We start from the raw sequence: 43,460 nt of genomic DNA, 5'->3' as shown, positions 1-43,460 counted from the left end.
ATCGCGGGCAGCACAATGGTGCTGATCCCCGGCGCCGCCCACGCCGCCATCTACGAGAATGCCCCCTTCGCCAACCGCGCCATTCTCGATTGGGCCAAAACCCTGAAATAGGCGTTCTGACGGACATGGAGCAGGATCTGCGCGACATCTTCCGTGACCCATCTTCAGATCAGGCCCTGCAGGACAGCGCGATTCTCCTGCAGGGCTTGGCCGACGGAGATGAGGCAGCTTTGTGCCTGTTGCATCGCCAATATGCGGGACAGTTGCTCACGCTCGCCATGCGCCAGGGCCTCTCCAATCCTGAGCAGGCCGTTGAGGACGCTTTTATGCTGATGTATCGGTCAGCGGGATGCTTTACCCGTTGCGCGTTGGAGCCCTCCATCTGGATCATTGGAATGGCCTTCTGGCACTTCCGCCGGATGAGATCTGATTCAGTCGGCTCCCCCTAAAGGAGGCGCGACATGATTTCGAGCTCTTGTTCCGCCAGAACAAAGCGCTGTCTCGCCCATCTTAGGCACGATCCAACAGGCGGAAGTTAGAGTGCCACCCGATGAGTTCCTATGTTTGGAGCTACCTGACCGGAACTGGATTCAGGCAAAGTCCGCCCACGCAAGATGCGAGACAACCTTGCGAAGGTGCTGGTGGAGCGGTTCGGTTGCCGTGACTGGGCTGAAGGGGCCTGACCTTCAATGACCGAGGCGAGCCCCTACGGCCACTGGTCTTTGATAAGCATTATCCAGCACGCTATGTGGCTGTACCACCGCTTTTTCTCGGTGACCGGGACGTTCAGAAGTTGCTGTATGTGCGTGCCCCAAAGGGTCAGCCACCGGACCCTTCTCGAATGGTGTGTCAAGTTTCATTCCCTCTTCGCAGAACATCTTCGTCACAGGGAACCCCGCCGGGGTTCCCTGTGGTTCATGGACGAGGTCTGTATAACGGTGGAGGGGGCTCACTATTGGTTGTGGCGAGCGGTGGACGAGCACGGTTTCGTGCTTGATATCCTCCTTTAGCGGCATCACGACACCAAGGTGGCGCAGACTGTTCTGACCAAGCTGCTGGGAGAAGACAACGTTGCAGAGGTCATTCCTACTGGCCAGCTCTGGAGCGACGGAGCCGTAATTCTGGAAATCCCGAGCCTGATTGCCGTCGACCACCGACAGGTGATCTCCACGGCCCGATGTCCCAATGTGATCGAGCAAGAACACCGATCTACACGGCAACAAGAGCGGAGTGGTCAGGGGATCAGACGACGCAAGCGCACTCGAGAATTCCTGAGCCTGCACGCCCGATCCACCAACATTCATCGCCATTCCCGAACAAGTGTGTCTGCACCACTCGGCAGAAGCATTCAGAAACAAGGGTTTCAGACGTGGTCAACGATGGCGATACAGGTGGCCTAAGGTTCAGACCACCTCTGCCCGCAGCATGCCGTGACACCAGTTAAGGCAACACAACCCTCCGGAGAGACAGATCGCCATGGCCGTGTCCGAGCACAATCTTGTCCTGCGAGATGCTGTGACCACTGCCTTGAAACAGATTGCCGCCCATAGGATCACAGCGCAGCTCAGCAAAAATACTTCGGCCAGAACCCTAGCTGCTGAGCCTCTCTCGCCACGACAAACGGGTGCGCTCGCTCGGCTGTACGTGCTCCGCTCTATCGGAGATATCAATGCGCCGTAGAGGCCCCTTCCCTTTGGCACACAAATGTTATCGGCGCCTGCCCTCAGCCTTGATTCGCCCCGTTCTCTCTGAACCGTGCGAGAGAGAACAGGGACACGTCCAATGCACTTTCCCCGGTGGTTGCCAGGTCAGCCAAGATTTCCCCCATCACACTCGCAAACTTGAACCCGTGACCGGAGCACGGGGACGCGACGACCACCTCCGGATGACCCGGCAGCCTGTCGATGATGAAGTGCTCATCGGGCGTGTTGGTGTACAGGCACGCAGAGAGGCGCAATGTAGGGCCGTCGGCGTCTGGAAAAAAGCTACGCAGCGCTTCACGCAGCACTGTCTCATCTGCGGCCGTGGGTTCACGGGACAGACGGTCGGCATGACCACACTCGCGTCGGTGATGGTGCCTTCCAATCTTGAAGCCCGGCACGCCCCAGGTAGGGAACTGGTAGAACGATCCCAGCTCCGATTCCAGAATGGAGACCGGGAAACGTCCCATTGAGAACAGTTCCGGCGCCTTCGGCTGGAACCAACCCAGAACCTGCCGTTCGGGCATCGCGGTCCGCTGGAGGTCAGGAATCAGATCGGACAGCCAGGCACCGGCAGAGACGACCACCTGCCCGGCTTCGTAGCGGCCTCGCTCAGTGACCACCGTGACCCGTCCCTCGCGGGGCTCAATTGCGCTAACTTTTTCCCGTGCATGCACTTGCGCGCCATGCCTGATGGCGAGGGACACGTGGACCATGATGGCCCGCTCCGACGCGACAAAGCCTGCGTCCGGTTGGTGGACGCCGACATACCCGTCAGGCAGCCGGTACGCCGGGAAGCGCGCCGTGAGCTCCGCGGCCGACAGCACCTCATAAGGTAGATCGTAGGCCCGGCAGGCACTGAGAGTACCTTGGACCACCTCTCCGTGCTCAACGCCTACGTCCAGGCCGCCAGTGACATAGAGCAGCTGTTCACCGGCAAGTTGTTCAGTCTCGCGCCAGAGTTCGTACGCACGGCGCAGCAGCGGTACGTACCGAGGATCCTCGAAGTACGCGAGACGAATGATGCGGTTCACGCCGTGCGACGAGCCCATGGTGTGTCCCAGGTCGAAACGTTCCAGCCCGAGGACGCGCTGCCCTTGACGAGCGAGCCGATAGAGCGTGGATGAGCCCATTGCGCCGATGCCAATTACGATGGTGTCGTAGTGCTGCAAGTTGATCCTTTCCTTCTCATGAGCGTGGAAACACACTGTCGATCGTTTACGCAACGCTGGGCGACGTAGCACTTTGAGTTTAGAGAGGAACCCCGGCTCTGTCATGATCGGATCAACGCAACGTCCCCTCAAAGGCGGGCGGGCTAGCTCAACAGGGGTCAATGTAGCTCTGGCTTACGTCCCCTGTTGTTGAGCACGGACCTGGGGGTATAGCTGGACGCGCCCCCGTATCAGGCCCGCGCGGCTGCCCTGAGTAGTTGGCAGCCGCACATCCTGACCGTCACGCGCGTACCGACTGCCTGACAGGGTGGCTCCCCGCTCTGTTCAAACGGGCGTAGTCGAACAGACGGACCCCTGTTTGCGAGCGCTTTATAGTGCGAGGCAATGTCCGACTCTAGCCTTCTGACGGTTGACACACTGTCGGATGAAGTCATCCGGCTGCGTGAGGCTCTGGCGGCCGCCCAGCAACAGAATGAGGTGCTGTCCACCTTCGTGGCCCTGAGTGAGGCCGCGGCCACCACCGATGACGTGACCGCGCTCGCGCGCCACGTCGGGGGCGTGCTTCGTCGCAACATCCCCAACCTGCTGGCGGTCTACTTCACGCGCCAGGGCGAGCGCTGGGGGGCCGAGGTGGTCAGCGACGCGGTCCCCCCTGAGTTCACGGCGCTGGTCCGGGCTGGGCTGCCCCTGGACACGCCATTCCTGGCCCAGACGGTGGCCGCCCGCACGCCGCAGTTCTTTGACCACTGGAACTCGGCAGAGCAGGGCATGCCGCATGCCGAGCAGTTCCAGGCGGCGGGCGTGGCTCCGTTCTTTCAGGGTGGTCAGCCTGTGGCACTGCTCGTGGTGGGTTTGGTGGGTCAGGCAGTGTGGACTGCGCAACAGCGGCAACTGTTCACATCGGTGTATCAGGCGCTCTACAGCGCCCAGCAGCGCAAAGCCCTGGGTCAGGAACAGCAGCGTTCCCTGGAAGCGTTCATGATGCTGACCGAGGCCATCGGCCTGGAGACGGACCGGGTCCGGCTGGCAGAACGGGCCAGCGAATTGTTCCTGGCCTCCATGCCGGGCTGGTCTACCGGCTACTACGAATGGGACGGTGGACTGTGGCGGGCGCGGTATACCAACGTGCCGGATCCCAGACTGCGCGACGCGCTGTTCGCGGGCGTACCGGCGTCCACCCCCGGTCTGTTCGAGGCCGTGGAGGCCAGGGGACCAGTGTTCTTTGACCAGTTGGGAGTCCGCGACGAGCTTGTTGTGGGAGCCGGATCCTACGACGCTGCGGCCTTCATTCCGTACTTCCGGGACGGTCAGCCGACTGCTATGTTCGCTATCGGGAGTGAGCAGTATCAGATGTGGCTGCCTGAGGACCGGGCCCTATTCGAGGCTGTCGGCCGCAGTCTGGGCCTGGGCCTGGAACGGGCGTGGCAGGCCCAGGAGCTGGAGGAGCAACGCAGTGAGTTGCAGGCCGCCAATGAGGAACTCGAAGCGTTTGCCTACAGCGTCTCGCATGACCTGCGGACCCCCGCGCGGCACGTCAAGGGTTTTACCGAGCTGGGCCGCCGTGCCATGGCCCAGGGGCAACTGGATAAAGTGGAGCGCGCCTTCCGGGTGATGGAGGGGGCTGCCGATCAAATGAACAGCATGATCGACGCGATGCTGGCCCTGTCGCACAGCACCCGGCAGCCCCTGACCCATACCGCGGTGAACCTGAGTGCCCTGATGGAGCACGCCAGGCGCCACGTCGAGGACGAGGGCGGGGGCCGTCAGATCGAATGGAGGATTGAGCCGTTGCCGCAGGTGATGGGAGATCCGGCGACCTTGCAACAGGTGCTGACCAACCTGTTAAGCAATGCGGTGAAGTTCACCCGCACCCGGGAGCGGGCGGTCATCGAGATCGGTGCGCAGGCGGGAGATGAGGCGTGGACGGTGTGGGTGCAGGACAACGGGGTGGGCTTTGATCCGGCGTATGCGGATCGGCTGTTCGGACCCTTTCAGCGGCTCCATGGGCACAGCGAGTTTGAGGGCACTGGCATCGGGCTGGCGACCGTGCGGCGCATTATTGTGCGTCATGGGGGAAGGATCTGGGCCAGCAGTGTGCCAGGTGAAGGCACCACCTTCTCATTCACGCTGCCGCACCTCCGCCCACTGGTGCTGGGCGAAGGCGCATCCGGCCTGCGCTGACGCCAATCTCCATCCTGGAGTGAGCGCGTTCACCTGGGGCGCAGGGTGTGCGTGACCCTGGTAGACATGGAAAAAGCGGCCGAAAGGCCGCCTTGATTTCTCTAAGAAAACCCGTTATTCGTGAGCTGTCAAACCTATGCACCCGGTGGTCGTGGATTTTTAAGCATGACGGGGGTTCAATGAAACATGAACGGACTGGTATGGCCGCAATGTGGCGCCGTCCGCACCGTCAAAAACGGCTATGCCCCCACAGGGAAGCAACGCACCATCCGCCGCGTCTGTGGCCACCAGTTCACGTTGCAATCGGTCTGGCATCGTGTTTCGGTTGAAACCATCGCCTTGGTGAACCGTTTGTTGATGGCACAGATCTTCCACCGAGGCATCTGTCGGGTCATCCGGATTAGCCGATCCTGGTTCCGTCTGCATCTCGAAGGGTTGAGCCGCCGCGTCCCACACGACTTTCGTGACCCGCTGCCCCAGTAAAAACAGCCTGAGCATTACAGCACCTTGCCCACGGGTGCAGTAATGCGACGAACGATGCAAGTTCGTGAAAAGCCATCAACGATGGCTCTGGATCTGGCTGGCAATGGATCGGCACACCCGACAGATCGTCCGCTGTTTCTTCCTCGGGCCCCGCGACACCTTAGGCACGTACGGGCTTTGGCGTAGCCTCGGAACAGCGTACCTGGACGCCGCGACCTGTCATACAGAACGCCTGGCGGCCGACAAGGGTGTGGTCTTCGGTAAGCTGCACCGCATCGCTGGACCCCAACATCTTGAACGCTTCAACTGACCCTTCTGGTCTGCCGTTCCCCGACCTTCAATCGCCTTCAGTCACATCTGGAGACCATCGTCTGGTTGTTCATCCACCGCGACAACGCGTCATTATCCTCAACCCACCCCCATTCAAGGCCGGGCGAACCACTAGAGGGAGCGGCCTGGGCCGAGCGGTGGGCGCCAGTCAAGGAGCGCATTTCGGGGCGATGACTCCCATCCTGGGCGTCGAGTCAGTGTGTGCTCGGGCTCGGCCAACCCCAGCTTGGCATCTGCTTGCCGCTGCCGTTCGAGCACCTCAGCGTCATGCTCGCGCAGTTTCACCCGGCTGGTCTTGCCCCAGCGTGGCTGCCAGCGCGATGCGCGCCGCTGACAGCCATGCGCGTACTGTGGACCCCCGGCGTGTAGCCTGCCACTGGAAGCACTCAGCACGGTGGGAGAAAAGATGGCTATTCATAGGCCGGTGGGCTCTACTGAGATGATCGTGTGACGATGAACACAGAAGGCGACCCGGAGGTCGCCTTGCAGAGGTCAGACGGTCAGCGTCTGGCCTCGACGCGTCAGACTTCGATGGACCGCAATTCATCCTCGACGATCTGCTCGCGGGTCACCGAGCCGGGGCGCGCTTCTTTGAGGAACATGCTGACGATCAGGGCCAGCGCGGCCACCCCGAAGCCCACGCGGTAGAGCAGTGAGACGGCGTCCGTGAACGCCAGCTTGATGCCCGCACCGATTCCGTCAATTACCGGCAGCACCTTCGCCTTCGTCTCGTCAATGCCGCTGACGATCTTGGTCAGGCTTTTCTTCGGCGTGATGGCCAGGGCTTCTTGCTCCTTGGCGTTTAAGCTCAGCAGGATCTTCTTCAGCGCCTGTTGGGGCGCCGTCTTTAGTGCACTTTGCTCCGCGGCGTCGAGCTTCACGAGGGCGGCGTGAAGGGCCTGCGGCGGGGCCGAAGCGAGCACGGCGGGTTCCTGGGCCACCAGGCCGGCGAGCACCTCGTCGAGCGCCTGCCTGGGCACGGAGGCCAGCGCTTCTTTTTCCTTGGCGGCCAGACCCGTCAGCACCTGCTGGAGCGCCTGTTGGCGTGCCGATGTCAAGGCACCGGGAAGGGCGGCGTCCAGGCGGGTGTTCGCGGTGCTTAGCGCAGCATTGATGGCGGCAGTCTCTGCGGCGGGTCTCGCCGCGTCAAGTTGCGCTTCCACCTGCTTGCGGGTGGCTGTGCGGGCTTCAGAGGTTGCCAATGCCGCTGCGGGAATGGCGGCCAGGGCACGCCGCAGCGGTTGGGGCAGCGCTGGGTTTTTCAGGAGTGGGGAGAGGTCTCCGGCGTTCACGGCAGCAGCGATAGCGGCTTTCTGGGTGTCTACCCCACGCGTTACGGCCGCACGAAGACCGCCTGAAGCGAGGGTCTGCTTGAGAGCGACAGGAGTGGTCGACGCCGCGAGAAGAATCTGGACAGCCTGGGGGTCGTTGTCCCTCAGGGCGCGGGTGAGGAGCGTTCGCTGCTGCGTGAGGCCAGCTTCGACCCTGGCTTCGAGGCCGCCGTCCTGGAACAGTCCCTTGAGCTCAGCCGGGGTCTGGGGGTTGGCGAGGAGCTGTGCGGTGGCAGCCGGATCGTTGCCCACGATGGCGGCCGTCAGCAGGGCGCGCTGCTGCGCGAACGCGGCGCTGACCTGGGCGCGAACGCCGCCGTTCTGGAGCAGTCCCTTGAGCTCAGCCGGGGCCTGGGGGTCGGCGAGGAGCTGTGCGGTGGCGGCCGGGTCATTCTCGATCAGGGCGCGCGTCAGGAGGGTGCGCTGCTCGTCGAAGCGGGCTTTGACCTGGGCTTCGACGCCGCCGCGGGCGAGCACCTGGCGAAGCTCCGCTGGGGTCTGGGGGTTGGCGAGAAGGTCACGGACGGCTGCCGGGTCATTCCACAGCAGGGCACGGGTGAGCAGATCACGCTGGTGCGCGATGGTCGCTTCGACCTGGGTGGTGACGCCGCCGCGGACAACCTCTTTGAGTTCTTGGGGCGTCTGGGGGTTCGAGGTAATGGTTTGGATGGCGGCTGGGTCATGCTTGAGCACCGCGCGGGTCAGGAGCTGACGTTGCTCGTCGAACCCCGCTCGAATGACGCCCTCAAAGCCACCCTTCTTCAGGACGTCGCGCAACTGCGGGGCGGTCTTCGGGTCGTTCAGGAGGGCCTGAATGGCGCCCTGGTCATGGTCCCGCAGGGCCGCGATGTACTGGTTTCGGCTCTTGTCGAGTTTCTCGATGGCCTCGCGTTTGAGCTGAGCGGCGTCAAAGCTCTGGGTGCTGCCGCCGGTTTTCTTGCCGGAGGTGCCCTGAACGTCGAATTGCGCGCGCATTTCGGCAGGGAGATGCCCTTTGGCGCTATCGACCTTGTCCTGAATTTCCGTCTTGAGGGTCGAGGCGAACAGGGTGCCGAGCAGCGCGACGCCCAGGGTACTGCCGAGCGAGCGCAGGAAGCTGTTCGTGCCGGTCGCGGCGCCGATTTCGCTGGGTTTGACGGCACCCTGGATCGCGAGCGTCAGCATGGGCAGGATGGGCCCGAGGCCCAGACCGATGACGATCATCTTCCAGGTGAGCTCAAACTGGGTGCTGTCGGGGCGCAGCGTGTAGCCCATCAGGACGAAGCCGAGCATGAGGAACAGACCACCGACGAAGATCACGGGACGGAAGATGCCGATGCGGGCGTAAGCCTGTCCAGCGACGATGCTGCTGATCACGAGGCCGATGGTGAGGGGAAAGGTGGTCAGCCCGGCATTGGTGGCCGAGAGGCCGATCACGTTGACCATGAACAGCGGCAGAAACACGGTCGCGGCGAAGAAGACGATACCGAGGAGAAACGTGGCGCCGTTTGCCACGGCGTAGGTCTGATTGCGGAAGAGGCGAATGTCAATGATGGGGTCGGCGGCGCGCAGTTCCACTGCAATGAACGCGATCAGCGAAGTAACGGCGGTGGCTAGGAAGGAGAGGATCTGCCAGGACCCCCACAGGAAGCCACTTTCGCCTGGCGAAACCTGGGTTTTGCCGAGCGACAGGGCGAGCAGCAGGGTGACGCTGAAGAGGACCAGCAGTCCGGCGCCCACGAAATCGAGCGGTGCACGTTCACGTTGCTGTTTGAGCGGCGGCATGAACAGCATCGTGCCGAGGGTGAGGACCCCGAGCGGGATGCTGATGAAGAAGACGTTGTGCCAGCCGAAGTGGTCGGTGACATACCCGCCGACGATACTGCCGAGGACGGTGGCGAGGCTGAACACGCCGCCGACGAGGGCGGTGTAGCGGCTGCGCTGCTCGGGAGGGTAAAGGTCGGCGATGACGGCGAACATCAACCCGAGCAGGGCGGCGCCGCCGAGGCCCTGGACCCCACGGCCGGCAATGAGCATCCCGACCCCGTCCGCCAGGCCGCAGAGCACCGAACCGGCCACAAAGACGAGGACGCCGAAGATCATGATGAGCTTGCGGCCGACCAGGTCGCTGAGCTTGCCGTAGATCGGAACAAGCGCGGTGCTGGCCAGCAGGTACGCGGTGGTGATCCAGGAGTAGAGGCTGTTCTCGATGTTCAGTGCCTGCTGGATGGCGGGGCCGGCGGTGGAAACGATGGTTTGGTTCATGCTGGCGAGCAGCACGGCCAGGAGGACAGTCACCAGCGAGATGGTCTTTTGCCGGGCTGTGTATTCGGTGGGTACGGTCATGCAGGGGCTCCGGGAAGGTGAGGGGGCGGTAGGGGCGGTGCTGGGTCAGGCCAAACTTTGACAGCTTATCTCCAATATTTGCAGAAATGCAATTACTTCGCTATTGCAGTTGTATGATAGAGGTATGGCCTCTTCCCTCCCGTCAGACGCCACGGTTCTGGCCACTCAACTTCTCGAAGCACACTTCAGGGCACGTGAAGCCTTTACACGGTCCATCACGCCTGTACTCCTCGAAAAGTTCGACCTGGACCTGCGGGATTACATGATCCTGCGCTGGATTGATCAACAGCATCTGACCCCGGGTGGGCTCGCCCGGATATTGCATGTGCCGGGCTACGCCACCAGCCGCCTGCTTGACCCGTTCATCAAGCGCCACCTCGTTCAACGTGTGGTTGACCCGGATGACGCCCGTCGTTACCGCCTGCATCTGACCGATAAGGGACGAACGGTTATTGAGACGATCAATCAGGAAGTGACTCGTCTGCTGACCCGAATGCTGAATGATTTGGGACCGGAACGCACCGAGCTGCTGCTGGAGAGCTTGAACACCATGGCTCAGCTGGAGGCGCCACTCCCTGCCGAGCTGGCCACCACCTGAAGGCCAGTCCCGGTATCACCAGGTGGCGCCACCGCGTTCGGAGGATGGTTCCACACCCCCGAAGGCCTCGAGTGGGGAGAGCCTGCGCAAAGAGGTCACTGAAGGTGATGCACCATTCGCGCAGGGTCTCGTGACTGACCAGGGTGCCGCGCCGATGCAGCAAGTCCGGATAGCTCCGGGGAAAGCGGTGGTACAGCATTGGCGGCCTTCTGGATGAGCGTCATAGGGGATCGGTGGCGGTAAGGCGTTCCTTCTTCCTTCGGTCACTGTGGTGAGCCTACCCTAATCCAATTAAGGCAACACAACCATTTGCAGGAGGGCGACCGGATGCGCAGGGCTAAGGGTAGAAGGCGCCGACTCGCATCAAGGCATGCCTGGCTCCTTGATGCCTTTGAGGAGAAACTGGAGTAAAAACTTCCTAGATTTCCACCAGCTGAACTTGGCCGTCCTTTACCCAGCATGAGTAGGAGCATGATTTGTGTAGGCACGACCATCCGATATACCAATTATCGGCGAGTTCAAGACCCCACCACATCGATCTGTACCGTTCTCAAACGCCCTTCTGTCTGAATCCCCCAGATCCAGATCACCCCACCCAAGCCCTGGGCCAGCGCGGCCACTCCAAACCACAGGGGCAGCGGCAGTTGGTCCAGCACCGGAGAGACCAGCACCAGGCTCAGCGGCATCCCGACACTTGACACCATCGCCAACATGCTGAAGACCCGTCCCAGGTACGCTCCGGGAACAAGTTGATGCAGCAGCGTCTGAAATGGCGTGTTGATCAGGCCAAAGCCCAGCCCCAGGACTAGCGCCGAACCCAGCAGCACAGCCGGCTGCGGCCACGCCCACATCACCGCGTAAGAGCAGGCTGTCAGCCCCAGTCCCGCCGCGATCAGCCCCTGAGGGGAGCGCCGGTCCCCCCAGGCCACGACCAGCAGGCCAGCGCCGATCACCCCCAGGCTCTCTAGGGCCAGGAAGGTGCCGTACCCCGTGGCCTGTCCACCCAGGGCCTCAAACAGTTTGGGTAGGATGGCCGTGACTGGGGCGAGACTGGCATTGAGCAGCAGGGCGATGATCGGCGCGAGAATCAGCACCCGCGAGCGGGCCATCACGCGTAGACCGTCACGCACTTCGGTCAGGAGATAAGAGCGTGACCCGCCAGCGCCCAGCGTCCCACGGGTAGGCAACCTGACCCAGCCCAGCAGCGCGGCCATCACGAAAAAACTCAGGCCGTCCATCAGGATGGCGAGCGGTGGTCCCCAGCGCGTCACGATCCAGGCCCCCGCCAGCGTACCGAGCAGCCATGCTCCCCGGCCCAGTCCCCCCAGCAAGCCATTGGCCCGCGCCAGCTCGCTGGCCGGAACCAGCGCTGGCACGGCGGCACTCCCGGCCGGTCCGGTAAATAGTCCGGCCAACCCGGTCAGAACGGCGGCCCCATTGATGGCCCACAGCGGCACCTCGCCCCACAGGAGCGCCGCGCCGCCCACCGCCAGTTGCAGTGTCCCGCGCAGCACGTCGGAACCGATCAGCGGCCACTTCAAGGGCCAGCGGTCAACCAGCGCGCCGACCAGCGGCATCAACAGGTTTGGTAGGAGAGAGAAGGCCAGGGTCAGGGCCATTTGCGAAGCGGACCGGGTCTGATGCAAGACCAGAAAGTTCAGCGCGATTCCCGCCAGGGCCATGCCGAACTGGGACTGGACGGTGGCAAGCAGCCAGATCACGACACTACGGTTCCACAGGGACGAGGTCATGCACCGAGTGTGTGTAGGACGCTACCGGAAAGACCACTCGCTTTTTCGTGTAGGTCTTTTCTAGGCTGTGGGCGTGACGATACATCTGACGCACCACACGGCAACGCCCAGACAGGCTGAGCTGCTGCTGCGTCCAGAACTGCGCCCACTCCTGAATTTTCTGATGACAGCCGCCCGAAGTGCCAGTGAGGTGGCCGAACACCTGGCCCTGCCCCTGGCCCGCGCCTCATACCTGCTGGGGAAGCTGTGCAAGGGAAATGTCGCCTTCGTGGAACGGGTGGACCCCCGGCACGGGCGTCCCATCAAACGCTACCGGGTCTCGCCCCGCTGGTTCATTCCTTACGAAGTGACGGCGGCGGAGACCTTGGAGGCGTTCTGGCTGGCCCAGATCGGGCCGCGCATGGAGCGCCTCTCCTCGCTGGCTGCCCATCAGGTCCAGGAACACTCGCCCGTCTGGGGTCTGTGGTTGTCGCGGGGTGAAACGCAGAGCAATCTGGAGATCGGCGATGAGCGGGGGCCAGCGCAGGACGTGTTCGGGGGAGACGAGCCGCTGATGCTGACCATCGCCGGGTTGCGACTGCCGGAGCCTCAAGCCCGAGCACTCAAACGGCTTTTGCTGGCCGTGGTGGAGCAGGGAAGGGCGTGGGAGTCGCCCACCGCGCCGGACTACACGCTCAGCCTGATGCTGGTACGTGGCACGGTGGAATGAGGGCTGAGATCAATCGGTTGCGGCAAGTTGTTTCGGTAGGGTAGCGCGGTGCTGAGCAGTCAGAAGCTTCCCGGCTACCGCTTCCCTCAAGAGGTCATTGGGTGCGCTGCCAGTGCTCTACCACCGATTCACGCTGAACTACCGGGATATTAAAGGACTCCCGTTTGAACAAGGAACGTGCGTGACCCGCGAATCCAATCGCACCGGGTTCACCAGGTTCGGCGCCTGTTCGCTTAGGGTTCCCGCTGGCACCTCGATGAGACTGCACGTGGACGTGGGCGGCATTGTCCACTGGTTGTGGCAGGTCGTGGATGAACATGGCGTTGTTCTCGACGTTTTCCTTCAGGGTCACAGCGAGACTGAGGCGGCCAAGACTTTTTCATCCGACTGCTGGGCGAGCATGACGTGCAGTCCAGCGCCCACACCGACAAGCTCTGGAGTGACGGTGCGGCCCTTCTGGAGCTTCCCATGCTTCAGGCTGTAGAGCACGTCCAGGTCAGATCGCGGCTCGTTGCGAGAACCTGGTCGGGCAACCCCATCATGCGACACGATGACAAGAGCGCCGACAACGCGGAGTTAGGTCACGACGACGGATATTAGGTTTTCTCAGCTTGCACGTCCGGATCACAAACCTGCACCATCCGGCCCGCTGTACTGTTTCCGCTCACAGGCGGCGCCACCAGAAACAGGCGTTTTGCTGCTGTACTTACGCTCTCTCCTCACCCTACTGTTGACGACTTGCCACAGTCAGCTGATTAAGAGTCAGTATGCCCTCAACCCCTTCAGTATTTTGTCTGAAATTAAACTTCACCATCCAAATTTGTCATCGGCTTATATGGATAAAGTGAGATAAGTTACTGAACACTCAACTTGACAGCCCCCCTACACATGCTAGGGTGACCACCATCCCATGCTGATGTTGCGTTTGAAACAGGCTACCCTCGATCGACATCGAGAAGTGGAAGCCCTCATGCCGGTTCTGCACCCTTCCCTGTCTCGGGTCGCCTACGCCCGTTTGCTCAGTCAGCTTCAAGCCGTCGTTGGGCCGCTGGAGGCTCGACTGCTGACCCTGCCTTTTCCGCCAGCCTTCGAGCTTCACCTGCGCCTGAAAGCACCGCTACTTACGCGTGACCTGGGACACCTGCCCTCTGTCTCCCCAACGCCGCCGACCGTTCCCCAACTGGCGGGGGTGTCTGAGGGGCTGGGCGCCCTTTACGTGCTGGAAGGGGCCACCCTGGGTGGGCAAGTTATTGCGCGCCATCTCCAACGGAACCTGAACATCCAATCCCAGAGCGGCAGTGCCTACTTCCACGCTTACGGTGCCGCAACTGGGCCAATGTGGCTGGCCCTGACGGAGGCGATGAATCGGGGCGTCGCGCCTGAGGATGAGGAAGACGTTATCGCAGGCGCGCAGCATACTTTTGAACTGTTCCATCAGGTGCTGAAAGGTGTCTCCGCATGACTGGCGGGTCGCCCGAATTGCTCCCGCCCACCTATTTGGGCGGGCCGCAGATCACCACCGAGAACTGCGAGCGCGAACCCATCCACATCCCGGGGAGCATTCAGCCCCACGGGGCGCTGCTGACGGTGGATGCAAGGACTCACCAGATCCTTCAGGTGAGCCTGAACAGCGAGACCTACCTGGGGCGGTTGCCGAACGAGTTGCGGGGCGCGCCGCTCTCCTCCCTGCTGCCTGTGCCCGTCTTTCACGCGCTCGTAATGGCGCTGCCCACTGGGGCGCCCGACCACCTGCAATATCGCACCACTTTTGGATTGCCCACCGGGCATGTAGCCCTCACCGCTCACCGTGTGGAGGATCTGCTGGTGCTGGAGTTCGAGATGGGTGAAGCCACCGACTCTACCGGACCTCACGCCCTGCGCAACGCCGTGTTTGCCCTGGAGAGTGCGCCAACGCTGATGGACCTGACCCAGGTAGCCGCGCGTCTCGTGCAGGAGATTTCGGGATTTGACCGCGTGATGATCTATCGCTTCTCGGAGGATGCCAGCGGCGAGGTGATTGCCGAAACCCACCGGGAAGACATGACGCCTTTCTTGAAACACCGCTTCCCGGCAGCCGACATCCCCGTGCAGGCCCGCGCCCTTTACGTGAGGCACCTGCTACGCCTGACGGCAGACACCCATGCGGCGCCCGTTGCCCTCGAGCCGGTGCTCAATCCCCAGACCGGCCAGCCCACAGCACTCGGCGGGGCGGTGTTGCGCAGCACCTCGCCGATGCACCTTCAGTACTTGCGAAATATGGGCGTGCGGTCCAGTCTGTCGGTATCCATCGTGGTGGACGGGCAATTGTGGGGCCTGATCGCCTGCCACCACGGGTCGGCGTATGTGCTGTCGCCTGAGATCCGCTCAGCGCTGGAGTACCTGGGGCGGTTGCTGAACCTCCAGGTCCAGATCAAATACCGGGCAGACATTGACGCTTTCCGGCGCGGCCTTCAAAACCGCCACCGGCAGATCGTGGACGCCGCCGCCGGGTCGCTGGCTCCGCTGGACACCCTGACCGATGAGGCGCTGGATTTGAGGGGCCTGATGCAGGCCGAAGGCGTGATCGTATTCTTTGAGGGGCGCTGGCAGGTCAGGGGAACCGCCCTGAGTCCAGGCGAGGTAGAAGCGCTTCTCGGCTGGCTGCGCACCCGGGAGGGAACCTTCTTCCAGACGGACGCCCTCTCTGAACACTGGCCGCCTGCGCTGGCCCTGACTGACCGGGCCAGCGGCCTGCTCGCCATCAGCGTGGGGAGCGGCTGGTCCGAGGGGGTGGTATGGCTGCGCCCGGAAATCAGGGCGGAGGTGGCCTGGGGGGGAGCGACTCCGGAGCAGGCCAAAGACACGCTGGGACCGCGACGGTCGTTTGAAACCTATGTCGAGACGGTGCGTGGTCACGCCGCGCCCTGGCACGCCGGAGAGGTGGAAGAGGCGCAAGACCTTCAGCGTGCCCTCACCGCAGCATTGGGCGAACGGTTGAGTGTGGTCCGGTCCCTGAATGCAGCACTTGAACAGTCCAATGCCGAGTGGCGGCAGTACGCCTTTGTGATCGCCCACGATATGCAAGAACCGGTGCGCCTGATCGCGCAGTTCGCGGAGCTGTTCCAGCTCCGCTACCAGGACCAGGTGGACGCAAACGGTGAGCGCATGATTCAGTTCATCTTGAACGAAACGGCCCGTCTGCGCAGTCTGACTCGCGACCTGCACACATACACGGATCTGCTGTCGGCGCCACCGCCCATTCGCCGCCCCGTGGCCTTGGGACAGGTTCTGAACGGCGTGATGGAGACGCTGCAACCCAAACTTCAGTCCGCTGGGGCCCGGATTAAGATCCAAGAGGGCCTTCCGACTGTTCAGGCTGATCCAGCGAGACTGCACGCCCTCCTGCGGCACCTGCTCGATAACGCGCTGACCTTCGGTGGCCCGGCTCCTGAAGTGCAAGTGGGCGCTGAACGGGTGCCAGGGGCCTGGAACATTACCGTACAGGATCAGGGCGCGGGAATTGCGCCCGAATTTCACGACAAAGTGTTCGGCCTTTTTCAGCGCCTGAACCGACGAGAGGACGTGACCGGAAATGGGATTGGACTGACGTTGTGCCGCAAAATTGCTGAGACGCACGGGGGAAGTCTGCACCTCGCCTCCACTCCCGGTCAGGGCGCGGCTCTGACCTTCCACCTGCCTGATCCTCGGGAGGCTGCCCGGGATGCCTGACTCGGCGCGTCTGCTTTTGGTGGAGGACAATCCTGCCGACGTCTTTTTGATGGAGTCGGCCCTGGAACTGTCCGGCACGCAAGTGCATCTGACGGTTGCCCGGGACGGTTTGGACGCCTTAGAGCAGATGCGGGCGGCCAGAGATCTGGGGATCCTTCCGAGCCTGATCCTGCTCGACTTGAACATGCCCCGCATGAACGGGTTTGAGGTGCTGGCTGCCCTGCGGGCCGACCCATCCCTCGCTCACCTGCCGGTGGTGGTCTTCACCACTTCGCACGCTCCAGCCGATGTGAAGCGCGCGTACGCACTGCAGGCCAATTCCTACCTCAGCAAGCCCACCCGCCTGGATGAGTTCTTATCCGTGGTCAAGCTTTTAGAGGCCTACTGGTTTGGCGCGGCCAGCCTCCCCACCAGTTATTGACCCTGAGAACGATGCCCACCCTCATGGGGCGACACGGTCTTGAAAGCCAGAAAAGCCCCCTCGCTATGGACCGTGTAAGAAGCAGGAGTTGCTAGCGCTGCGTCTCGGGATCTGTCGATGGCGCAGCGGTAACGATGTTCTGCCTGTCCTGATGCACTGTCCAGTGCTGCCTGGCTGTATTTGTCGGGACGGTTCGCCATCAGTGGACGTGTTGGGGCGACCTCTCTTAGGACAAGAGAATGGCCCACCTGTTGATGGGTGGGACACACTGAACGGAAATTACGGGAAGGTCATGGAAGACGTAATCGCCAGAACTGAATGAATAGATCGTTCTGTTCTGCCGCGTGAACAGTTCGTAGCGGAACTGTCCCAGCAGCATGGCGTCGCTGGGACCCTGATTCACATAGAGCGGACGGTTAAGTCCACACAACCGCCCCCGGAGATCACCGCCACTGCGGCCCTTCTCAGGGATGAACAAGTGCTCACTCAGGCTCGTGGGCTCTCCTCTGAAGTTGGAGACCACCCACTGCTGTGGGTCGGCGCCAGTGTCTATTGCTGAACGTGCCTGACGTTGACGATCTCCTTGAGTGGCCTCGCCCCGCCCCGTGCCGCTGCCCCGGCACCCGATGCATGTGTTTGACAGCGGCTGAATACTGCCTTATCTTAGAAGAATCAAAGCGGCCTTTTTGGCCGCTTTTTCCTTGTCTACTTGATTTTGAGCGAACTTAACGTCTTGTCAAAGACGGTTTTCTGAGATGCTGAGGTGGCGGGTCCCGTGGTGAACTGGACGCTCAGCAGGTTGCGTTTGCTCAGGCCGTACCAGTACTGCAAGCGCACCACGGCCCCATTGGCATTGAGGGTCAGGTTGTACAGCCGCTCGGTGCCCTTGATTCCGCCCACCGTCCGTGGGCGACTGCTGATCCGCTTCAGGGTGGCCTGACCACCGCCTGTCAGCGATTCCTCGACTCCCCCGATGAACTCTTTCAAAGCGGCGGTGCCATTGCCCTCGCTCTGATACGGAGCGAAGAACAGTTGCAGGACAGCGGGTGGGGGAGTGCCAGGAGCAACCACCATGATGCCAGGCAGACCTCCTGGGTAAGGGCGCTGCTCCCAGCCAGCGGGAACATCTGCTGTGAGCGGGGCCTGGGTATTCTTGAGCGGGACAGCCAGAGCCGTACCTGCCAGGGCTGAGGTGAGTAGAAGCGCTGTGCGACTGGAGGGGAACATGAAATGGAGCATAGAGAGCGTGCCATCTCCAGTGAAAGCCCCATGTTTATTTAGAATTTGGTGGCAGATCACCTGAGCTGTAGTCGGGCGTGCGCTCCTCTTTTTGCTCATGCTGGTGCGCTTCATCCTTGCGCCACCGTGCGCCTGTCTGAACTGACACCTATTGAACTTGCCGATCTGCTGGCCCGTACCCATGACGCCGAGGTTCTGGCCACTTGAGCTCGGTAGGCTGGTGAGCTGTGATTGACCGGAGTGACCCTCAAGCACGCCACATCTCTCCAGCGGGGCTGTGGCAAGTCGTTGGACTCGATGGAGCAGGGGAAGCTCAGCAAGGCGGCCTGCCCCACGACCTCTCGCCACGTTTTGAAGACACGGCGTGGACGAATAGCACCGGTGATGGGTGGGAACGGTGGAGCGGGCCGGGTGGTAGAGATTCGTGAGATAGGCGTGCAAGTCAAGGAACTTCTGTGCTCGTTTTCGTGATCTCAACCCTCGCTGTTACCGAACATGGCGCCGTGTCGCGCGGTGGGATTATCACATTGCTGCAAAAACGCATCGCCCCTTCATGGGGTTGGACAACAGTGTTTCGCAACGCCGGAAGCTGCAATTGGTCACGTGCCGCGAAGCACCGCTCAAACGTTCGTTTGTGCACGCCTTCTGCTGAACAACTCATGCGCTTGTTGGGCTCCCTGCAGAGCAGCTCCGTTTGCCCAGGCGATGGGCACTCAAGCCGTTGAGCAGCGCTCTACCGGCGGACTCTCTTGGAGTCGAGTACCCCTTTCCTGGGCGATCCGTTGCTGACAGAGGCAAGGCTCGATCCCAGTCCTCAGCAGGTCAGATCGGCCCTTCAGGGATCTGTTTCAGGAGATTAACCGTTTCGATCATGGCCATGACGGCCTCGCCCCCCTTGTTTCCGGCCTTGATTCCAGCACGGTTCAGGGCCTGCTCCACGGTGTCGGTGGTCAGCACGCCGAACGCCACGGGCACGCCGGTCTGGAGGGAGGTGTTCAGGCTGCCGGTGGCTGCGCCGCCCGCCACGAAATCGTAATGATCGGTGTTGCCCTTGATCACGGCTCCCAGACACACCACCGCATCGTACTGACCGGACTCGGCCAGTTTGCGGGCGATCAGCGGCACCTCGTACGCGCCGGGGACGAGGTAATGGTCCAGATGCCCTGTTTTTCCGCCGTGCTGGACGAACGCGAGTTCTGCGCCCTCCACTAGGCGGTCCACGATCAGGTGGTTCCAGCGGGTGCTCACGACGGCGAACTTCAGGTCGGTGGCGAGCAGATGGGCTTCAATTCGGTTCATGGAGTGCTCCTTGAAGGATGATGGGGGTGCGTGTCTGGGAGAGGCCATTCACATGGCCCCCGGACATCCACGTGGTTTACTCCTGACTGCTGCGGATGCCGATGTGGCCGAGCTTGTCGGTCTTGGTTTGCAGGTAAGCGGCGTTGTGTGCGTTGTGGCCCGCGTATAGCGCCACCCGCTCCACGACCTCCAGACCGAAACCGCCCAGAGCGCTCAGCTTGCGGGGGTTGTTGATCAGCACGCGCAGTTGCCGCGCGCCGAGCAGGTGCAGCATCTGCGCGCCGATGCCGAAGTCGCGGGCGTCGGCGGGGAAGCCGAGCTGCTCGTTGGCCTCGACGGTGTCCGCGCCCCCGTCCTGCAGGTGGTAGGCGCGGATCTTGTTCAGCAGGCCAATGCCGCGCCCTTCCTGCCGCAGGTACACCAGCACGCCCCGGCCCTCCGCGGCGATGGCCCGCATCGCCGCGGAGGGCCGGGGGCCGCAGTCGCAGCGCAGCGAGTGGAAGCCGTCCCCCGTCAGGCACTCGCTGTGCACGCGCACCAGCAGCGGCTCTGGCGTGACCTCGCCCATCACCAGCGCCACATGTTCCGCCCCGCTGATGGCGTCCTCGAAGCCCACGATGCGGAAGGGGCCGTACTCGGTGGGCAGCTACGCCTCGGCCACCTGCACCATGAACGGATCGTGTTCCATGCGGTAGGCGATCAGCGCCTCGATGCTGCCCACCTTCAGGCCGTGCTTCTCCCCGAAGACCAGCAGCTCCGGCAGCCGGCTCATCTCCCCGTCGTCGCCCATGACCTCGCAAATCACGCCCACCGGGGCGAAGCCTGCCAGCCGCGCCAGATCACACGCGGCCTCGGTGTGTCCCGCGCGGCGCAGGACCCCGCCGGGTCGCGCCACCAGCGGGAATACATGCCCTGGACGCCGGAAATCGGTGGGGTACGCCGCCTCGTCCATCAGCGCCGCGATGGTGGCCGCGCGGTCGAAAGCGCTGATGCCGGTGGTATTGCCCGTGTGATCCACGCTGACCGTGAAGGCCGTGCCGTTCGGGTCGGTGCTGCGGCCCACCATGGGCGTCAGGTCCAGTTGCTGTGCCCGCTCGGGCATGAGGGTCACGCAGATCAGGCCCCGGCCCTCACGGGCCATGAAATTGATCCACTCCGGCGTCGCCGTCGCGGCGGGCATCAGCAGATCACCCTCGTTCTCGCGGCTCTCGTCGTCCACCAGGATGATGGGACGGCCTGCCCGCAGGTCCGCGAGGAGATCAGTGATTGGGGACAGCGTGCTGGGAGCGGCGGTCATGCTCCCACCTCCTGAACGTCGTGGCCTGCCCCGTCCGTGGTGGGCGGCGTCCAGTCCCGCATCAGCAGCAGGCGCTCGGCGTACTTGGCCATCTGATCGGCTTCCAGGTTGACCCGCGTTCCAGCGGTCCAGGTGTGCAGGGTGGTGACGTCCAGGGTGTGCGGCACCAGCCACAACGTGAACTCGTCGGCCCGTAGATCGGCGCGGCTGCCCGCCGGGCCGCCCACGTCCACCACGGTCAGGCTCACGCCGTCCACCGTGACGCTGCCCTTGGGGACGAGGTAGCGGGCCAGTGCGGCGGGGGCGCGCACCCTCATGGTGTAGGCGCCGGGCTGGGCCTCGACCGCCAGAATCTCACCCACGCCATCGACATGGCCGCTGACCACATGGCCACCGAAGCGGGCCTGCGCGGTCATGGCCCGCTCCAGGTTGACCTTGTGGCCCTGCTGCCAGTGGGGAGCGGTCTTAGCCAGTGTTTCGCGGCTGAGGTCCACTGTGAAGCCCGCGTGGTCCCAGGCGGTGACGGTCAGGCAGGTGCCGTTCACGGCGACGCTCTCGCCCAGGGACAGGTCCGCCCACATGGCGCTCGGTTCGATGGTGACGGTCAGGTTGCCGGCGGTGTCCACGGTCTGGGCCACGCGCCCGAGCTGTTCAATAATTCCAGTAAACATGGTTGACCTCACGGCTGACGGCGGAAAGCAGATTTGCTCGCCAGCGTTGTTGAAAAAGAGGAGAAAATCCCGTCAGAGGCGCGGAATGTCGCTCAGCAGGCCCGTCACCAGGACGTCCTGGCCCAGCGTCTCGACGGTCACGTCGCGCAGCTCTTGAGCTTCATTCATGCGGCGGTCCGGCGACGTAAGCGGCGACAGGCCACCGCCCAGCAATTTCGGGGAGATAAACGTCCGCACCTCGTCCACCAGCCCGGCGTCCAGCAAGGTGCTCAGCAGGCCAGGGCCGCCCTCCAGCAGCATGCTGGAGAGCCCCAGGTGTCCCAGTTGGGTCAAGGCGCTCTGGGGCGTTTCGGCGCGTACGACGGTGATGCCTGAGGCCTCGAAGGCGGACACGGCGGCGTCTGGAGCCGTCACGAGGACGCTGCCCGGACGCCAGGCCTGGGCCTGGGGGTTGGACCGGGCCTGGCGATCAAACACGACAGCGCGTGCGTAGCGGCCCCCTGGGACGCCACGGGTGGTGAGGGCTGGGTCGTCCATGTTGAGAGTGCCGCTGCCGACCGCCACGGCGTCCAGCTCGTTGCGCCAGACCATGGCCCGCTCCCGCGCCGCCGCGTCGCTCACCTTGCCGTTGCCCTCGCCCACTGCCGCCACCTTGCCGTCGAGGGTCATCGCGTACTTGGCCACCACCCACGGGCGGCCCCGGACGATCACGCTGCGGAAGCCCGCCTGTTGACGCGTCGCCCCGGCTTCTAGGATCCCCACGCTTACGTCGATCGCAGCGTCGCGGAGCGCCTGCACACCGCGCCCGGCCACCCTGGGGTTCGGATTGAGGGTGGAGACCACCACCCGGCAGACCCCCGACGCGATCAGAGCGTCCGTGCAGGGCGGGGTGCGCCCGTGATGACTGCACGGTTCCAGGGTGACGTAGGCGGTGGCGCCGCGCGCGTGCGCTCCTGCCCCGTGCGGGGCGAACACTTCCGCGTGCGGTTCGCCGGCCCTGGGATGAAAGCCTTGTCCCACCACCTCATCGCCCTGAACAATCACGCAGCTCACAGGGGGATTGGGGGCGGTTCGCCCGAGGCCTCTGGGGGCCAGGTCCAGCGCGAGCGTCATCCAGCGCTCGTCGGCGGACAGGACCGCTACCACCCTATCGGGCGGCGCATTCACTGTATACATGGGTTGTCGTCACCCACCGGGGTGGCGAGGTGACGTTCCTCCTTCTCTCATCCGGACTGTGACCGTCGGCTCCCGAAGTTCGCGGGATCGGGCCGGCGCGTGGTGCAGTTTGCGCGGGCTTCGCGGGCTGAGGCCTAGGGCCATCACCGCCGGTAGGGAATTTCACCCTGCCCCGAAGGAAGCGGCCCACCCGGAAGCGGGCCACAGTGACGGTAGCAGCTTCGGGGAAAGACAATGTAAGCCGTGCAGACAGCCTCTCCACCAGCGTCCGATGACGAGACTTGACGGTTCGTCTTCGCACGGCAGGTAGAAAGCCACCTTGTGGCTTGTCCCAGTGGGAACCATGCATCCCTCGCCCCATTGGTCCTGTCAGACATCAGGCCCCGTTGGTGTAGGCAAATGCAAATACAAGGGCGTTTCCGTCGCGTGACCTTGCGCGTATTCGGTCGGCCAGGGCACAAAACCTTCCGACGTCAACAGCTGCCCACGGCTTGATTCTCGTGCCGATGACTGGTCGCGATGACCCCCACCTCCGGGTCGGGCCGCAATCGGCGAACGGCTTCGCGCACCGTCACTCGCGCGAGTCTTCGGCCTTGAAAGCGGCGGTCGATCATCAAGCGCAGCACGAAGCCCACACCGGCAGTGACCTGCAGCATCACGAAACCGGCCATGGGCGTGACGGGCGCCTCAAAACCGAGACTGCCGTCGTCGTACACGCCGAAAGGGCGCAGGGCCGAGTTGAGGTAAGCCTGCGCGCGCGAAAGGACGTTCGGGGCGACGAAAGCGCGTTGCGGCTCGTCGAATTCCAGCGCCAGACACTCGGCCAGGTGATGGGACGTGATCGGGCGAAAATGAACGCGAAACATGCCGGGTGGTCCTCAAACGCCTCCTGGTGGCGCGGGACTTGCTGGGAATGAGGGATGGAGCCGTCGCAACCTGATCCGTGCGTCTTTGGTCCGGAAGTGCCAGATAACCTTGGGTCGCTGTCGATTACCCGCATCCTGCTACGCCGTTACCTCTCGTTCCAGGCCATCTTTGCTCGCGATCCGGCGGTTCAGGCATTGCGTGGCCAGCGCAACGAGTTCGATCGCCACGACGTTCCACCATGAGGCGGGCTCGGGCATGTAGTTCGACTTGACGCGCCGGGCGATCCGTCAAGCGATTTCAGGTTTAGAGTGCTCGTAGAGGCGTTCACGCTATGGGTGTTCAGGTCGTCCGCGACCGACACGCCCTTCCCGACACGCCGATGCACCATCTCGACCGCTCGGCGAAGTCTACGTTAAGCCGTCTTTCGGAGTCACGATGCGGTTGTGAGCAGGCTGATCGTAAGCGTAGACCTCGAAGTGGAGTGCGAGGCGCGCCTGAGGACGGGCGGAAGACAGATGGCTGCAGGCCACGGACGAAGACCAGGGGAGGATCGCTGCTTCGTCCCCGGGCACAGATCGAGACGCCATGGACATTCGCTATACGTCATGGGTAAGCAAGCCAGGGGCGCATGGCCAGAAGGCCATGCGCCCCGTCGGCCGAGCCAGTTAGCGGCTGGCGTCTTTCTCGCTGGCGCTCTCATGGAGTTCGGCTTTACCGCGGTCCACCATGCCCTTGCCCTTTTCTACCGCGCCCTCGACCGGGTTGTCCGTGGTTTCGGCCTTGAAATCGTGCCCTTCGGCGCGGGCGCGGTCCGCGCCTTCATTCACCTTGTGCTTCACGCTGTCTACGGCCTCGCCCAGGCGTTCTCCTATTCCTTTCTTGTCGTCACTCATGCTTGGAGTGTAAGCAAGCAGGGTCACGGGTGGATGGCAAAATCCTCAAGATGCACAGACCTCAGCATCAGCTGTTGAGCGTTAATTTCTGCGCTGCACGTGGGTTGTCTCCAAGGCGAGTGGATTTAAAGCAGGAGCAAGTAACCCCTGAGTCCTGCCGACTGAGACGGATTTAGAAGGTTGACGTTATCAGAGCCGGCCCAAGCGGTCGCCTTCTATAGAGCTGCGGCGCCAGCAAGCTCCCGGGTGGTTCAGACAGAGCTCCGCTCTTCGCCAGGTTAAGTCAGTGTTGTGGCCCATCTACGAAATCGGTGCGTCGGTCAGATCTGCTTCCTTTGGGAAGCCTTGCCCGATCAGACTCCAGCCCGCCAGCGCAGCCAGCCCCACCAGCAGGGACCGGATAAATCCGCCACTCCAGGTATAGAGCAGGCCCACCCCGAACGGCGTGACCGCCTGGGCCAGATTAACCGGGCGGGCAAGACGCCTATTGACTGTCCCGAACAGCCCACCGGGTAATGCAGCGCAAGCAGTTCGGCCCGGGCTAGCGTCAGCGCGCCGCTGGCGAGGCCGAACGCCACGATTCCGACGGCGCTGAGTGCGGTGGAGGGCACGAAGTGGAGGGCTGCTGTGCCGGCGCCCATCAGACCAATCAAGCCTAGCGTCAGGGGCCAGACGCCTCAACAACGGCAGGAAGACGATGCGCCCCGGCAGGGCTGCTAGGCCCAGCAACCCGGTCAGGCCCGCCGTCACGGCGGGCGGATGTCCGGCGGCCAGCAGCAGTGGGGCAAGTTGCAAGCCCACGCTCACGGTAACGATTCTGGACAGCGTGAACGACATGGCCAGTCGCCCGAACAGCAGCCCAGGCGTGAACGCTTTCAGGGCAGACGACGGAGTAGAAGGTGCGCGGTCTGGCACCGCCCGCCAGACCAGGAGGCCGATGAGCAACAACAGCGCGGACAGTCCCAGCAGCGCGGCAGTCAGCGGCACGAAGACGGTGCTGGCGAGTCCAGCGATCGGTGTGACTATTAGCGTGTCGGACTGCCGGGCCGACGCACCTGCCTGCTGCCCCAGAACCGTGAATACCGCCTCGTAAAAGGTCAGGCCCATCGCCACGCCTGCGAGCAGCCACACCACTTCAAACAGCGGATAGAAGGACATCAGTGCCAGCAACGCGAAGGCCAGACTGCCCAGCAGTGCCCCCGCCCCCAGCCAGCGCCCGCCCTGTCCAGCATCCAGGATCCGCCCGAGCGCCGGGGCCAGCCCAGCGGTCAGCAGCGCCAAAGTGAAGGCCAGACTCGTCTGGGCGCGGTTCCAGCCATACGCGTTTTCGAAGGCCACTGCCAGCAGCGGCTGCGCGTAATACAGCGCGCCGTAACCGACGGTGGCGAGCAGGGCCAGGGTCCAGACCACCTGGCGCTGCCGGGCCGGAGATGGCGAATTCACTCCAGGCGGATCGGGGTGGTAGCTTCGGCAGGCGACGCCGTGGCTGGGCCGCAACAGCCGCTGTCCGGGGCGCACCTTTCAGTGGCTGCCATCTCACCAGCAGGGAAGCCGCAGGCCTCGCCCGCCTTGCACTGCACGCCGGGTTGCCGCAGATGAACCACCAGGCGCTCGGGCTGTACCTCCAGTTGGGTGACGTGGTATTGCAGCGCTGCCGACTGGGCATTGCCGTACTCGAAGCGCACCTCGGCCTCGGCGTGCACCTGAATCCTGGCGGTCACGCGGTCAAAGATGGCGAGGAATTTGCGATTGGTCATGAACCCGCCTGCGGCGTCCTCAGCCGAGCCGTCCATCAGTTGAATCACTGTCTCGCGCCATGACGCGGCCCTGCCGCCGCAGTCCATTGCCTCGACGCTGACCGCCTTGATTTCGGTCACGTGGTAACCGGCCGGGACCAGGGTCTCACCCTGGAACTGGAACACCATAGGGCGCTGGGGGAGGGCACGCAGTTCGCTGAGCAGGGCGGCCGTGGTGGTCTGGTCGGTGAGGCCGGGAATGGTCTGGGTCATGGCGGGGCTCCTTCAGCAGGTGGTGCAGGGCGCAACCGGGGCGGGGACGGAGGGCACACGGAACAGGCGGCGCCACGCCAGGCGGGAATGGTGGCCCCGCGCCTGCTGGACTAGATGGGCGTGATGGGCATCCTGACGAAGGGTTGCAAGGTGGTCCAGAGCGGCGTCGAACAGGGTGACAGGGTTCATAACTCCTCCGTTGAGGTGACTTGCGGGGCCTGAATTTGAGGGCGTGGCGTGGCAGGAGCGCAGGAAGAAGCTGAACCGACATCTGCCGTCAGACGGTCGATGAGGGTCTGAACGGTCCCGAGCCCGGCGCGGCTGAGGGCGTAGTGCGTCCAGCGGCCGCGTCTCTCGGCGGTGACCAGACCGGCGTCGACAAGCAGGCGCATGTGATGGCTGACGGTGGGTTGAGCGAGGCCGAGATGGTCCACCAGGTCACAGGCGCAGATCCCCTCACCGTTCTGACAGCAGTCCGGGGTGGCGGTAGCTAGAAAATGCAGGGCTTTCAGGCGGTGGGCGTCCCCCAGAGCCTTGAAGACCGTCGCGGCCATATCAAACTTCATGGCTTCATTCTGATCTATATATTCAAATATGTCAATATGAATATGGCAGTGCTGCCATCTGTGGGGACCGCGGTCAATGAAGCTCCACCTCCATGGAGCGCGCTGCCCCTCATCAAGGTGCTCAGGCTGACGCGTCCTGTGAAGATCACGGCCATTGGGCCTGTGCATTTGGGCGTTCCACCTCTTCACGGTGTCGTTGAATATGGTGGTGCGATTGATTGGGCCAGGCGGATGAGCGAGATCACTCACCGCCTCAGGTTCCAGGCCTACTTGAAGGTCAGGGTCATGAGGGCATCCCCGACAGGGAGAACAAGTGGCAGTCGTGTTCAGTCACGTTCTGGCCCCTTCATTCCATAGTTGTGCGGCTTCCTTCGCGCCCCCTGGGGCGTGTCTGTCCGCCCAGGGGCGGCGTCCACCTCGTAAGACACCGGGCGGAAGGACACACTCCAGGTGCCCCTCTTGCCTTCCAGCAGCACCCAGCGCGCCGATGGACTGCCGTCCTTCTGTCGGCTGACCGCGCCGGCATTCACCACCAGCGGCCCGATCTGCCGGAGGTGCTCCAGATGCGAATGCTCGACAATGACGACGCCAACTGCCCTCATACCTCCAAGGCGCCCAAGGATCTGTTCATCGCTGGCCCAGGCCTAGCCGTCGCGTAGCAGATAGGTCCAGGCTTTGTCCAGCGTGCCGTGCGCAGCGAGGACCTCGTCGTCGGCGAGGTTGACACTGGTCGGAAGGGCTGCGACGTACGTGCCCGCCCCGGCGGGCAACTGGCCGTGCAGCCAGGCCAGCATCTCCTGCTTCTCGGTGATCTCCGTCAACGGCTGCCGCAGCCGCTCGTCGGTGTCCCCTGGCACTTCTAGCACGCCGTACCTCACCCTGAGGTCCTGCTGCAGCTGCTAGGCGCCGGCGGGGTCTGCTCCACCGAACACCTGGTCATCGAGATTCACCCACGCGTCCGGCTGCTGGCGCTCGATCTCCCGCACCACCGCGTCCAATGCGAAGCGGTTGCCGTGCACGTCTCCGAACACGGCGATCCCCATGGTCGCCCCGGCACCCACTGCCTGACCTGAACGTCGATCTGAGCCCGCACCGGCGAAACACAGTCAGCCTCGTCCGTGCCAGTCATTGCGGCGGGATTCTCAAACGGCCGGAGCGCGAAGGGAAAGATCGCACAGTATTGTTCGGCCCGGTCACAGATCATGATCACTTGGCTGAAGTGTTGCCCCAATGGCGGCATGGTGCTTTTGGCGTACAGGTGGGCGCTCGAAAGCCCACGTTCGGCGAGCACCTGCCGGGTCAGGGGTTCACCTCGCCTAGACTAGCTCCGGCCCTGCGGACTGGACCTCAAACCGTTGCGGACCATGATGCTCCGACAGCACCTGAGCCTTCTGAGAGCGGGCGGTGTGGCCGGTACGGATGTACAGCATACCCGGCCGTTTCGTTATCACCCTCCAGTCCCCAGCCGCACCGCCAACGCCGCGAGAGTGAGGAACAGCACTGGCAGGGTCAGGACGATACCCACCTTGAAGTACTCCCCCCAACTGATCCGGACGCCTTTGGTGGCCAGCACGTGCAGCCACAGCAGCGTGGCGAGGCTCCCGATGGGGGTAATCTTTGGGCCCAGGTCATTGCCAATGACGTTGGCGTAGATCATGCCCTGCTTGACAGCGCCGGTGGCGGACGACGCATCAATGGCAAGCGCACCGATCAAGACGCTGGGCAAGTTGTTCATGACGCTGGCGAGAATGGCAGTGAGCACGCCTGTTCCCAGCGTCGCACTCCACAGGCCGCCTGCGGCAAAGCGGTCCAACACCCCCGCAAGCAGGGCTGTGAGCCCGGCGTTGCCCAGTCCGTACACCACCAGGTACATGCCCAGCGAGAAGAGAACGATCTGCCAGGGGGCACCTTTGAGTACAGCCCGGGTGCTGACCGTGTGACCGCGGGCCGCGACCACCCACAGCAGGGCGGCACCGAGGACGGCGACGGCACTCACCGGAATCCCCAGGGGTCCCGCTGCGAAGTAGCCGATCAGCAAGACCACCAGGACGATCCAGCCCACCCGGAAGACGTTATGGTCGCGAATGGCGGTGCCTGGCCGTTCCAGGACCGCCGGATCGTACTGCGCGGGCAGATCATGCCGGAACATCACATACAAAACGCCCAGGCTGGCTAGCACCGCCGCGAGATCGACGGGCACCATGACGCTCGCGTACGCGCCAAAATTCAGGTCGAAGAAGTCCGCACTGACGATGTTCACGAGGTTGCTGATCACCAGCGGCAGGCTGGCACTGTCCGCAATAAAGCCGGTTGCGAGGATGAACGCGAGCGTGGCCGCCGGGCGGAAACCGAGCGCGCCCAGCATGGCGAGCACGATGGGGGTGAGGATCAGGGCGGTGCCGTCATTCGCGAACAGGGCACTCACGGCGGCGCCCAGCAGGATCACCAGCGGAAACAACCGTGCCCCACGGCCGCCGCCCCAGCGGGCGACGTGCAGCGCGGCCCATTTAAAAAATCCGGCTTCGTCGAGGATCAGGCTGATGATGATCAGGGCGACGAAGGTGATCGTGGCGTTCCAGATGATGTCCCATACAGTGGGAATGTCGGCGAGGCTGACGACGCCGGTGAGCAGGGCCAGCAGTGCGCCGAGGGTAGCACTCCAGCCAATGCCGAGGCCGCCCGGCTGCCATTTCAGTTTGGGTTGCCAGATGACCAGCACGAGGGTCAGTAGGAAAATCAGTGTGGCGGGCAGCATGAGCCTACTGCGTGCTTACGGCGGGGCTGTCGGCGTAGGTGGGGGGCACGTCACGCCCCTCCTGAAGGGCCTGGACAAACGTGTCGAACTGAACTTCGAGCTGATCACGCACTTCCCGCCAGCGTTCCAGGCTGCCCCCACTGGGATCGACGAAAGGGTAATGCCGCCGGGTGGTCTTGCCAGGGTAGACCGGGCAGGCTTCGGCAGCGCTGTCACAGATGGTCACGACATAGTCGAAGTTCTGGGCGTCCGGAACGTCAGACAAGGTTTTACTGTTGTGGGTGGACAAATCCAGTCCGATCTCAGCCATCACGGTCTTCGCGTCGTCCTTCACCCGCGTGGCTTCCGTGCCGGCGGAATGGACGTCCAGGCTCAGACCGAGGCGCCGAGCCGCCTCGCGGGTCAGGGCTTCGGCCATCTGGGAGCGGGCACTGTTGTGGGTACAGAGGATCAGGACGCGGATCACACTCTTAGCATATCGAATTGTTTTGATGCGTCAAGGCGTCATTGCCCTCAAAGAGATCAGTCAGCAGCCGTCCACCCAGTTGATAGAGCGTGGGATGAATTAATCTGTAATAGACGTTCTTGCCGCGCTGTTCGGATTGAATAAACTCCGCCTCCCGCAGGATGCCAAGATGGTAAGACACCTTGGACTGCGGCAGATCCAGCAGGGCTTCGAGGTCACAGACGCAGTACTCGCCCTGGGCCAGGTGCCGCACCAGGGAAAAGCGGATCTCGTGAGACAGGGCCTTGAGCTGATCCAGAGCGGTTGGCGCGGCCACAGCAGTCATGAATCTATTCTATTCAATTGACTGTGGGTTGAATGGGCATCCTGGCGCTCCCGACTTGCGATCAGCCCAGAGATCCCTATTTTTGGCATGGGGAGTGCATGCAAGGGGGCCTCACCTCCGGTGCTGAGGGTTTGAACGCCTGAACCTGCGCGTCAGCTCCCTCCTTTTCGGGCTGCGCGACCACCGGCGTAGCCTCCTGAATCAAGTGGGCCAGTTGCTAACGGCGCGCACTCTGGGCGCTCTGGGCTTCGGCCACATCCTCGGTTATCTGATTGGGTTGCTTGCCCTAGATCGGCCACCGCGGCGTCACCCCCAGTGCGCCTCGTCTGCAGCCGGGTTCCTAGGCTTGCCGCATGTTCATTTGCGCACGGCAGGTGTTGAGCCAAACGGCCATCAGACGTTGTCAGAGGGTGAGGCCAGAACTGAAAGTGCCGGAATGCTTTGCCTCTGGCCGGGAATGTCTGGCCAAAAAGCTGACTCGAGATCGAATGGGCTTTCTCAATGGCTCACCCGAGACGATCAGTCACGGCAGGCGCCCGGGGGCGCCGAGAACGCAAGCCTCCAGCAACAGGTTGCCCTGCTCAAACTTCATGCGTTCCAGCATTCTGCCTTCCCCTCCTTCTTAAGGAGAAGTCAGGTCCAGATCAACAGTGGCCATACCAAGAAAAACGGCTGGGCGCGGGATGATGCACGCGTAAGAATCCAAACTCTTGCAGGAGGTTCACCAATGAACCAATACGCGAGAACGACTCTGCTGGTGCTGGCCTTTGGCTTTGCTTCTATGCCTGCGCGGGCGCAGGACACCATCACGACGGAGACCACGGTGACCACGTAGGACGATGACACAGCATGGACTGGGGCTGGCTGGTCTGGCGGGCCTCCGGCGGCGTGAACCCACCGTCGTGCGCCGGGATCAAACAACAGCATCGCGGTCCTGAAAGATACTCACCCTCAGGCGGCCTCTGGGCCGCCTGTATTCGTAGAGCCATGACATCAACTGCAGGTGACAAGCTGTTCGCCGGTGCGCGGCGTCCTGCCAAGTGCAGCGAGTGTGTCTCAGCTCCCCGACTCGGGCGGCAGCGGGGCCAGGATGGGCCGCCCCAACTCCGGCCAGTGGGTCCGGCGCCACTGCAGCTCTATCAGCAGTGCTTCACGCTCCATCTGCCAGCACAGCAGAGTGTCCAGACGGCGCTGAAGAGCCGTCATGCGAGTGGCGAGGGCAGCGAGGCGCCGCTCCTGCTCAAGACCCATGACTCTATGTTGGAGAGTCGCACAAAGCAAGGGGCCTGGGAAAGATAAAGCCCACTTCGAACAGGCTTAGTAACCCGCTGAAAGCCTTAAGAGCTCTTCATAAAGCTCAGTGCGGGACCTGAAAGTGTGAGCCTGCGTCTCGTCTGACACACCACCAACATCGTCTTAGGGTTCCCTCGCCTCACCTCTTTCTACTGTCCTATGACCCCTCAAGCCGAGTTCTTCCTACCAGATGCACTCGACGCCCGCACCGAGTGCATGTCGTTTGCTGTGGCGCGACGTTATATCAGGGAGGCCGGGTTGATTCGGCTCAATACCCTCGAACACATCATCCAGGATGGACGGGGACGGCTCGTGGTCACGCAGGCGATCCGCCAGGTGGTGACCGCCACTCTCCGGCAACTGAGCCCCCCTTGCTGGGACGGCCTAGTGTCCTGAGCGAGGTGTACCGAGCTAACCTAAAGGGTATCGTCGAGTCGGGCCGGGCGCAGATCCAGATTGCCCAGCAGCTACGCCTGATCATTCAAAAGACCCTGGCGCAGATTCGCGGAACGCCGTTGGAGCATGTGAGTGCTCACCAGCCTGGGCGAGTCCGTCTATCAGCAGGTGCAGGATTTCGCATTTGTGCGAAGCTTCGGCCTCAACCGTGGCTAGCCAATGATGCGGCGACGGCTTACGGCGCCAGGCTGACGGTGAGGTCGGCGAACAGGCCGTAGGACGGCGACTCACGGAAGGTGATCGTGGTGCTCGGTGCGTAGGCGCTCTCATTGCGTCCCATCAGCACCATCGGGCGGACCGGACCGCCCGTCGGAACATACCGGGCCGTGACGACGTACTTCCCGATCGGGATATCGCGGACCATGGTGTCGTCCCGGTGGCGCGTGATCACCGATCCGACACTGCCATCGATCAGCGGGCCAGTGGGGGTCAAAGTGAACTCCACCTGATCCATATCGAAGTCTCCGCCGGCCTCACCGAAATACGGGTAGAGCTTGCCGCCGTACTCGCCGCCGCCTGGCCGCTCGCCGGAGATCCGCAGCGTGAAGTTACGAACCGCGCCTTGGTCAGTGGCAAAAGCCGCGTTGGTGTCCGGAACGAGCGACAGTTCGTACCACTCATTGGCGTACTTCGTCTTCACGTGCCCACCGGCCCGCCAGGTACCGGGCTGATTGCGGGGCAGGGCAATGGTGTAGCGGCCCTGCGCGTCGGTGGTGCCGAGGGCATTCATGTCGTAATAGAGGGTGTTGTCGGCCCAGACCTCCGCCCCCGCGATGGGCTGTCCGGCGGCATTCTTCACGGTGCCGGTCATGGTGTAGGGTGCGGCCTGCCCAGGCTGTCCGGAGCCGGGGATGGAGGGCGGGGGGGTGTTCCCAGCCTGGGTGCCGCCGCAGGCACCGAGCAGAGCGGTCAGGACGAGGGCGGCGATGATGCGGGTGGTTTTCGTAGGCATGGTGGTCTCCTTGCGCCTCAGATGCAGGCGTGCTGAGACCGTAGCGGGCTGAGGATGGCTGGCCAATGACATGTCCGAAGGGCGTCCATATCCTGGTTGGAAAGGTCTGGAAACAGTGGCCATATGGCTGTTGAGTCGCCGTGCGGTGGTATGGGACGTCCTCAAGGGGTAGCGGGGGCTCTTCCACGTCCCTTGGTTTGGCATCCTCTTGCGGCGGCACAGGATGGCGATGGACGCCCCAGCGTCAGGGAAATTGAAGGGCAACTGAAGACTGCCGCGTCATAAGTGCAACAGCGGTACCGTGCTCGAGAAGGTCGGGGATCTCCCTCTGAACGGCAGTCACAGACTCAACAAATAAAGCCGTCGATCTGGGTTGGTCATGGCTTCAACCGGAACATCGTCGGTTGAAGGCCATTCCCGGTCGGCTCAGGCGCACTCCTACTAGGAGCAAACTTGATTTCCACAACCGGAGGGTTTGGTGCCTGACCTGAACACCACCATCACGCTCATGGAACAGTTTTGCTCACCGCCTTGACTCAGGGGGAAGCGCTGGGACAACCACAGCGTGGAACTGATGACATTCAGTGGACAACGGTGGCAGGAGAGCTTGCGGATAAGCACAGCTCAACAGCCTGCTGACGTTAAGTTGCCAGAATCCCTGAGACCTTGCCCCGGGATAAGCAGGTTATGATCCGCTCTTAGAGGAGATGCCCTGACGTGCACTGCTTCAGAAGTCGAAGAGGCGGCCCAATACTCGGAGCACGGCCCAGATTGGGTGAGGAATGAAGAGCAGGAGTCCGGCCAAGCTCCGAGCACACCAAAGGTCTCCGCCACGTCCGGACGTGGCAGGCTGTGTTCCGCTGTCCTCACTTCATGAAGTTCTGGCGAGTTGTCGCTAACTGAGCGCAATCAAGTGATCATCCTTCAGAGCGCAGCCGCGCACCTTCCATCAGTCGTTCTTGGGCCTGAAATTCACCATCTGCGTCCAGACTGCGTCGATGGCCGTTGGCAACAGCACCACCAGATCACCGGCAGCTGCCAGCCTGAGGGTGGTTTCGACCGCCGAGTGTTCGTCCATCGCCCGATGAATCCGGTCAGCGGGAAAGCCTCCCATCAGCGCCCCCTCCGTCAGTTTTTCCAGTACGTCCCCGGCGGGCCGTCCACGTCCGTCCGGAGGCTCACGGAAAATGAGCTCGTCAAAGACCTGGGCAGCCACCTGACCCAACTCGAAGATATCCGCATCTCGGCGGTCCCCCGGAATGCTGACCATCCCCAACACTCTGGCATGGTCCACGCGCAGCTTCTGAAGCAGGTCACCCAACGCCCTGAGTCCGGCGGCGTTGTGGGCGTAGTCCAAGATGACACGGAAGGGATGGCCATCATAAACATTCACTCGGCCAGGGGCTTCCTCGAAGGACGAGGTAAAGTTCCGGAGCGCCCCGGCGATCTCCTCGGGAGAGACGCCGTGCGCCACACATGCCAGTGTCGCTGCAAGCGCGTTCTGGACGTTAAATGTCGCCTGCCCCTGCAAGGTGGCCGGGATGTCAGCGGTCCGTATGACTGGCAGATGTTGCCCAGCCTGACGCAACACGATCCACGCTTCGCCGTCGCTGGTCTCCTGAACTGCGGCCAGGCCACCTTCCGAGACGTGACGCTGCACGGCAGGCGGCAGATCGTCACCATACAAGGAGAACAATGCCAGGTGACCCCCGGCCCGCCGCGCCATCCGTAACGTGAGTGGATCGTCGGCATTTAGCACGCTGGTGCCGCCGCGGCACACGACGTTCACGATCACCGACTTGACTCGCGCCAGGTCTTCCAGAGTGTGGATGCCCTTCAGGCCCAGGTGATCGGGCTGCACATTCAGCACCACGCCCACATCACACTGTTGGAAGCCCAGCCCTTCACGCAGCAGCCCACCTCGCGCAGTTTCCAGCACGGCCACGTCCACCGAAGGGTCCGCCAGCACCAGTCGCGCGCTCCGCGGGCCGGTCGCGTCGCCCTCCGCCACAAGTTGGCCTTCCACATAGACTCCACCTGTGCTCGTCAGGCCAACCGTCTGTCCCTGGTGCGAGAGGATGTGGGCGATCATGCGGGCGGTGGTGGTCTTGCCATTGGTGCCGGTGATGGCCAGGATCGGAATCTGGCTGGGTGTACCACGTGGATACAGCACGGCCATCACTGGGCGCGCCACCGCCCGTGGCTGACCCTGAGCCGGATTCAGGTGCATCCGGAAGCCAGGAGCGGCGTTGACCTCCACGATGCCCCCGCCCGTTTCGCGCACGGAGTGGGAAATGTCTGGCGCGATGAAGTCTATGCCGGCCACATCCAGACCGATGGTGGTCGCTGCGCGCCGCGCGAAGAAGGCATTGTCCGGATGAATCTCGTCCGTCTGGTCCACAGCAGTTCCGCCGGTGGAGAGATTCGCCGTCTCGCGCAGCGTCACCGTCTCCCCGCTGGCCGGCACGCTGTCCAAGGTATAGCCGCGTTTGTCGAGCAGTGAGCGTACCTGGGCGTCTACCGTAATGCGCGTCATCACCTGCTCATGACCCACACCGCGGCGGGGGTCGCGGTTGACCTCTTCGATCAGTGCCTGCACTGTCTGTACGCCGTCACCAGTCACCCGGGCCGGCATGCGTTGCGAGACAGCGACGACCTGTCCACCCACCACCAGAATGCGGTAATCGTGACCTTGGTAGTACTGTTCCACAATGACCTGCGCCGAATGCTGCGCGACACGCTTGAACCCGGTTCGAACCTCGGCGGCATTCTGCAAGTCCACGCTGACTCCGCGCCCGTGAATGCCATTCACTGGTTTGATGACCACGGGGAATCCCAGTTGGTTGGCCTCCTGTACGGCGGACTCCACATCGCGCACCACGGCCCCGCGCGGCACTGGTACGCCTGTCTGTTCCAGCAGCGTCTTGGTCATGGCCTTGTTGCCGGCAAAAACCACGGCCAGGTGTGGGGTGTCGCCGGTGATGCTGGCGCGGAGCCGTTTTTGCCAACGTCCAGTCCCCAGGACCACCATATTCTGCTCGTCCAGGCGCTGGACTGGTATGCGCCGGCGCCGCGCTTCTTCCACCAGGGCGTGAGTGGTCGGTCCGAGAGCTCGCTGCTGCGCCAGCTGTTCCAGGGCCGCCAGCATGGCCGGAAGATCGAAGGTCTGGTGGAGGTCAGGAGACTCAGGGCCGGTGCAGATTCGGTTCAGGCCCTGCACGCCGCGCAGCTCAGGAGGCAGCAGGCTGTCCACGAGTTGCAGGGCGATTCGTCCGGCCAGCAGGGCCACCTGTTCATCCTGATAGGCGAACAGAACGTTATAAACTCCTGGCTGTGAGCGGACGCTCCGGGTCTTGCCGCGTGTGGCCCGGTGGCCCACCTGTGTCTGAAGTTCAAGAGCGACATGCTCGGTGACGTGTCCAAGCCACGTGCCTGTCAGGAGACGTTCAATGAAACCGCCCGGGCGATGAAGACTGCAGCCGTGCTCCTTTAAGCCCGGTAACAGGGTCAGCAGACGGGCGTTGAAGTCCGGCAGGAGATGTGATGGCCATTCTTCCAGGGCCCCAAGATCCAGCGTCAGCCGCACCATTGGAAAGGCGCTGTACAGGTGAGGACCACGGTAGACTCCTCGGTCAAGCACGCGCATGGATTGGTTGGGTGACTGCGGCAAAATGACTCCTTGTTCGGCCGATTTCTCCGGCCCCGTGCTCTGGAATGAAGTTCACTGTACTGACCGAGTGCGGTCAGGCGGTAATTGACGGCTGTTAAGCCAGCAGGCCATGCGGAGAATAATCTGCGAATGGGTCAATGGCGGTTGTGGCAAGGTCTTGGTAGCAGGAAGGTAAAGATGACTTGAAGCTCAGACTGCCTTTCCGTAGCCCTTGTGAGTCTTTGACACGAAAACCTTGCACTCGGTCCGTCACAAACAGTGCGAAGTGTGAGGTCTTGACTGCCCTTCAGAGAATGTTTACCACTCAAGTCAGCTGTGACGGTGCCAGCCTTTTTGTTGATGTGTTGATGTCCCTTCGTCGCCCCAGGTGGTCCGGTTCTGGCAACTGACTGATCTGTGCGTTGCTTTGTAGCGTTGGCTGCGCAGAAGTGTTTTCTGCGAGAGCGTGATCGCTGGCTTGCTTCCAACTTATATTCGGATCGGTTGTGTTGCCTTAACTCGGCCTACGGCATGCGAAGGGCAGGGGTGGCCTGAGATTTAGGCCACCTTTGGAAGGCGACTCGCTGGTTCAGGTATGATGGAAAAGATTGGTAACTCGGGCAGCAGAATTATAACGCCCGTTTTCACCATCTGAACCCTTGTTGTCGTTCTTGACCGCGTGTGCGTCAGTGAGATGACTCGGTCATGTTGTTGCAGTGTGCAGTGAAGATCACCTGTTGACGGTGAACATGGACGGGAATCACGAGCTCCCGAATCGTGGCTCCAGCATTCCGCAGCTGATCAGTGTGACTCTGCTCTCCGTCTGCCATCCAGCTTGTGAGGCAAAACATCTGTGCTCCGGTGCTTGGCGATATTGGCACTGAGCTCTGTACCGGACACCTTGACTTCAAGCCGCGCCTGGTGCGGGGAAGGAATCTTCAGGAGCTTGACCAGCATGGGCAGCTTCGCGAGCATCCACCACAGCGCGTCGCAGAGACGTTCCGCACCATGCCGAACGAGGCTCATGGTCAGATAGTGCGTCTAGAGCTAAACGCCCACCTGTATACAGCTGACCCAGGGCAGGATGACCATCCGAACAGGCGTTGCAACGGTCGGGGTGAGTCAGGCCCATGCATCCCAGATCGAAACCGCGGACTTTGAGGCTGGAGAGTATCCACTCTGCTGACCAGCGCCCGTTAGAGAACGCAGGTGTCCCAGCCGCTGAACTCTATGGTCCATAAGGTGATGGGAGGGCTGGATGTACTAAACACGCTGCTAGCCGCCATCAATTTTCCTTTAGCACTCAGATGAAAGGTCCCCAGCACCTCTTGTGTTGATCCGCCCGAGGTTACACCATTTAAAAACCTGGCCAGTGTGTATGGTTCATCCGTGAGGCAGCCCACGACCGCATTTATGAGAACGCCGAACGAAATGAGTGACATCCAACTGAGCTACGCGAGGCCAGATGTAGGCTTCTTTTCCGCAGGCGCATGTCACATCCTAGGATTCGCCTTCTTGGAAAGGTATCCTCAAGTCGGCTTCCGGCTTCGATTCATTCGGCCCGCCCCTGAATTTCGTGGCTCTCATCTGTACGTTTCAAATGGCCAGCTTGCCTTTGATGCACAAGGCTATGTGGATGAAGATGAACTCTTGCGCCAGCATCATGACGCGCTTGCTTCTTTGCAACCTGGGTGGCGAGCAGACGTTATGGATGTGGAGGTCTGCCTCGCCGAGTTCTGTGCGATCAATAACCACCACGCGCCAGAATCCTTCCCCGAGGATGTGTGGCAACGAGCACAGCGCCATATAGCGCAGTTTCCTGCACTCAGGCGTGAGACTGAAAACTACTCTGGTGAGAATAAATAACTTTATCTGTAGATGGCGGTGTGGGTTTGCCTCCATGAGGTGGTGACGCAACCGGATATCTCGAACTCGCTGCCATGCCTTAGGCAGCTTTTCATTCAGCGCTCATACTGAGCGGGCCAAGAAACTTCCCGGAACGATGCGCCTCATTTATGCCTAACTTTAATCTAGTTTGACACTAAGTCAGATTAGTGATAATTCGTTGAAGAGTTACCCCCGGCCTGAACACTCGTCTGGAGATGACGGTTTGCAAAATTCCCGCCCGTTGCTGTGAATGAGTTGACTTGGCGCCGCCAACTGGAACACACCGCCACTTTGCCCACCGCGAACAGTCGTGGTGCCCTGATATAGCGGACCACGTGCAAAACGCGCTAGGACTTGCGTATAGTCCTGAATGACAGGGTGTGCGGCCAGCAGGTTCGTCCATATTGGGTGGCTGGACTCGCGCTGGATTTTTCAACAGGGGCAGGTCTCAGATGAAGCGGTTCAACCTGCCAACGCTGGGCATAAAAGCGACGGGTTCGTTAGGCAGACCGAGACTTAGCTTATGCGTAACCTAGCTGAATTCAGCCTTGCGGTGGAAGGAGACTAATCCCCCATTGACGCCCAGAAGCCCCTTCCTGGCCTTCCTGTGAGCAAGGATGAAAAAGCACGTGCAGGACGGTACAAAAAATTGGGATTCTAATCTCAGCAAAACTCGTGGAAATTTATTTCGCTTTGGGCGTAAAAGTTGTTTGCGGATGGTTTAGTGGAAAGCGAATTAGTGCGCGCGCTGAGCCCCATGTCGCTACACGGACTCCCCGGAGAAGTAGGTTGTTCTGGACAGCGACGTCACTTTGGACGGTGGCCTCCTGTCGGTACACAGCGGTGGCAATGACGGGCTGATTCAGCAGTTCGCGCACAGGTTAGACAGAACGCGATGGACTGCTTGATGAGGTTGTTTCATCAGGCAGTAAAAGTACTCTGGATGTGCTCTATGGTGTGGCGAACCGGGTGGTCCCGTAGAACTGCTCCGGCAATTCACAGCTTGTCAGTGAGGCAAGAGGTCGAGGATGCCTCTGCCCTTATCCACTGACGCCTGCCATGGCCAGTGTGTGAATCCTCTACCGTCCAGACGCATTGATAGGAAATCGGGAGTTGGAGAGCTTTGACCGTCTTGCGCCGCGTCAGCCTCCCCAGCGATTTGTTATTGCGCTGGCACGTGACGTGAGCGTCAGTCTTCCCCTGTCAGGAGTTGATGCCCTGAGAGCTTTACCTGCACCTCACTGTGCACTCGCAGCGCCTCCATAGGCTGAGGAATGACGGATGATCGAATGCACGATACGAAGGTTCCGAAGGAAGTCGAGGTTACTAATGTGGACCTTCAGTTTATGGGCCATACTGATGAACGCCAGGCTGCCCTCAAGGAAGCCAGAGCAGAAGCCCGTCTCGCGGACGAGTATCAAGAACTTGGCCTAGATAAGCAGGATGTCGCCTCTTCGGGCAGCATGATTACCAGCGACCCCGCGAGCACCACTCCCGGTGAGGAAACGACCGAGGAGAGCTGAACATTCTGGATCACCGGAGTCAGAAGCGCCTAGAAGGGATAGTCTATGGATTGGTCGGAGACAACCTATATGTGTGGATAAAGTTGGTGCTGTGACGAACTGACTCAATTACGCTCGCGCCGATTTGAACCGTGTCTTCAAGGGTTGTGGCAAGTGACTAAGTAGCGGAGACCGCAGCTCATAAGCTTCACGAAAGAGGCCGCCTACAAGGTTGGGCGGCCTCTCTCAGTCCATCAATCAACAAATGGACGGCCTTCTCATGGGACGAACATTGGTAAAGCGAGCATGCAGCTCGATAAACCCTTGAGGGCGTCCCCTTGGTTTGCAGTTGCCTTGTGGCCATTGGTGGTGCCATGTGAGATTGTTCAATCAGGTGATCGCAGTAAGCTGTGGATGCCACTGGGGCGTGGATCATGGGGCCATCGCCATGGCGTGAGGGGGTCAGGTCATCTGGTCTAGAGCTTGGCCTCGCCACCTGGCCGATGGCATACTTACAGCTACTGCGTAGACTGCCCGGCATGAACACGACCTGTCACCTCGTGCCGCTCCCTGCCGGCCGTTTGGAGGATCTGGGGCTGCTGTGCGTGTCCCCCCGAGAGCGCGGTGACCATCCAGGCTAGGCGCGAGATCTGCGAGACCACCTCGCCTGTTCGGAACGTCAGCTGCCCATTTAAAGCCGTGAGTGTGCGCCTCTACCTTCCGTAGATGCCTTTCACTCCCTGGTGACATAGAGAAGTGGTTTAACCCCTAGTTCTACACGAGGTGGCGTCGGCCGTTCGACTCTGCGCGTTGCCTTGTTCTGGCCTCATGGTGGAAGTGGTCAACACACTTGGCTTTCAACCAGGAGAATGCCGGTTCAAACCCGGCTGAGGTCACCACATGGTTCTGTAGCGCAGTAGGAGCGCGCCTAGTTGTCAGCTGGAAGGGCGCGGGTTCAAATCCCGTCAGAACCGCCAATTGCTCGGAAGATGGCGCTACTGGGACATGCGCCCGCTTAAGGGAGGTCGCGCAGAGGTCTGGTGCATCCCCGTTTTGCCTAAAGGAATGGCTGGACCTTCCTAGCTATGGTGGTTGTCGTCCAGTGGCAGGACGCCTGATTGTGGATCAGGAAACACCAGTTCGATTCTGGTTAATCACCCCAATCGTCGGGAAGGGGCGCGATCCTATAGCCCATCTGGTTTAAGGCCAGCGGTTCGCAAGGTCAACTCCTGGCGTCTCGAGCACGATGGACAGCGTGCCTTGAGAAAGGCGCGTCCGTGCTGTTGTGTCGAGGATCGGGCTAACGGTTCCTACGCTTATCGCAAAGCGGCTTCGAGAGCTTTTGCATTCAACTGTTCAACTGCAGCACGTTAACTGTACGTAAGGTCCTCAAGCTTTCCCACCCATATTTTCGGCAGATTATTATTGTCAGTCACGAAGCCTGTGCCAGCAGAATATCGAGTTCGCGCCACTTCTCCCCGAATGCCATCGGGAGGGGATGCCGGAGTTCCCGGTGGTCCCTGCATGAGTCGTGCGGTGAGATCGGTGGCAAGAATCACCCGTGGTGACGGGCGGAACATCGGCGTCGTGCTAGAAAGCCTGTTGCAAACGTGTGGGAATATAGACGCTCCGAAACCGTACTTTGAACGGCTATTGGTTACCTACAAGGTCCTGGGCGTCATGCATACGGACAAGCTCTGGAGCTTCAGCTCCTGACAAACTGTGGCCAATAATGACATGAACACAATGTGGAATGCTAAAGGCACTCTCTGGGGCTGTGATAAGCCCTGAGACCGCCCTTTAATATATTGACCGCCGATCTGAATACTCACCTGCCCCACTATGGCTCAGCTTCCCTACGATGCCCAGCTCACCCTGATCGTGGAGCGCACCACCTGGTTCGGCGATAACGCACTGCTCTGTTGTTCAGGGTGCGCTGTGTCGCATTCGCCTGGCCAGGGCCTGGAAATCAGTCAGGGGAACCCAAACCGGGGACGCTTGGTCGTCAATCTGGTGAAAAACGGGTGGCCGGACCTCCTACAGGCGGCGCGGTAAGGTGGAGCTTGGCTTCAGAACTTACCTTCAGTTGCCGAGCACGCCTATTCCGCCCATTAATGCATCAGTCTCCCGAAGTATCAGGCCACGAGGCTCAGATGACAAGTGGGTACTTAGCGGAATACCCGCACAGTCCCGCCCACAGGATCTGCGCTAGGCGTGGTGGCCACAATGGTGTTCCCGCTGTTGGCCAGCGCGATGAAGGTGTCCCCATTGATCTTGACATTGCCGTCCGCCGCACCACCGAACGTGGTGTCCTGGACCAGCGCCGCAGAGAAGCGGGCAAGATACGTTCCGTCCGTGTTGACTGAACTGAAGGCCTGATTGCCTCCCCCCACGATCACGCCACCGTCGTCCTGCACGGCCAGGGCGTAAATAATCGTTTCGGACTCAAGATAATTTTCGTCGTTGAAATTGAACACCACGCGCGACCCAGGCATGCCATCTGCGCTGAACTTCTGTAGAAACGCTCTGGCCAGGGCCCGCTGTGTGCTGCCGCCCGCGAGAAGTTCTCCGTCCGGCAGCACCGCCACCGTCCTGAAACCGCCGTACCCGTCGATGATCCCTTTTGCAATGCCATCGCCAGAAAATGAAGCGTCAAGCTGCCCGGATGAGCTGTAGCGAGCTAGCACGGCTTCGTCTCCGAACCCACCACTGGCCTGTCCTGCTACCACGATCTTGCCGTCAGGCTGAAGGGCCAGCCCCGAAATGAACTCATCGGAGATGCCTGACGCGTAGCTATATGCGGGCAAGTCTTCCAGGGCGGTGATTGCTACGCCGTTCTGACCGAAGCTAGCATCACGCGTGCCATTGCTTTGCAGGCGGACCAGCACGAAATCCTGGTTGAATTGCTGACGCACTCTGCCCCCCAGCACGATCTTGCCGTCCGGCTGCACGGCGACGTCCAGGGCCGACGAACCGAGTTCGCTGGTGTTTGTCCCTCCCAGCGGGAGTTTGACCACGCCGCCGGCACCGAAACTGGAGTCCAGGGTCAGATTGCTCAGGAAGCGGATGGCCGCCAGTTGACCGTCCACCTGACCTGCCACAATCAGCTTGCCATCGGACTGGCGCGCCAGTCCGTTGGCCTGCCCGTCAAACTGGTCGGTGCTTTGGGCCACCACCGCACCAGAGGCAGACAGCCGCGTGACCTTGAAGTTCTTGCCCACCACAGCCACGGCGCCGCCTGGCTCGGCCACCACGTCCACGCCGCTGACCTTGACTCTGCCGCCCTGCCCGAAGCTGGGGTCCAGGGTACCTGCAGGCTGAGCTGGTGGTGTACTGGACACGCAGGTGATCGTCGGGTTGGCCCAGTCGGCGTGATCGTAGTCGATGTTATCGCCCCCGTTGGTCACCACCATCCGCAGTTCCCGCGCGCCGGTGAGGTTCACGTTCAC

The 43,460-nt window shown here is 62.0% G+C and carries 36 protein-coding genes, 3 tRNA genes, 2 pseudogenes and 1 riboswitch; of the genes and pseudogenes, 16 read left to right on the top strand and 25 right to left on the bottom strand.

Features of this window, described 5'->3' with window-relative positions; genetic code table 11:
• Positions 1-125: 125 nt before the first annotated feature.
• Positions 126-449, top strand: coding sequence for a hypothetical protein (locus HNQ08_RS25180; RefSeq protein ID WP_184137984.1), 324 nt, complete (start codon positions 126-128; stop codon positions 447-449).
• 240 nt (positions 450-689) lie between these two features.
• Positions 690-1,400, top strand: a pseudogene (locus tag HNQ08_RS25175) (IS6 family transposase).
• 323 nt (positions 1,401-1,723) lie between these two features.
• Here HNQ08_RS25175 and solA read toward each other — a convergent pair.
• Positions 1,724-2,872: an N-methyl-L-tryptophan oxidase gene (solA, locus tag HNQ08_RS25170; RefSeq protein WP_221284502.1), complete on the bottom strand. Its 1,149-nt coding sequence runs from the start codon at positions 2,870-2,872 to the stop codon at positions 1,724-1,726.
• Between the two features lie 384 nt (positions 2,873-3,256).
• On the opposite strand from solA, the gene HNQ08_RS25165 reads away from it, so the two are divergent.
• The gene (locus tag HNQ08_RS25165) at positions 3,257-5,053 is read left to right on the top strand and encodes a sensor histidine kinase (protein WP_184137982.1); all 1,797 of its coding nucleotides are present in this window, start codon (positions 3,257-3,259) and stop codon (positions 5,051-5,053) included.
• A gap of 186 nt (positions 5,054-5,239) precedes the next feature.
• Positions 5,240-5,536: a hypothetical protein gene (locus HNQ08_RS25160; RefSeq protein WP_184137981.1), complete on the top strand. Its 297-nt coding sequence runs from the start codon at positions 5,240-5,242 to the stop codon at positions 5,534-5,536.
• A gap of 851 nt (positions 5,537-6,387) precedes the next feature.
• Here HNQ08_RS25160 and HNQ08_RS25155 read toward each other — a convergent pair.
• Positions 6,388-9,522: an MDR family MFS transporter gene (locus tag HNQ08_RS25155; protein ID WP_184137980.1), complete on the bottom strand. Its 3,135-nt coding sequence runs from the start codon at positions 9,520-9,522 to the stop codon at positions 6,388-6,390.
• Between the two features lie 124 nt (positions 9,523-9,646).
• Between HNQ08_RS25155 and HNQ08_RS25150 the strand changes: the two genes are divergently transcribed.
• The gene (locus tag HNQ08_RS25150) at positions 9,647-10,120 is read left to right on the top strand and encodes a MarR family winged helix-turn-helix transcriptional regulator (RefSeq protein WP_184137979.1); all 474 of its coding nucleotides are present in this window, start codon (positions 9,647-9,649) and stop codon (positions 10,118-10,120) included.
• Positions 10,121-10,638: 518 nt separating this feature from the next.
• On the opposite strand, the gene HNQ08_RS25145 is transcribed toward HNQ08_RS25150, so the two are convergent.
• Positions 10,639-11,871, bottom strand: coding sequence for an MFS transporter (locus HNQ08_RS25145; protein ID WP_184137978.1), 1,233 nt, complete (start codon positions 11,869-11,871; stop codon positions 10,639-10,641).
• A 73-nt stretch (positions 11,872-11,944) separates the two neighbouring features.
• Here HNQ08_RS25145 and HNQ08_RS25140 point away from each other — a divergent pair, with 73 nt between their 5' ends.
• From HNQ08_RS25140 to HNQ08_RS25120, 4 genes are all read left to right on the top strand, one after another.
• A complete protein-coding gene (locus HNQ08_RS25140; RefSeq protein WP_229790275.1) occupies positions 11,945-12,580 on the top strand; it encodes an ArsR family transcriptional regulator in 636 nt (211 codons plus the stop codon).
• A gap of 970 nt (positions 12,581-13,550) precedes the next feature.
• Positions 13,551-14,042: a biliverdin-producing heme oxygenase gene (locus tag HNQ08_RS25130; RefSeq protein WP_229790274.1), complete on the top strand. Its 492-nt coding sequence runs from the start codon at positions 13,551-13,553 to the stop codon at positions 14,040-14,042.
• The gene (locus HNQ08_RS25125; protein ID WP_184137975.1) at positions 14,039-16,288 is read left to right on the top strand and encodes an ATP-binding protein; all 2,250 of its coding nucleotides are present in this window, start codon (positions 14,039-14,041) and stop codon (positions 16,286-16,288) included. Before HNQ08_RS25130 ends, HNQ08_RS25125 begins: the two co-directional genes overlap by 4 nt.
• Positions 16,281-16,709, top strand: a complete 429-nt coding sequence (locus HNQ08_RS25120) for a response regulator (RefSeq protein ID WP_184137974.1) — start codon at positions 16,281-16,283, stop codon at positions 16,707-16,709. Before HNQ08_RS25125 ends, HNQ08_RS25120 begins: the two co-directional genes overlap by 8 nt.
• 705 nt (positions 16,710-17,414) lie before the next feature.
• Here HNQ08_RS25120 and HNQ08_RS25115 read toward each other — a convergent pair.
• From HNQ08_RS25115 to HNQ08_RS25090, 6 genes and pseudogenes are all read right to left on the bottom strand, one after another.
• Complete coding sequence (locus tag HNQ08_RS25115) at positions 17,415-17,783, bottom strand: hypothetical protein (protein WP_184137973.1); 369 nt, start codon at positions 17,781-17,783, stop codon at positions 17,415-17,417.
• Positions 17,784-18,770: 987 nt separating this feature from the next.
• On the bottom strand, positions 18,771-19,247 hold the full coding sequence (ribH, locus tag HNQ08_RS25110) for a 6,7-dimethyl-8-ribityllumazine synthase (RefSeq protein WP_184137972.1): 477 nt from the start codon (positions 19,245-19,247) through the stop codon (positions 18,771-18,773).
• Positions 19,248-19,323: 76 nt separating this feature from the next.
• Positions 19,324-20,544: pseudogene (locus HNQ08_RS25105) on the bottom strand (bifunctional 3,4-dihydroxy-2-butanone-4-phosphate synthase/GTP cyclohydrolase II).
• Positions 20,541-21,215 carry a riboflavin synthase gene (locus HNQ08_RS25100; protein ID WP_184137971.1) on the bottom strand — a complete coding sequence of 225 codons (675 nt, stop codon included), beginning with the start codon at positions 21,213-21,215 and terminating at the stop codon, positions 20,541-20,543. Before HNQ08_RS25100 ends, HNQ08_RS25105 begins: the two are co-directional and overlap by 4 nt.
• Before the next feature lie 72 nt (positions 21,216-21,287).
• A complete protein-coding gene (gene ribD / locus HNQ08_RS25095; RefSeq protein ID WP_229790273.1) occupies positions 21,288-22,391 on the bottom strand; it encodes a bifunctional diaminohydroxyphosphoribosylaminopyrimidine deaminase/5-amino-6-(5-phosphoribosylamino)uracil reductase RibD in 1,104 nt (367 codons plus the stop codon).
• Positions 22,392-22,426: 35 nt separating this feature from the next.
• A riboswitch (FMN riboswitch) is annotated at positions 22,427-22,575 on the bottom strand.
• 289 nt (positions 22,576-22,864) lie between these two features.
• On the bottom strand, positions 22,865-23,257 hold the full coding sequence (locus tag HNQ08_RS25090) for a GNAT family protein (RefSeq protein WP_184137970.1): 393 nt from the start codon (positions 23,255-23,257) through the stop codon (positions 22,865-22,867).
• A 96-nt stretch (positions 23,258-23,353) separates the two neighbouring features.
• Here HNQ08_RS25090 and HNQ08_RS25085 point away from each other — a divergent pair, with 96 nt between their 5' ends.
• Positions 23,354-23,500, top strand: a complete 147-nt coding sequence (locus HNQ08_RS25085) for a hypothetical protein (protein ID WP_184137969.1) — start codon at positions 23,354-23,356, stop codon at positions 23,498-23,500.
• Between the two features lie 423 nt (positions 23,501-23,923).
• Here the strand turns inward: HNQ08_RS25085 and HNQ08_RS25080 are convergent, their stop codons facing one another.
• From HNQ08_RS25080 to HNQ08_RS25030, 12 genes are all read right to left on the bottom strand, one after another.
• Complete coding sequence (locus tag HNQ08_RS25080; RefSeq protein ID WP_184137968.1) at positions 23,924-24,151, bottom strand: hypothetical protein; 228 nt, start codon at positions 24,149-24,151, stop codon at positions 23,924-23,926.
• 300 nt (positions 24,152-24,451) lie between these two features.
• Entirely contained in the window at positions 24,452-25,594 is a 1,143-nt protein-coding gene (locus tag HNQ08_RS25075) for an MFS transporter (protein WP_184137967.1), read from the bottom strand.
• A complete protein-coding gene (locus tag HNQ08_RS25070; RefSeq protein ID WP_184137966.1) occupies positions 25,591-26,160 on the bottom strand; it encodes a DUF6428 family protein in 570 nt (189 codons plus the stop codon). The genes HNQ08_RS25075 and HNQ08_RS25070 overlap by 4 nt, the downstream gene beginning before the upstream one ends.
• A gap of 12 nt (positions 26,161-26,172) precedes the next feature.
• Positions 26,173-26,349 (bottom strand): hypothetical protein, encoded by a 177-nt coding sequence (locus HNQ08_RS25065; protein ID WP_184137965.1) that lies wholly within the window; start codon positions 26,347-26,349, stop codon positions 26,173-26,175.
• On the bottom strand, positions 26,346-26,726 hold the full coding sequence (locus HNQ08_RS25060; RefSeq protein WP_184137964.1) for an ArsR/SmtB family transcription factor: 381 nt from the start codon (positions 26,724-26,726) through the stop codon (positions 26,346-26,348). Before HNQ08_RS25060 ends, HNQ08_RS25065 begins: the two co-directional genes overlap by 4 nt.
• A gap of 326 nt (positions 26,727-27,052) precedes the next feature.
• On the bottom strand, positions 27,053-27,328 hold the full coding sequence (locus HNQ08_RS27710; protein WP_229790272.1) for a metallophosphoesterase family protein: 276 nt from the start codon (positions 27,326-27,328) through the stop codon (positions 27,053-27,055).
• Positions 27,329-27,370: 42 nt separating this feature from the next.
• Positions 27,371-27,592 carry a hypothetical protein gene (locus HNQ08_RS27705; protein WP_229790271.1) on the bottom strand — a complete coding sequence of 74 codons (222 nt, stop codon included), beginning with the start codon at positions 27,590-27,592 and terminating at the stop codon, positions 27,371-27,373.
• A gap of 33 nt (positions 27,593-27,625) precedes the next feature.
• Positions 27,626-27,757, bottom strand: a complete 132-nt coding sequence (locus tag HNQ08_RS28035; RefSeq protein ID WP_268240037.1) for a hypothetical protein — start codon at positions 27,755-27,757, stop codon at positions 27,626-27,628.
• Positions 27,758-28,173: 416 nt separating this feature from the next.
• Positions 28,174-29,481: an arsenic transporter gene (locus HNQ08_RS25050; protein ID WP_184137963.1), complete on the bottom strand. Its 1,308-nt coding sequence runs from the start codon at positions 29,479-29,481 to the stop codon at positions 28,174-28,176.
• Between the two features lie 4 nt (positions 29,482-29,485).
• Positions 29,486-29,947 (bottom strand): arsenate reductase ArsC, encoded by a 462-nt coding sequence (locus HNQ08_RS25045; protein WP_184137962.1) that lies wholly within the window; start codon positions 29,945-29,947, stop codon positions 29,486-29,488.
• 4 nt (positions 29,948-29,951) lie between these two features.
• Positions 29,952-30,272 carry an ArsR/SmtB family transcription factor gene (locus tag HNQ08_RS25040; RefSeq protein ID WP_184137961.1) on the bottom strand — a complete coding sequence of 107 codons (321 nt, stop codon included), beginning with the start codon at positions 30,270-30,272 and terminating at the stop codon, positions 29,952-29,954.
• 1,056 nt (positions 30,273-31,328) lie between these two features.
• Entirely contained in the window at positions 31,329-31,523 is a 195-nt protein-coding gene (locus tag HNQ08_RS25030; RefSeq protein WP_184137960.1) for a hypothetical protein, read from the bottom strand.
• Between the two features lie 201 nt (positions 31,524-31,724).
• On the opposite strand from HNQ08_RS25030, the gene HNQ08_RS25025 reads away from it, so the two are divergent.
• A complete protein-coding gene (locus tag HNQ08_RS25025; protein ID WP_184137959.1) occupies positions 31,725-31,961 on the top strand; it encodes a hypothetical protein in 237 nt (78 codons plus the stop codon).
• Between the two features lie 235 nt (positions 31,962-32,196).
• On the opposite strand, the gene HNQ08_RS25020 is transcribed toward HNQ08_RS25025, so the two are convergent.
• The 3 genes from HNQ08_RS25020 to HNQ08_RS25010 all read right to left on the bottom strand — a co-directional run bounded on the left by HNQ08_RS25020 (position 32,197) and on the right by HNQ08_RS25010 (position 37,648).
• Positions 32,197-32,973 carry a peptidase associated/transthyretin-like domain-containing protein gene (locus HNQ08_RS25020; protein WP_184137958.1) on the bottom strand — a complete coding sequence of 259 codons (777 nt, stop codon included), beginning with the start codon at positions 32,971-32,973 and terminating at the stop codon, positions 32,197-32,199.
• A gap of 949 nt (positions 32,974-33,922) precedes the next feature.
• Positions 33,923-36,643 (bottom strand): cyanophycin synthetase, encoded by a 2,721-nt coding sequence (gene cphA / locus HNQ08_RS25015; RefSeq protein ID WP_229790270.1) that lies wholly within the window; start codon positions 36,641-36,643, stop codon positions 33,923-33,925.
• Between the two features lie 780 nt (positions 36,644-37,423).
• Positions 37,424-37,648, bottom strand: coding sequence for a hypothetical protein (locus tag HNQ08_RS25010; protein WP_184137957.1), 225 nt, complete (start codon positions 37,646-37,648; stop codon positions 37,424-37,426).
• A 405-nt stretch (positions 37,649-38,053) separates the two neighbouring features.
• Here HNQ08_RS25010 and HNQ08_RS25005 point away from each other — a divergent pair, with 405 nt between their 5' ends.
• From HNQ08_RS25005 to HNQ08_RS24985, 5 genes are all read left to right on the top strand, one after another.
• On the top strand, positions 38,054-38,488 hold the full coding sequence (locus HNQ08_RS25005; RefSeq protein WP_184137956.1) for a hypothetical protein: 435 nt from the start codon (positions 38,054-38,056) through the stop codon (positions 38,486-38,488).
• Between the two features lie 1,295 nt (positions 38,489-39,783).
• On the top strand, positions 39,784-40,032 hold the full coding sequence (locus HNQ08_RS25000; RefSeq protein ID WP_184137955.1) for an M-like protein: 249 nt from the start codon (positions 39,784-39,786) through the stop codon (positions 40,030-40,032).
• An 801-nt stretch (positions 40,033-40,833) separates the two neighbouring features.
• A tRNA-Glu gene (locus HNQ08_RS24995) sits at positions 40,834-40,910 on the top strand.
• Between the two features lie 3 nt (positions 40,911-40,913).
• Positions 40,914-40,988: transfer RNA gene (locus tag HNQ08_RS24990), tRNA-Asp, on the top strand.
• A 111-nt stretch (positions 40,989-41,099) separates the two neighbouring features.
• Positions 41,100-41,173: transfer RNA gene (locus HNQ08_RS24985), tRNA-His, on the top strand.
• A gap of 1,006 nt (positions 41,174-42,179) precedes the next feature.
• Here HNQ08_RS24985 and HNQ08_RS24980 read toward each other — a convergent pair.
• Positions 42,180-43,460, bottom strand: a 1,281-nt coding sequence (locus tag HNQ08_RS24980; RefSeq protein ID WP_184137954.1) for an NPCBM/NEW2 domain-containing protein, incomplete at its 5' end; no start/stop codon positions are given.

It is taken from the genome of Deinococcus humi (genome assembly GCF_014201875.1).
Taxonomy (GTDB): domain Bacteria; phylum Deinococcota; class Deinococci; order Deinococcales; family Deinococcaceae; genus Deinococcus; species Deinococcus humi.
The sequence above is the reverse complement of the archived record's forward strand: the minus strand, read 5'-3'. Positions and strand labels throughout refer to the sequence as shown.

What these genes read in the sequence shown, in the direction of transcription:
- HNQ08_RS27710 (WP_229790272.1), bottom strand. Translation starts at nt 27,328, where the DNA reads ATGAGGGCAGTTGGCGTCGTCATTGTCGAGCATTCGCATCTGGAGCAC.
- HNQ08_RS25145 (WP_184137978.1), bottom strand. Translation starts at nt 11,871, where the DNA reads ATGACCTCGTCCCTGTGGAACCGTAGTGTCGTGATCTGGCTGCTTGCC.
- HNQ08_RS25180 (WP_184137984.1), top strand. Translation starts at nt 126, where the DNA reads ATGGAGCAGGATCTGCGCGACATCTTCCGTGACCCATCTTCAGATCAG.
- HNQ08_RS25040 (WP_184137961.1), bottom strand. Translation starts at nt 30,272, where the DNA reads ATGACTGCTGTGGCCGCGCCAACCGCTCTGGATCAGCTCAAGGCCCTG.
- HNQ08_RS25150 (WP_184137979.1), top strand. Translation starts at nt 9,647, where the DNA reads ATGGCCTCTTCCCTCCCGTCAGACGCCACGGTTCTGGCCACTCAACTT.
- HNQ08_RS25020 (WP_184137958.1), bottom strand. Translation starts at nt 32,973, where the DNA reads ATGCCTACGAAAACCACCCGCATCATCGCCGCCCTCGTCCTGACCGCT.
- ribD (WP_229790273.1), bottom strand. Translation starts at nt 22,391, where the DNA reads ATGTATACAGTGAATGCGCCGCCCGATAGGGTGGTAGCGGTCCTGTCC.
- HNQ08_RS25080 (WP_184137968.1), bottom strand. Translation starts at nt 24,151, where the DNA reads ATGAGTGACGACAAGAAAGGAATAGGAGAACGCCTGGGCGAGGCCGTA.
- HNQ08_RS25130 (WP_229790274.1), top strand. Translation starts at nt 13,551, where the DNA reads ATGCCGGTTCTGCACCCTTCCCTGTCTCGGGTCGCCTACGCCCGTTTG.
- HNQ08_RS25065 (WP_184137965.1), bottom strand. Translation starts at nt 26,349, where the DNA reads ATGAACCCTGTCACCCTGTTCGACGCCGCTCTGGACCACCTTGCAACC.
- HNQ08_RS25050 (WP_184137963.1), bottom strand. Translation starts at nt 29,481, where the DNA reads ATGCTGCCCGCCACACTGATTTTCCTACTGACCCTCGTGCTGGTCATC.
- HNQ08_RS25125 (WP_184137975.1), top strand. Translation starts at nt 14,039, where the DNA reads ATGACTGGCGGGTCGCCCGAATTGCTCCCGCCCACCTATTTGGGCGGG.
- HNQ08_RS25000 (WP_184137955.1), top strand. Translation starts at nt 39,784, where the DNA reads ATGACGGATGATCGAATGCACGATACGAAGGTTCCGAAGGAAGTCGAG.
- HNQ08_RS25100 (WP_184137971.1), bottom strand. Translation starts at nt 21,215, where the DNA reads ATGTTTACTGGAATTATTGAACAGCTCGGGCGCGTGGCCCAGACCGTG.
- HNQ08_RS25070 (WP_184137966.1), bottom strand. Translation starts at nt 26,160, where the DNA reads ATGACCCAGACCATTCCCGGCCTCACCGACCAGACCACCACGGCCGCC.
- HNQ08_RS25010 (WP_184137957.1), bottom strand. Translation starts at nt 37,648, where the DNA reads ATGAGCCTCGTTCGGCATGGTGCGGAACGTCTCTGCGACGCGCTGTGG.
- HNQ08_RS25030 (WP_184137960.1), bottom strand. Translation starts at nt 31,523, where the DNA reads ATGGGTCTTGAGCAGGAGCGGCGCCTCGCTGCCCTCGCCACTCGCATG.
- HNQ08_RS25005 (WP_184137956.1), top strand. Translation starts at nt 38,054, where the DNA reads ATGAGTGACATCCAACTGAGCTACGCGAGGCCAGATGTAGGCTTCTTT.
- HNQ08_RS25115 (WP_184137973.1), bottom strand. Translation starts at nt 17,783, where the DNA reads ATGGTGGTTGCTCCTGGCACTCCCCCACCCGCTGTCCTGCAACTGTTC.
- HNQ08_RS25090 (WP_184137970.1), bottom strand. Translation starts at nt 23,257, where the DNA reads ATGTTTCGCGTTCATTTTCGCCCGATCACGTCCCATCACCTGGCCGAG.
- HNQ08_RS25160 (WP_184137981.1), top strand. Translation starts at nt 5,240, where the DNA reads ATGAACGGACTGGTATGGCCGCAATGTGGCGCCGTCCGCACCGTCAAA.
- HNQ08_RS25165 (WP_184137982.1), top strand. Translation starts at nt 3,257, where the DNA reads ATGTCCGACTCTAGCCTTCTGACGGTTGACACACTGTCGGATGAAGTC.
- HNQ08_RS25025 (WP_184137959.1), top strand. Translation starts at nt 31,725, where the DNA reads ATGACCCCTCAAGCCGAGTTCTTCCTACCAGATGCACTCGACGCCCGC.
- HNQ08_RS25060 (WP_184137964.1), bottom strand. Translation starts at nt 26,726, where the DNA reads ATGAAGTTTGATATGGCCGCGACGGTCTTCAAGGCTCTGGGGGACGCC.
- ribH (WP_184137972.1), bottom strand. Translation starts at nt 19,247, where the DNA reads ATGAACCGAATTGAAGCCCATCTGCTCGCCACCGACCTGAAGTTCGCC.
- HNQ08_RS25155 (WP_184137980.1), bottom strand. Translation starts at nt 9,522, where the DNA reads ATGACCGTACCCACCGAATACACAGCCCGGCAAAAGACCATCTCGCTG.
- HNQ08_RS25120 (WP_184137974.1), top strand. Translation starts at nt 16,281, where the DNA reads ATGCCTGACTCGGCGCGTCTGCTTTTGGTGGAGGACAATCCTGCCGAC.